Below are 51,287 nucleotides of genomic sequence, written 5' to 3'. Positions count from 1 at the left end.
AAAACAAAAGATCGAAATTCGATAGCCTTCACATCAAGCCAGTCAATCATCAACAATGAAATTACAGAATCTCCATCATTATACTACAATCCAGGAGAAAATTCATTTCTTTATATAGCATATATCACAGATGGATATGGAGCATCACCAGCTATTGCATTGAATGGTTCTGTACCATCCATGCTTTCAAAACTTTACATCAAAATGATTAACATAAGCACATGTTACATTTACTTAAATTTAGGAAACAACAACCCAACAACCGATTATAAAAACACATACGTCTTATCCTATCATGCAGCAGAGGATAAAGTTTATTTTTCTAAGAGCCCTCTTTATCCAAATGAAAAAATCTGGCTCATAGACATATACCCGCAACATGATTAGTGCTGAAAAAAATAACAGCTAATAATATTTTTTAATTATGCAAAAATAAAAACGCAACATTTAAAAGGATGTAAAATGTTTTTATTTAGCTTCAAACCATTTTCATACAACAATCCAAATATAGTTACAGACACAGCAAGTCCAATTACCGGACCAGTATATAGCGGGTACAAATTAACCACAAATCCAACGCTGGATTACAGTACTATTGATTATACAAATGCAAATAATATTACAGACATAACTGCTACAAACGAGTTTACGTCAGTATTTTACAGTCCAAAGTATGAAGGCTTTATACAAGCGCTCGCTGCAACAGCCACCCCAGGCGGCAGCATTGATGTTGGATTGGTTACAAATGTCACGCCCGCTCTCGCAACTAAATTTACTATCAAGAGAAAAAGCGCAACAATTTTCAAGATTTCAACTACCATAAATAATAACAAGTTTAACCTATGTTATACATCTAATCTTGGTGTATTTCTTAGCAACGACATAGATTATGACGTTGAATCTGTATGGGCTGTTAGCTTTTATATTGAAAATCCGTCTTAACATCAACGATAAACCTCCCCGTTAATTTGATAAACGGGGAGAATTTTTTATCAAACTGTCAAACTGTCGCCAACTTCCAGCACTTGTACTTCGGTTTTTGATTTTTCCATTCCGAGTACAAACGCATCTGCCGTCTGTTCCAGCAGACCGAATGTGCCGAAATGGCAAGGAATAGCGGTTTTAAGGTTCGGGAAATACCGTTGACAGGCCAGCGCTGCCACAGTGCCGCCCATAGTAAAACGGTCACCGACCGGCACCAGAGCAATCTCCGGCTGATGAAGCTCATTAATCAGCGCCATATCGGAGAAAATATCCGTGTCACCCATATGATATAGCGCCGGCGCATCTTCATCATCAAAATGAAAGACCAAACCGTTAGCATTACCAAGCGAATGGGAAATGCCATCTTCCGTCAGACTTGCGGAAGAATGCAGCGCATTAACAAAGGTGACCGAGAACCCTTCATGAAATACCGTGCCGCCGGTATTGGTCGGATCGACTTTCGCAACACCACGATGCGCCAGCCAGTCGGTCAGATCAGCATTGGCAATCACAGTCGCACCGGTTTCACTCGCAATGCGGATGGTATCGCCGATATGATCGCCGTGCCCGTGGGTCAGAGCAATATGGGTCACGCCTTTGGTGACTTCAGCAAAATCAAGTTTGGAACCGGTCGGACTCTGGCTGATAAAAGGATCAATCAGAATTGTAGCCTGTGAAGTTTCTACACGGAAAGCAGCGTGGCCGAGCCATGTGATTTTCATGATATTCCCCTGATGTGCATAAATTACTCTTGGCAGTGATAGGATGCACCGCTATGGCATTGCAAGAAAACTATACGCAATCTGATTGGAAAACGTAATATGACCGTCTCGACAGCAGAGCAGATTGCCACAGAGCTGACCTATGGTCAGTTGATTGCCGGTCTTGATCTGGGCACCAAAACCATCGGAATTGCCATTTCTGATCTCGGACTTTCCTTTGCCCATCCGCGCCCCGTATTGAAACGCCGAAAATTCACACAGGATGCGCAGGAACTACTTGAGCTGCTGCAAAAAGAAAAAGTTGCGGCCATTGTTATCGGACTGCCGGTCAATATGGACGGTACTGAAGGCCCGCGCGTGCAGGCCACCCGCGCCTTTGTGCGCAACATGGAAAAGCTGACCGATATTCCGTTTATCTATTGGGATGAGCGGCTTTCAACTGTTGCCGCAGAACGCGCTTTGATCGGCATGGATGTTTCGCGCGCCAAACGTGCAGAGCGGATTGATTCCGCGGCTGCCTCATTCATTTTGCAAGGTGCGTTAGACCGGCTGCATATGTTGCGCCGTGACAGTGATCAGGATTAATCCTGCCGTCTGTTATTGAACGAGTATGCACTTTATCCTTCCGGATAGAGCGCATTGATAATCCGCAAGGCATCATGGCGGGCATCAATCATGCCATAGGTGGTACGCCACTGGCCGCCAAGACGGGTTTCAATAAACGCATCAGCAATATCATCCGCACCGAGCTCTTTCAGACAGGCGGCACTTGCGGCCAGCGCCATCTGCTCGGTGAGCATACGTGACGCGCCTTCATCCGTCATCGTCACCTGCATAGCAGCGCGCAGTACTGCAACAGTGCCCTGACCGCGACGACCAAGCTGCGTACCGATCCACTCCAGAACATCGTCAAACAGACGCGGTGCGCGATGCAGCACACGCACAATATCCAGCGCCATCACATTGCCGGAGCCCTCCCAAATCGCATTGACCGGAGCCTCACGATAGAGCCGTGCCAGCGGATTTTCTTCAACATATCCATTGCCGCCGAGGCATTCCATCGCCTCATACAGCAGTGCCGGAGCAATCTTCGCCACCCAATATTTGACCACAGGGGTCATGACGCGGGCAAAAGCAGCCTCCATACGGTCATTGGCGGCCATATCGAAAGCACGGGCAAGACGCAGTGACAGAGCCGTTGCAGCGGCCACATCCAGCGACATATCAGCAAGTACGCGCTGCATCAGCGGCTGATTAATCAATGGCACGCCGCCAACCTGCCGGTAGCGGGCATGATGAACGGCTTCGCTCATACCGGCACGCATCAGACCGGCAGATGCCACAGCGCAATCCAAACGGGTCAGTGTCACCATATCAATAATGGTCTTCACACCCTGCCCCGGCTCTCCGACCATCTGGCCGAGTGCACTTTCAAACTGCACTTCGGAAGATGCGTTGGAGCGGTTGCCGAGCTTATCTTTCAAGCGTTGCAGACGGAAACCATTGCCGCTGCCATCAGACAGCAAACGCGGCACCAGAAAGCACGACAAACCAGACTTGTTATCACCGGCAGCCTGACCATTTGCCTGCGCCAGCACCATGAAAGCATCGGACATCGGCGCGGACATAAACCATTTATGACCATTGAGACGATAAACACCATTACCCGCATGATCGGCGCGGGTGGTATTGGCGCGCACATCGGTGCCGCCCTGCTTTTCTGTCATACCCATACCAAGCGTCAAACCGGCTTTCTTAACCGGCGGCTTGTTGGATGAGTCATATTTACGGGTAAGAATGCGCGGCGACCATTCATCGTAAAGCGCCGGAGAGGTCATCAGCACAGCCAGCGATGCACTTGTCATAGTCAGCGGGCAGAGATGACCGCATTCCAGTTGCGCGGTCAGATAAAAGCGTGTTGCGCGCGCCTGATGGCGACGGCCAGCTTCAGGAGATTGCTGCGGGCTGTTTTCCCAAATGGATGAGTGCAGGCCATGCGCAACGGAGCGACGCATCAAAGCATGATAGGCCGGATGATATTCGACCTGATCAATCCGGTTGCCCTGACGATCATAGGTTTGCAGGCGCGGTACCTCAGTATTGGCAAGACGTGCCATTTCCTGCGCATCGGCCGAGAGCACAAAACGACCGGTTTGTTCGAGTTCTTTTTGCAGGCTTTCAGGAAAACGCGCTGCGCATTGCAGCAGAAGCGTATCACCTAAATAAGCATTATATTGCGGGGCAGCCTGTCCGTTGAGGTTTTTGGTGACAGAATATGGAGACGTATCCGGCGCATAATTGGTGCGCTGCGGCGCCTGATTGGTCGCTTCAGAAACGTCTACAAGAGTGTTAACCGACATATTCCATCCATTTAGCCGGAGATTTCAGCCGCCGGTTTTGTATTTAAAATCTATACGCGAATCTCTAATATCCGCCTTGCGTCATTCTTTGCGGCAAAATTATAAATATCCCCTCAATAATCGTTTTTCTCCACACTGTTTATTCGACAATGGCGTAAAAGCATATATAAGGCCGCAAACAAGTTTCTCTGTAAACAAAATATGGGAATAGCTGTGATGACAGAACAATCTCCCGCGCCCCTTTTTCCCCACCGTCATTTGTTAGGGATTAAAGGTCTTTCTCCTCTCGATATTACTACATTGCTTGATATCGCAGACAGTGAAGTTGCCGTATCCCGCCAGCCGGAAAAGAAAAAATCAATCTTAAGCGGCCGCACACAAATCAATCTCTTCTTTGAAAACTCGACGCGCACGCAGTCTTCGTTTGAACTGGCTGGCAAGCGCCTCGGTGCAGATGTGATGAATATGTCGGTTGGCAATTCATCGGTCAAAAAAGGTGAAACGCTGATTGATACAGCGATGACCCTCAATGCCATGCAGCCGGATATTCTGGTAATCCGCCATGCATCCGCCGGTGCCGCCGCTTTGCTGGCGCAGAAAGTCGGTTGCTCGGTGGTTAATGCCGGTGACGGTGCGCATGAGCACCCGACGCAGGCATTGCTTGATGCACTGACAATCCGCCGCGCTAAAGGCAAAGTCGGCCGCCTCATTGTGGCAATTTGCGGTGATGTTCTGCATTCCCGCGTCGCACGTTCCAATATTCTGTTGCTCAATGCGCTGGGCGCACGGGTGCGGGTGATTGCACCGTCCACCCTGCTGCCATCCGGCATTGAACAGATGGGCGTTGAGGTTTTCAACTCCATGAAAGAAGGTCTGAAAGACGCTGACGTGGTGATGATGCTGCGTTTGCAGCGCGAGCGCATGAGCGGCTCCTTCGTGCCCTCGGTGCGTGAATATTTCCACTTCTACGGACTGGATAAAGAAAAGCTAAAATATGCCAAGCCAGACGCTCTGGTCATGCATCCGGGCCCGATGAACCGCGGCGTAGAAATTGCGTCAGATATTGCTGACGGCCCGCAAAGTGTGATCCAGCAGCAAGTGGAAATGGGCGTAGCCGTGCGCATGGCCGTGATGGAAGCTCTGCTTGATCCCCGACGAAATCCTGAAAACTTCAATGGTCAGGGAGCCTGATGATGAGCACCACAGTTTACACCAATGCCCGCATCATTGACCCTTCCCGCAATCTTGATGAAAACGGTACGCTGATCGTTCAGGACGGCATTATCGTCGCCAGCGGCGCGGATGCTAATAATCAAGGCACACCGGAAGGTGCGCAAATCATCGACCTGAACGGCAATGTGCTGATCCCGGGTCTGGTGGACAGCCGCGTTTTCATCGGCGAACCGGGCACAGAACATCGTGAAACCATTGCCTCGGCCAGTCAGGCCGCAGCTGCCGGTGGTGTAACCTCGATGATCATGATGCCGGATACTGATCCGGTGATTGATAATGTGGCGCTGGTTGAATTCGTCAAAAAAACTGCGCGTGATACGGCCATTGTCAACGTGCATCCGGCAGCTGCGATTACCCGCGGTTTACTGGGTGAGGAAATGACCGAAATGGGTCTGCTGCGCGAAGCCGGTGCTGTTGCCTTTACTGAAGGCCGCAAGTCGCTGGCGAATACGCTGCTGCTGCGCCGTGCGCTGACTTATGCCAAGGATTTTGGTGCGGTGATCGCCCATGAGACGATGGATCCGTATCTCGGCGGCGGCGTGATGAATAGCGGGCTTTATGCCAGCTGGCTCGGCCTTTCCGGCAGCCCGCGTGAAGCAGAAGTTATTCCGCTGGAACGCGACCTGCGCCTTGCCGCCATGACCGGTGGTCATTATCACGCGGCACAGATTTCCTGTGATATGTCAGTGCAAACTCTGCGTCGCGCTAAAGAAACAAACAGCAAAGTCAGTGCTGCGGTTTCCATCAATCATCTTTCACTCAATGAAAATGATATCGGCGAATATCGCACATTCTTCCGTCTCTCACCGCCGCTGCGTACAGAAGATGACCGTCAGGCGATGATTGAAGCTGTGCGCAACGGCACCATTGACGTGATTGTTTCCGCGCATAATCCGCAGGATGTGGACACCAAGCGTCTGCCATTTGCCGACGCGGAAGCCGGTGCGATCGGGCTGGAAACGCTGCTCGGTGCAGCTCTGCGCCTCTATCACAATGAATCTCTGAGCCTGATGCGCCTCATCGAAGTGCTCTCCACGGCACCGGCCAAACTCTATGGTCTGGATGCAGGATCGCTGAAAGTTGGCGCCAAAGCTGATTTTGCTGTGGTTGATCTTTATGAGCCGTGGGTCGTTAAAACGGAAGAATTGCGCTCGCTCTCGAAAAACAGCTCTTTTGAAGATGCTAAATTTCAGGGTCGCGTGATCCGCACTGTGGTCAGTGGCAAGACAGTCTTCGCATTATAAATGCAGATCAATATTGTTTTGGTGCGGATTTTATGCCTAATTTCTGGCAACGGCCTGAGCAGAAAAATACTTGAGGGAACTTTATGATTGAACCACTGATTATCACCGGCGTCGCGGCGGGTATTCTTGCAGCGCTGATCTTTGGCTATCTGCTCGGTTCAATCCCCTTTGGCCTGCTGCTCACCCGCATGGCCGGCCTCGGAGATGTCCGCTCCATCGGCTCCGGCAATATTGGTGCAACCAATGTGCTGCGCACCGGCAATAAGAAAATTGCCGCCGCAACCCTGCTCTGCGATATGCTCAAAGGCACGATCGCCGTGCTGGTTGCCGCTTATTTTGGCCGTGATTATGCGCTTGCCGCCGGTTTAGGTGCTTTTCTCGGCCATCTGTTTCCGGTCTGGCTCGGCTTTAAAGGCGGCAAAGGCGTCGCCACCTATCTCGGCATTCTGCTGGGACTGGTCTGGCCGGGTGCATTGGTTTTTGCTGCGGTGTGGATCGTTATCGCGCTGCTCACCCGCTATTCCTCACTCTCCGCGCTGATCGCTTGTATCGTGGTGCCACTGTCCATTCTCTATCTGGGATTGGGAAAAACCGCTTTGCTGTTTACGGTGCTGACCGTGATTATTTTCATCAAACACCGCGCCAATATTCAGCGGTTGTTAAACGGCACTGAAACGAAAATAGGATCAAAATAAATGATCGGAGAGACGGGTTCGCAGTCAAAAGGAATTCGTCTCTCAGACCAGCAGAGGCTCAACTGGTTGCGGCTTATCCGCAGCGATAATGTAGGACCTGCAAGTTTTCGCGATCTGATCGCCTATTGCGGCAGTGCAGCTGCCGCACTCGAGCGCCTGCCCCAGCTGGTCCGCTCCACAGCCAAGCGTCCGCTGCGCATTCATGCAATTGATGAAGCCGAGCGGGAACTCGAAGCGATAAAGCGTGCAGGTGCAAAGCTCATCGGCATGGGCGAGCCGGATTATCCGCCCTATCTCAAACAAATACTCAACCCGCCGCCGCTGATCACAGTGAGAGGCGACACGACGCTTTTTCAAAAACCACCAGTGGCTATCGTCGGCGCACGCAATGCCTCTGCCACCGCCTGTGCTTTCACAAGCCAGCTGGTGCGCGATCTGGGTGCAACGGGAATTGCTATTGTCTCCGGCTTTGCCCGAGGCATTGATACGGCAGCGCACAAGGCCAGTCTTGAAACAGGTACGATTGCCGTACTTGCAGGCGGGCTTGACCGTCCCTACCCGCCGGAAAATATCCCGTTGCTTGATAAGATTACGGATAATGGCGGCATTATCATCTCCGAAATGCCGATGGGCTGGGTGCCGCGCGCGCAGGACTTTCCACGCCGCAACCGCATCATCGCCGGTCTGTCGCTCGGCCTTGCAGTAATTGAAGCAGCACAACGCTCCGGTTCGCTCATCAGCGCGAGACTGGCAGGGGAAATGGGCAGACTGGTTTTTGCGGTTCCGGGCTCTCCGCTTGATCCGCGTGCCAATGGTGCCAACTCCCTGCTCAAAAACGGTGCCATTATGCTCACCGAAGCGCAGGATATCACCGATGCGCTGGCGCCGATGCTGCGCACGAACGGTGTTGAACCAATGCAGGCCGGATCATTATTCAAAGAAGATTCCGCGCAAATTCTGGCACACAGATCAGCCGTCACCGGAGCGGATACAACGGGTACTGCGGCAAGTGATGTCAACGGGTTTGATCGTATCCGCAGCGCGCTCAGCAGCACGCCAACAAGCGCAGACAGCATCATCCGCCATACGGGACTCAGCCCGTCCGCCGTGCATCTGGCATTGCTGGAACTTGATCTCGCCGGACAATTGCAGCGCAGCGATAACGGATTGGTTGCCCTGCTGCCATCACAATGAATGGTCAATCAGTTTCTGCCCGATCAGTTTTGGTTGATCAATTTCTGGTTGGTCAGTTTCTGGTTGATGGGCCAAACTGTGTGCGCAGCACATCTGATGCCTCGACCCATGCCATTTCAATAAAATATGCCAGCATCGGATATTGATTGGTTTGTGCAATATGACGGAGTTTCAGCAATGTATCGTGAACATAAATAATTTCTTGATATGAGTTCTCTTTGCTTTGCTTCATGAATTCAGCCATCCGAATGAACAAGAGATGAATCAAATAAATGCAATTATGAGCAGGTCGTAATAAATAAATTTTAGTCTTGAAATGCGCCATTTCAACCTAAGATTACAAAATTAACATTGTCAACCTGTCGTTGTTTTGCGTAAAAAACAGCGGCTTGCTCTTGACCAATCAGATTTCGCTGTTCATTTGAATGATAAATATCCTGCCAGCCTGATGATTTTCAAATCTGGCGCAATCCGGGCAAATCCGGCTGTGTACCTTAATCTGGACCCGTAAATATGAATGTCGTTGTCGTTGAATCGCCCGCCAAGGCAAAAACAATCAATAAATATCTAGGCTCAGACTATAAAGTTCTGGCCTCCTTTGGCCATGTGCGCGATTTGCCGGCAAAAGACGGCTCTGTGCGTCCTGATGAAGATTTTGCCATGAGCTGGGAAGTCGATGCGGCCTCCTCCAAGCGCCTTTCCGAGATCGCCAAGGCGGTCAAAGAAGGCGACAGTCTGATTCTGGCGACGGATCCGGATCGCGAAGGGGAAGCTATTTCGTGGCATGTTCTGGATGTGCTGCGTCAGAAAAAAGTGCTCGGCTCCAAGCCGGTCAAGCGCGTGGTGTTCAACGCCATTACCAAAAACGCAGTTCTGGAAGCGATGGCAAATCCGCGTGAGATTGATGTGCCGCTGGTCGATGCCTATCTGGCACGCCGCGCCCTCGACTATCTGGTGGGCTTTACACTGTCACCGGTTCTATGGCGCAAATTGCCGGGCTCGCGCTCGGCAGGCCGCGTGCAGTCTGTGGCGCTGCGTCTCGTCTGCGACCGTGAAACCGAGATTGAACGCTTCATCCGTGAAGAATATTGGAATATTGCCGCCCTGCTCCAGACACCACGCAGCGATAATTTCACTGCACGCCTGACTGTTGTTGACGGCAAGAAACTCGGCAAGCTCGACATCAAGAATGAAGAGCAGGCAACCGGCATCCGCACCATGCTTGAAGGCGCAAGCTTCAATGTCATGAGCGTTGACGCCAAGCCAACCAAGCGCAATCCGGGCCCGCCATTCACCACATCCACGCTGCAGCAGGCCGCCAGCGGTCAGCTTGGCTTCTCGGCATCGCGTACCATGCAGGTCGCGCAGCGCCTCTATGAAGGTATTGAGCTTGGCGGTGAAACCACCGGTCTGATCACCTATATGCGTACCGACGGTGTGCAGATGGCGCCGGAAGCGATTACCGCTGCCCGCAAAGCGATTGGCCAGACATTCGGCGATAATTACGTGCCGGAAAAGCCACGTTATTATTCCACCAAGGCAAAAAATGCTCAGGAAGCGCACGAAGCAGTGCGCCCGACTGACTTTAACCGCCATCCGAAAGAAGTGCGCAAATATCTCGATGAAGATCAGGCACGTCTGTATGAACTGATCTGGAAACGCGCTATTGCCAGTCAGATGCAGCCTGCGGATATTGAACGTACAGTGGTTGATATTGAAGCCAAGAACGGTGCCCGTTCTGCTGTGCTGCGTGCCAATGGTTCTGTTGTTCGTTTCAACGGCTTTCTCGCGGCCTATACGGATCACCGCGAAGAAGAAGATGAGGACGAGGACGGCGCACGTCTGCCGCAGATCAATGCCGGAGAGACACTGAAGCGTGAGAAAATTGATGCCACGCAGCATTCAACTGAACCGCCTCCGCGCTTTTCAGAAGCCTCGTTGATCAAACGTATGGAAGAGCTTGGCATCGGCCGTCCCTCAACTTACGCGGCAACGCTTAAAACCCTGAATGACCGTGAATATGTCACGATGGATAAGCGCAAGCTGATCCCGCAGGCCAAAGGCCGTCTGGTCACTGCTTTCCTTGAAAGCTTCTTTGAGCGCTATGTGGAATATGATTTCACTGCCGGTCTGGAAGAAAAGCTCGATCTGATTTCCGACGGCAAACTGGCATGGAAAGACGTGTTGCGCGATTTCTGGAAAGACTTCTCCGGCAATGTCGACAACACCAAAGAACTGCGCGTTACCAATGTGCTGGATGCGCTGAATGAACAGCTCTCCGCACTTGCATTCCCTGATCGCGGCGATGGTATGGATCCGCGTATCTGCCCGACGTGTCGTGAAGGCAACCTGTCGCTGAAACTCGGCAAATATGGCGCTTTTGTCGGCTGCTCCAACTATCCGGAATGCAAATTTACCCGCCAACTCGGCAATGAGGGTGAAGGCGATGCAGCCGGTGCTTCGGATGAGCCGAAAGTGCTTGGTCAGGATCCTGTGACCGGTGAAGATATCACCGCACGTACAGGCCGTTTTGGCCCGTATATCCAGCGCGGTGAAGGCAAAGAAGCCAAGCGCTCCAGCCTGCCTAAAGGCTGGTCACTGGGCGAGCTTGATCTGGAAAAAGCTTTGAGTCTGATCAACTTGCCGCGCGATGTGGGACCACATCCGGAAAGCGGCAAAATGATCACCGCAAGTCTTGGTCGTTATGGCCCCTATATTGCCCATGACGGCGCTTTCGCCAATGTGGACAGTATTGAGGATGTTTTCGAAATCGGTATCAACCGCGCTGTGACTGTGCTGGCAGAAAAAGCTGCCAAGGGTGGGCGCACCCGCGCTGCTCCGGCCGCACTTGCAACGCTCGGCGACCATCCGGATGGCGGCTCGATTACCGTGCGTGACGGTCGTTATGGCCCTTATGTCAATTGGGGTAAGGTCAATGCCACATTGCCAAAGGGTAAAGATCCGGCATCGGTGACAATGGAAGAAGCGCTGGAGCTGATTGCAGCCAAGGCCGGTTCCGCCAAGAAAACCACCAAAAAAGCTGCACCTAAGAAAGCTGCCGCGCCGAAGAAGACCACAGCCGCGAAAAAGACTACCAAAGCAAAAGCAGATGATGCCGATGCTGAAGCCAAACCGGCGAAAAAGGCAGCGGCCAAAAAACCTGCTGCGAAAAAGACCGCAACCAAGGCAGCCGCCAAACCTAAAAAAGCGGATGCCGCTGAATAAGCAGCGCAAAGCACGTAAAACAGAGGGCACCATAGTTACTATGGTGCCCTTTTTATTTGCATCCGTGCAGGCACAGCAAATGTTTCCATTCTGTGCTGAAATGCTTTAAAGAGTTTTCAAGACTTTATGAAATGTAAGTATTAAGGATGACCGGATTGGCTCGCAGAATTGACCCTTCTTCTGAACGCAACAGCGGCTCAGGCACACACAAAAACCAGAAGGGTGCAAAAAGCAACAAGACCTTTTCCGGTAAATCCAAAGTGAAACCGCTTTCAGAAAACTATCTTCCGTCGAAGGAAGATGTGCTGAAGTTTATCACCGAAAACCCTGATCGCGCAGCTAAGCGCGATATTGCCAAGGCGTTTAATCTCAAAGGTGATGCACGCATCTATCTGAAAGATATCCTGCGCGAGCTGGCCAATGATGGTCAGGTTGAAAAGCGCGCCAAGAAACTGGCACGTCCGAACGCTCTGCCGCCTATCGCACCACTCAGTATTACCGGCCGTGACAGTGACGGCGGTCTGATTGCCCGTCCGATTGAGTGGAGCGGCGACACGGCTGCCCCGCTGGTGCTGCTGCGCCGCACACATAAAGATAAAGGTCCGACCGTTGGTGTCGGCGATCAGGTTTTGGCGAAGATTTTTGCCAGTTCCGATAGAAGTGCTGCGCCTTATACCGGTCGTGTGATCAAGAAACTGGAGAAGCGCGACAGCGCCGTTCTCGGTGTTTTGCGCCAATTGCAAAGCGGTGAGTACCGCCTTGAGCCGGTGAACCGCAAGCAGAGCGAAGTCAGCATTGATGCAGAACATCTTAATGGTGCAAAAGCCGGTGATCTGGTTGAAGTGATCCCGCATCAGAAAAGCCGCTTTGGCCTGCCACAGGGCAAAATCGAACAGGTGATCGGCTCAATCGGCAGTGAAAAAGCGCTGTCGATGATTGCTATCCATGAATATGAAATTCCGCATATCTTCCCTGAAAAAGCGATTGAACAGGCGGAAAACGCCAAGCCTGCAACAATGGCGCACCGTGAAGATTGGCGCTCGCTGCCGCTGGTGACCATCGATCCTGCTGATGCCAAAGATTATGATGATGCGGTGTTTGCCGAAGCTGACACAGATCCGGCCAATGAAGGCGGTTTTGTCATTGTCGTGGCGATTGCTGATGTCAGCCATTATGTGCTGCATGGCTCTGCGCTCGATCATGAAGCGTTGAAGCGCGGCAACTCGGTCTATTTCCCTGATCGTGTGGTACCGATGTTGCCGGAGCATATTTCCAATGATCTGTGCTCGCTGCGTGAAGGCGTGGATCGCCCGGCTATGGCAGTGCGCATTATCATCGGTGCCGATGGTCGCAAGCGCTCGCACAGCTTCCATCGCATTATGATGCGCTCGGTTGCCCGCCTCGCCTACCAACAGGCACAGGCGGCCATTGACGGCGCTCTGGATGAGAAGACTTCAAGTGTCATTGATATCAGCCTGAAGCCGCTGTGGAAGGCCTATGCGGCGCTGAAAATGGCTCGTGACAAGCGCGAGCCGCTGGAACTTGACCTGCCTGAGAAAAAACTGATCCTCGATGATCAGGGGCAGGTGCTGAAAGTCATCGTTCCTGAACGGCTCGATGCCCATAAGCTCATCGAAGAATTTATGATTCAGGCCAATGTTGCGGCCGCAGAAACGCTGGAAGCCAAAAACCAGCCTCTGATCTACCGTATTCATGACCTGCCTTCGATGACCAAGCAGGAATCCCTGCGCGACTTCCTCAAGACGCTGGAAATCAGTCTTGCTCGCGGAGCGGAGCTGCGACCTGGCCAATTTAACAGTATTTTGTCCCGCGTCAGGGGCACCGACCACGAAGAGCTGGTCAATCAGGTCGTGCTGCGCTCGCAAAGTCAGGCAGAATATAACACAGACAATATCGGCCATTTCGGGCTTAATCTGCGCCATTACGCGCATTTCACCTCCCCGATCCGCCGTTATGCTGACCTGATCGTGCATCGTGCGCTGATCCGTGCGCTCAATCTGGGGCCGGATGGCCTGACAAATACGGAAATTGCAGAACTTCCGGCCATTGCGCTGAATATTTCCCAGACCGAGCGCCGCGCAATGCTGGCTGAACGCGAGACGACAGACCGTCTGATCGCCCATCATCTGGCCGAACAGGTTGGCAACGAGTTTCAGGCGCGGGTTCAGGGTGTTACCAAGGCCGGACTGTTTGTGACCCTTGCGACATATGGCGCCGATGGCTTTATTCCCATTTCCACTTTGGGTCGGGAATATTATCACTATGATGAGGCTGGTCACTCGGTCGCCGGTGAGCGGTCTGGCAAAGGCTATCGTCTTGGTGACAATGTGGAAGTCCGGCTGGTTGAAGCGCAGCCGGTTGCCGGTGCACTGCGCTTTGAAATGCTGACTGAAGCGCGTTTGCTGCCTGCCTCCTTGCAATCGCACCATAAAGCTACCAAATTCAGCCGCAAGACGGGCAAATCCCGTAGCGGCGGTCCATCAGGCGGAAAGCCATCCCATATTTCGCGTAGAAGCAAAAGATAAACCCAACACCGGCACCGGAGAATATGATGAGCAGTGATCAGAGCGTAAGCCAGACAGACATGCAGATTTTCGGTGGTGAAAGTGCAAAACAGGCACGCGCGACGCGCCCGCTTGGGCAAGCCATGAAGCGCGGCCTTCTCTCCCGCTGCCCGAATTGCGGTGATGGCAAGCTGTTTCGCTCATTCCTGCGCCCTGTCGCCAATTGTTCGGTGTGTGATGAAGATTACACTGCACAGCGTGCTGATGATCTGCCTGCTTATCTGACAGTTCTGATTGTCGGCCACGTCGTGATTGCGCTGTTTATGATGGTTGAAAACATGGGCGGCCTTTCCCTTTGGGGACATCTGGCAATCTGGGGGCCGGTCACGATCCTGATGTCTCTGGCTTTGCTACAGCCAATGAAAGGCGCCACAATCGGCCTGCAATGGGCGCTGTACATGCATGGCTTTGATACGGAAAGCACAAAAGAATATATCTGATGTCTATGCCAGCACACGGCTCTCAGACCTCTTTACAGGATATGCATAAAACGGATGATGCGGCTGTGCTTCAGAATAAAAGCACCGCTTCATCCGCTACTATCAGGCCGCGTGATGCGGCCTCTCTCATTCTCATAGATCGCAGTGATAAAGAGCCGCGCATTCTCATGGGACGCCGCGCACAAGCCATGCATTTCATGCCGGATAAATTTGTATTTCCGGGAGGCGGCACCGAGATGCAGGATGGCAGAATATCCGCTGCCAACTGTCTCAGGCCGCAGGATGAGGCCAAGTTGCTCGCAGGACTTGGCAAACGTGCCAGCACTCAGCGGGCGCGCGCTCTGGCTATGACAGCGATACGGGAAACCTACGAGGAAACCGGCCTGCTGCTTGGCACACCGCATGATGATGCGCAGACGCATCCCTGGGCAGGCTTTGCCCGTACCAACCACCTTCCTGATTTGTCACGTCTTCGCTATGTCGCGCGTGCTATTACGCCGCCCGGCCATGTGCGCCGCTATGATGCGCGGTTCTTTGCCAGTTTTTTGGATGAGATCAACCCGTCACCTGCAGCCGCCAGCACCATGACGACTGACATGAGCAGTATAGAATCATCTGCTTATAATGAGCCAGAATTATCTGATCTTAGGTTTGTGAGCTTTTCAGAAGCCATGAATCTCAATATTGCTGATATTACACGCATTATTTTACGGGATATTGAAAAACTCCTGCTCGAAGACATGAGTTTGTCATCTATATATCCGGTTCCGTTCTATCGAAAACGGCATGGCCGTCATGTCCGTGAGGTAATATAAATTTCATGCAGCAAGACCATCTTTCATCTGAAACCGCATCAGAGGTGCTCCAGCCAACGCAATGGCGCTCTTTGGGCGCGGCAATTGCCACAATCAGCGCTGTCGGTGCCGCTATCGGCCTTGGCATACCGCTGCTGAGCGTGCTGCTGGAAAGCCGCGGCTACTCAGCCAGTACCATTGGCGCCAATACAGCCATTGCAGGTCTTGCATCCCTGTTCGGAGCCGCGCTCTCTGCGCGTATCGGTTCTTATCTCGGCGTTGCCCGCTCTATGATGCTCATGCTGCTGATCAGCGGGCTGTCTTTCCTCGGTTTTTATCTGTTTCCGGATATTATTGCATGGTTTGCACTGCGCGTTTCCTTGCATTTCGCGCTCACTGTATTGTTTGTGCTGTCTGAATATTGGGTCAATACCTCTGCCCCGCCTTCCAAACGCGGACTGGTGCTTGGTATCTACGCGACCTGTCTTTCTCTGGGCTTCGCAGTCGGCCCCTGGTTGTTCTCCATCATCGGCAGTGGCGGCTTTATGCCGTTTGGTATCGGCATCGTCATCATTGCGCTGGCAGCCTTCCCCGTGATGATCGCCAGAAAAGACAGCCCTGAATTTGAAGAAGGCGAACACGTCCCGTTCCTGCCCTATATTTTCATTGTTCCGGCAGCGACAATGGCAGTGTTTGTTTATGGCGCGGTAGAAACCGGCGGCTTTGCCCTGTTCCCTGTCTTCGGCACGCGTGTCGGTCTCAATGAAGGTGATGCGGCTCTGCTGCTGACGATGGTCGGCCTTGGCAATGTGCTCATGCAAATTCCGCTCGGTCTTATCTCTGACCGTATTCGCGACCGCCGCATTCTGCTGCTTATTTGTGCTGTAATCGGCTTTGCAGGCATGGTGCTGCTGCCATTCGTTGTCGCCAGCTGGTATTTGATGGCATTTCTGCTGCTGATTTGGGGTGGCGTTGTTGCCGGTCTTTACACAGTCGGCCTTGCGCATCTTGGTTCGCAATTGCAGGGACGCGAGCTTGCTTCGGCCAATGCAGCATTCATTTTCTGCTACGGCATTGGTATGCTGGCAGGCCCTCAGGCAGCCGGCGTCGGCATGGATTTGCTCGGCGCGACAGGTTTCCCCGTCACTTTATCACTCTTTTTTGCAGCATTTATCATAATTCTGCTCGTGAGACTGGTAGTTCGTAAACAGCGGGCTTGACTTTTCGGCGCGTATCCGTAGTGTCGCGCCAAATTCCCGCACCCGGATGAAATCGCCGGAATCGCAGGCGGTTTTATTTTTTAAAAGAGCAGGATAACGTTATGGCTAAGGCTACAACAATTAAAATCAAGCTGTTGTCGACCGCAGACACCGGTTTCTTCTATGTAACAAAGAAGAACAGCCGTACAATGACTGAGAAAATGACAAAGCGTAAGTACGACCCAGTTGCTAAGGCACACGTCGAATTCAAAGAAACCAAAATCAAATAATCTTGGTTTTAGTTATTAAAAAACCCGGACTGTTATCAGTCCGGGTTTTTTATTGCCTGAATGCAGAGAATTCTCCGTACGCCTCAGATCAAAACGCGCTCTAAGGCGCCCAATCCGTCTGCTGCAAAACAATACGGTAACCGTCCGGATCTTCGAAAGTTACCCCCTTCTTATCCCAGTAAGGATTGAAGGCGCTCACAGGTACAAAACCGGCCGCCTTCATACGCTCAACAGCAGCTTCCCACTCGGCATGATCCGGCAAATAAAAAACCAGCAGATTCTCTTTGGTTGGCGCCTTACCGGCCTGATGCTTATCGGTGCGTGTAAATGCAAAATGATAGGGCACATTTTCACGCCCCATAATGATTGCGTCAAAACCATCATGAACCTGAAAACTATCAAGAACTGTCAGTCCTAAACCATCCCGATAAAAGGGAAGCAGTGCCTCCAGATTATCTGTCGGCCTTACAATGCGGAACGTAGGAATTTTCATCATTCACCTCAGTAAGGCGAAGTCCTGTAACTACAGGTCGCCGAGATAGGACTTAATCGTCTCAATAAAGCGCGGCACGGAGATCGGCTTGGAAATATAAGCCTCACAACCACCCTGACGAATACGCTCTTCATCGCCCTTCATGGCAAAGGCTGTAACGGCAATAACCGGAATGCTTTTAAGCTCATCATCCTCTTTCAGCCATTTGGTGACTTCCAGACCGGAAACCTCAGGCAGCTGAATATCCATCAGGATCAGATCGGGATGGTGGATACGCGCCAGATCCATCGCTTCAAGACCATTGCGCGTGCGGATCGTTTCATAACCGCTGGCTTCAATCAGATCGCGGAACAGCTTCATATTCAGCTCGTTATCTTCGACGATCATTACTTTTTTGGTCATGAAACAATACCTTGTTACTCAGAACACCTGTCTGAATATATCCGCCGCTCTTGACCGGCAGCATTTCGCAGTTTTCGGCTCACGTCAATTACCGGTCATTTGCATCGCATATAATGACCATAAATATCCCGACCTGAAAAGCATAGCATTGAACAATGACCAAATTGTCCATAAACAGCTGTCGTACAGCTAAAACTGTGATTACAGTTGCCAAACAGTAAAGATCAATTCGCAGGGTTCATAATGTCAAAAGCAATTTTAAATCAAGGTGATGCAGAGAATCTGGCGATTGAAGCTCTGGTGTTTCTTGCGCAGCAACCGGAATTGATGAACCGCTTTTTGTCCCTTACCGGCATTGAAGTTTCCTCCATTCGTGAAGCGGCAACTGAACCTGCCTTTCTGACAGGCGTACTGCAATTCTATCTGGCGCATGAGCCAACCCTGATGCAGTTTTGTGAAGCCACCGGCCACAAACCTGAAAGCATGAGTCAGGCGCTGCGTTTTCTGCCAAATGGTGACAATTTCTACGATCAATCCATGTAAGCACCACCTTCTGCGTAGCTGTAGATTGTGAATAGAAATCACTGGCGCTTGCGAGCTTCAGCCTGTATCGTGCAAATGTTCCGCTTATGTTCGGTTCATAATTCAGGTTTTCTCGATGATCAACGACGTTTCCGGTTATTTTGCTGAAGCAGATCCGCAGGCAGGCTTCTGCCGCGATTGCCTGACCGTGCAGAAAAAGCGCCGGAATGAACCGCGCCCACGTTGCAGTTCCTGTGGCAGCCCGCGTCTGGTGCGCCATGAAGAGCTTTATGATTTAAGCTTTGCACATATTGATTGTGATGCTTTTTACGCCTCGATTGAAAAGCGTGATAATCCTGACTTGCGTGATAAGCCGGTAATTGTCGGTGGTGGCAAACGCGGCGTGGTGTCCACCTGCTGCTATATTGCTCGTATTCACGGCGTGCGTTCTGCTATGCCAACATTCAAAGCCATTGAGCTCTGCCCGCAAGCCATATTCGTTAAACCGAATATGGAGAAATACCGCACTGTCGGCCACCAGATCCGAAAGATGATGTTTGACCTCACGCCACTGGTAGAACCGCTTTCTATTGATGAGGCATTTCTGGATCTGCGCGGCACGACAAAGCTGCATCGCGCACCACCTGCATTTGTGCTGGCTGAACTCGCCCGCAGGATTGAGCAGGATATCGGGATTACCGTTTCTGTAGGCCTGTCATATTGCAAGTTTCTCGCCAAGTTTGCCTCCGATTTAGAGAAGCCGCGCGGTTTCTCGGTGATCGGAGAAAAGGAAGCACCGGACTTTCTGAAGCCAAAACCTGTCGGCATGATCTGGGGCGTTGGTAAGGCACTCAATGCCAAGCTCAATGCAGACGGTATTCAGACCATCGGGCAACTGCAGCAGATGGAAGAAACCCCGCTGATGAAGTCCTACGGCGTGATGGGACAACGGCTCTATCGCCTCTCCCGTGGGTTGGACACGCGCACTGTACAGCCGGAAAGCGAGATGAAAAGCATCTCCAATGAAACCACCTTTGATATTGATATTGCCAAGGCTGAGGATTTGGTGCCGGTGCTGCGTGCATTGTCAGAAAAAGTTGCCGGACGTTTGAAGCATGGCGAGATTGCGGGTCATACAGTGGTGTTGAAGCTGAAGACCAAGGATTTCCAGAGCCGTACCCGCAATCATCGTCTGAGTGATCCGACTCAACTTGCTGACCGCATTTTTCGTACCGGCCTCTATATGTTGCATAAGGAAATTGACGGCACACAATATCGCCTGCTCGGCATCGGTGTAACCGATCTGACTGATCCGGTGAAAGCCGATCCGCCGGATCTGGTAGATATCAAAGCCGGTAAGCGTGCGGCTGCAGAAACTGCCATTGATAAGTTGCGCTCAAAATTCGGCTTGAAGACAGTGGAAACCGGCTACACATTTGGCAAAGGCAACCTAGCGCGTCCGCAAACACCATCAGACAAGTGACGTGGCACTTCAGCGTTTTCCAGCGATTAAATTGCTAATAAAAGCCATGTCATCATTTCTTCATGGAAGTGACATTTGTCTGAAACAGAGAACGGCGAAATCTCCCCTCAATGTCTGAATCAAAAAGTGGCAGGCCATAGCGAAAATGGTGATTTCGAGCACCGGAACGCAGCGTGCATATAAGTACGTGAGTACCGGAAGCGTAGAAATTGCCATTTGCAGCAAGGCATGGCGGCTTTTGGATCAGAGATCCAGAATATTATGCAACATTCGGGGATATTCATGTCGCGCCGTTCTATGAGACTTTCTCTCATCACCGCCCTTACTGCCACTCTGGCAAGTTCCGTTGCTTTTTCCGCTTCGGCTGAACCGGTTTTCAACCGCATCGCCAGCTTTGCAGTCGCCGATAACCTGCCGAAAGATGCAGATGCAAAAGCGGCAACCTCCTCCGAAATCATTACGGTTTCGGAAGACGGCAATATGCTGATCTATTCCGACAGCCCGTATGGCGGCATCGGTTTTGTTGATATTACCGATCCTAAAAATCCGAAAGCCGGCGGCGTTCTTAAAGTTGAAGGCGAGCCGACATCGGTTACTGTAGCAGGCAAGCGCGTTTTCGCCGGCGTCAATACATCTGAAAGCTATGTAAAGCCATCCGGCCGTCTGGATGTCATTGATATTGCATCGCGCAAGGTTGAAATGAGCTGCGATCTCGGTGGTCAGCCGGATTCTGTTGCCGTTTCACCGGACAAGACATTCCTCGCCGTTGCTATTGAAAATGAGCGTGATGAAGACCTGAATGACGGTGAGTTGCCACAGCTTCCAGCCGGTAATCTGGTTATTCTGAACCTTAAAGACGGCACACCGGATTGCAAAACCATGAAAGTGGTAGATCTGACCGGTATTGCAGAAGTTGCGCCGGAAGACCCGGAGCCTGAATTTGTTTCCATCAATAGCAAAAATGAAATTGCTGTTACCCTTCAGGAAAACAACCATATTGCGATCGTCGATGCTGCTTCCGGCAAGATCACCGCGCATTTTTCTGCCGGTACTGTTGACCTCGACAAGATCGATACCAAGAAAGACGGCCAGATCAAATTCAACGGCGAAATGAAAAATGTCGCTCGCGAGCCGGACACCATCAAATGGATTGGCGATGACCGCCTGCTAACCGCCAATGAAGGCGATTATAAAGGTGGTTCACGCGGCTTTACGATTTTCGACAAAACCGGCAAGGTAACTTATGAATCCGGCAATACGCTGGAACACAAGATTGCTGCGCACGGCCATTATCCCGAAAAACGCAACAAAAAAGGCGTTGAGCTGGAAGGTGCCGAGGTCGGCCGTTTTGGTGATACCAACTATCTCTTCGTGGCAAGCGAACGCGGCTCAATGGTCGGCGTATATAAAGATACCGGTAAAGATCCTGAGTTCGTTCAGCTGCTCCCATCGGGTATCGGTCCTGAAGGTGTGCTGGCGATCCCGTCACGCAACCTGCTGGTAACAGCCAATGAAACTGATCTGGGTGAAGACGGCGCCGCCCGCTCCCATGTGATGATTTATGAGTTGCAGGATAAAGCCGCAGATTATCCGCAGCTGGTTTCGGAAATAACCGAAGAAGGCACATCAATCGCCTGGGGCGCACTCTCCGGTCTGGTTGCTGATGAAAGCAAGGACGGCATTCTCTATGCAGTATCTGACTCTGCTTATTTCGCTGCGCCAACAATCTATACGATTGATGCCAATCAGAAGCCTGCGAAAATCACATCTGCACTGCTCGTCAAGCGCGGTAAAGATGCAGCGCAAAAGATTGATCTTGAAGGCATTACGACCGATGGCAATGGCGGCTTCTGGCTGGCTAATGAAGGTGACCAGAAGAAACTGGTTCCGCATGCCATTCTCAATGTGAATGATAAAGGCGAGATCAAAAAAGAAATCGCTTTGCCTGAAGACCTGCTCAAGCATCAGACCCGTTTTGGTCTTGAAGGCATCACCCGTACCGGTGAAGGTGACAGTGAAACGCTCTGGATGGTTGTACAGCGCGAATGGGCTGATGATGACAAAGGCACTGTCAAAATCCTCAGCTACAATCTGAAGAGCGAAGAATGGGCTGCCGTTTCCTATCCGCTGGATAAGAAGGAAAAAGGCTGGGTCGGCCTGTCGGAAATCACTGCCCATGACGGTCAGCTCTATATGGTTGAGCGCGACAATCTGATCGGCAATGAAGCTGTCAACAAGCGCCTCTACAAAGTGGCAATGGCTGATCTGAAGCCAGCGAAGATCGGTGAGAAACTGCCGCTTGTCAGCAAAACACTGGTCTATGATTTTATTCCTGACCTCAAGAAGCTCAACGGTTTTGTACCGGATAAACTTGAAGGCTTCGCCATCGACAAAAACGGCATCGGCTATGTTGTGACCGATAATGACGGTGTGGATGACTCCAATGGTGAAACCCAGTTCTTCACCGTTGGCAAAGTCAGTGAACTAAAAGCGAAATAAGCCTCCCAAGGCTCTCAAAAGAAAGGCCGCTATTTAGCGGCCTTTTTTACATCATTTTGCAGGTAATGATTTCGCCAGAAATGCAATAATCATATCAGCTACTTCACGATGGATCGCCTCACGGCTACGCTCTCCGCCGTCTTTACAGACAATACCGTCTCCCGGTGTTTCTGCCTCGATAAGTTCTGCCGCACCGGCCTTACATATCTGCATGAAGCTGAAATGCATGGCATCCGCAATCTCAACATATTGCGCGGTTTTTGATGGCATATTGGATGCGACATAACCGGATTCCAGTTTTGCAGGCAGATCACCAATATCAACGCCTGCCCCAAAAATCATCGCTGGTACGGTAATGCTGTTCAGGCTCTCCGGAGTGAAACCGCGCGCTAAACCCAGATCGAGCGAGACAATCGCACCAACACGCGGATCGGCCTTCATTGTTTTCAGTTTTTCTGCCGCAACATTACCCTGCGGGGTAATTAATTCACTCGCCAGACCACACGTGCGCGGATTGGGTTGCTCTGTGCAATCCCTATCAAAGCGCGCAGGGTCAAACTGTGCGCCAGCCAGAGCCACAACCGACCAGCCTCCGAGCGAATGACCGATAGCAGCAATGCGGCTTGGCTCAACCTTGCCCGCTAAGGCGCTGTCAGTGGCCACAGCATCAATCACACGACTGAGATCATGCGGACGCTCCCAGAGCTGCGCAGCCTGTTCCTTATCGCGATTAAATGTCGTTGTGCCCGGATGATCTGGTGCGGCCACAATATAACCCTGCCCGACCAGTTCCCCCGCCAGCCAGTTCAGATTGCGCCAGCTGCCGCCATAGCCATGCGACAAGACCACAAGCGGATGCGTTTTGCCGTCAGGCGCAGCGCTCTTAACGGCCTCAATACCAATAAATGCCTGATTTTCACCAACACTAACGGGCGTAGCCTTATCTGTTGTCGGGTACCAGAGTGCGAGATTGATGCTCCGTTTGCCATTGGCATCCGGTAGTTCAACCTGCCGAAAACCAACAGGCTCAGCAGTGCCGGCAAAAATACCGCCGGAAGAAAAAACAATTAAACACGCCGTAAGTGCAGCAACAGACCGCCTCATATTCAAAAACTCCGGTAAATGACAATTTCATATTACAAAACACGATAATGATGAAAGCTAAGAACGGAGACCTGAAACGCAATCAAGGTCATACTAATTATGCTTCGAGCACCATATGCACGATGGCAATAGGCTCACCACCGACTGCATGCGAGAAAAAACCACGTTCGACAGCCTTGAAACCATGATGCGCGTAAAAACTTTCGGCGTTAAGCGTAGCCTCAACACGTATATCCCCCTTATAATCGCGTCTGGCATGTTCAATCCCCAGTGTGAGTAAATGCTTACCAAGGCCGGTGCTTGTCGCTTCAGGCAGCAGAAACAGGCGCGTCACCTCTCCGCCTTCCGTATCAACAAAAGCAACGAGTTTACCCTCGCGCTCCGCAACCAACACATTACCCCTGGCAATAATTGCCTCATAGGTTTGTGCAGTGCGTGCGCCCATCCATCCGGCCAATTGCTCAGAACTGTAAAAAGCCTGACCTGATGCTAGAATGGACAAGTGGGTGACATTATAAAGTGCTTGTCCGTCACCCGCCTGCGCTGCTCTGATATGAAAACCGCTCAGTGTCATTATAATCCCCGCTTATAACTCTCTGAATTATGATGCATCATAATTGCAGCTTACCACAAGCGGGAAAACTCATTTCAGCGGGATATAGATCTCAGTCACACTTTCAGGACTCATCGGCCCGAGAAAACGAGCACCGCTATATTCAAATTCCGGCCCTTCATCAGGTTGCATACCTGCACTCGGCAACCATTCGGAATAGGCTGCGCGGAATGTTTCCGGCAAAGTCGTCACCTCACCCAGATGCTCAACTTTCGCGTAATAGCGCCCCGGAATTTCCATTGCGACCAAACCTTCGGGAATGGTTGCATCCGCACCAACCGGCAGACCCGCAATATAGCGCCACTGACCATCTTCCAGCGGCTGGCAAATGCCGAAAGTGCCAACAGGCTCGTTCATGCGCTCAATCTCATGCTCACGCGCCTCAAAACGATCCCACATTTGCGCAATGCTGCCCTCGTCCTCAGGATACCAACACATGCCGATAATCCGTTGGGCTGCGAAGAAAACACGTTCAGGCTTTTGTAATTCAGGCATGGTGCGCTCCGGTTGTGCAAGATAGCGAAGAAGATGATCGAGGGTTTTCTGACGGCGGTTGATTTCAGCCTCAAGCAGCGCCGCATGATTTTGCAGGCTTGCATGCATCTTCTCCACACTGTCCAGCCCGCCGCTGGCAGCCAGTGTTTTGATCTCATCCAGCGCCATGCCACGTTGCCTCAGCCAGACAATACGCCCCAGTGTTACAATCTGTTCCGGCCGGTAATAGCGGTAGCCATTATCCTGCCCGCTCAGGCAGGGACTGAACAGGCCGATACTGTCATAATGGCGCAGTGTTTTCGTCGTCACCCCTTGGGAGCGCGCCATTTGTCCTATTGTGAGCATGCTTTCTCCTTGCGACTCTCATCACACAAGTTATGCAGGCTTGCCCTTAGGGTAAGGTCAAGTTTTTTCTATAAAAAATGATTTTATCCGGATGATAGCTTAGCCGGAAAGCGGGCATAGCAGTTTGCTGCTTCGCTTTAGTTTCGCAGGCCAAAGCCTTGCAAAAGCCGGCGGATCGCATAATCAGGCTTGCCAGATGTGAACACCGCCAGATCATCATGATGATGGAGAATCTTGTCTTTATTCTCAGGCAGCAGAGACAACATACGCCTTGCAATCGCTTCAGCCGGGTCAAGCCAGTCTACCGGCCACGGCGCTAAACGGCGAAATACATTGGCGAGAAACGGATAATGTGTGCAGGCAAGCACCACGATATCTGTGCGCTTACCGTCCTTTTCAATAAAGCATGGCATGATCTGCTCAAGCACCAGCTCATCATCAATCTTTTCGCCGCGAATATGCGCTTCGGCCAGTGTGGCAAGCCGGTCAGCACCCACAAGGCGCACATGGCATTGTGTGGCGAAAGACTGGATCAAATCGCGTGTATAGGCACGCTTAACCGTGCCCGGTGTTGCCAGAACCGAGACAAGACCGGAACTGGTGCGCTCAGCGGCCGGTTTAATCGCCGGAACGGTGCCGACAAAAGGCGTATCGGGAAAAGCCTGCCGCAGATCATCCAGCACCAATGTGGACGCCGTATTACAGGCAATCACGCAGAGCTGAGGATGAAACCGGCGGATCAGATCAGCAAACAAGCTGACAATACGCTCGCGCAAAGCAGGCTCTTCCCATGAACCATAGGGAAAACCTGCATCATCAGCCACATAAATAAAATGGCGGTCGGGCATCAGCACCCGCGCCTCGCGCAAAACCGTCAGACCGCCGATACCGCTGTCAAAAACGATGACCGGCGCATCCTGCCTGCTGGAAATATTGGTTGCTGTATATTGCGCGAGATGGTGCATCGCAAACCTGCCTCAGGACTTTTCGTCCGGTTTATCCTGCTCGGTATTCTGTGTCTCATCTTTATAAACTCTGGCGCGGCCTTCGGGCGCGGCATCATTGGGTATTCTGGCGCGGCCTTCGGGCGCGCCGGAGCCACGCGGGCTTTTCGGTGAGAAATAATCCAGCGAGGTCAGCACACCGCGCAGCAGGCGGATTTCAGCTTCCGCAAATGCCGGACGGGTCAGCACTGCCCGCAGATTATTCACCATAATCTCCTTACGCGCTTCTGGCCGGAAATAACCGCGCGTATCCAGAGCTTCCTCCAAATGATTAAAGAAACCGTGTAGATATTCCTTATTCGCCGGTTGCAATTCCGGTCCGCGGAATACCGTATCCGTTTCCTGCTCCAGACCGGACTTCATCCATTCATAGGACATCAGCAGCACAGCCTGCGCGATATTCAGCGAGGCGAATGCCGGATTGACCGGAAATGTCACCAGTTCATCGGCCAGCCCAACTTCATCATTCTTCAGGCCGACACGTTCACGGCCGAACATGATGCCGGTTTTCTCACCAGTGCGGAATTTGTGACGCAGGATTTTGCCTGCTTCCACGGGGCCGCGCACCTGTTTGAAACCGTCACGCTCGCGTGCAGTCGTGGCATAAACAAAGTTCAGATCAGCGAGCGCTGATGGCAGATCATCATAAAGCACGGCACTATCGATAATATGATCGGCCTTGCTGGCGGCAGAGCGGGCTTTGTCATTCGGAAAGGCCTCACGCGGGTTAACCAGACGCAATTCACCCAGACCAAAATTGGCCATAGCGCGCGCCACCATGCCGATATTTTCCGGCAATTGCGGCTCAACAAGAATGATTGCGGGGCCTTCTGAAATCATCGTGCGCTGTTTATCTGTACCGGCCATTGTCTTCTCAAACTCAAATTTCGCGCGCAAAAAGAGATATTCAACATGCGCTTTTCGCGCTTTTCTTAAACGGAAGAGCACCGGAATTCAAATCATCCGCAGCAATTAATCAGTCTGAATATCAAAAAATTGAATCGCCTGTATCAGTCTCCCGTCCGACTTATCCCTGCCCTTACCTGCCGTAACACCATCGTGAACAGGCGAATTGTATTTTGAAATTACAAAAAACCATATCCGTCAGAGAATTTTATCATTCCTGTTCTCATGAAGTGGTTAGGACTTTGCGCACAGGCTAAGCAGTGCTATGAGGGGCGCAACTTCATGAAGGAGAGGTTTTTATGGCAAAGATCAAAGTTGCTAATCCCGTCGTTGAACTTGACGGCGACGAGATGACCCGCATCATCTGGCAGTTTATCAAAGACAAACTCATCCATCCGTATCTCGACATTGATCTGAAATATTATGATCTGTCGGTTGAACACCGCGATGAAACCAATGATCAGGTTACCATTGATGCAGCGAATGCCATCAAGGAACACGGCGTTGGTGTTAAATGCGCCACCATCACTCCTGATGAAGCCCGCGTTGAAGAATTCAAGCTCAAGAAAATGTGGAAATCGCCAAACGGCACCATCCGCAACATTCTCGGCGGCGTAATTTTCCGCGAACCAATCATCTGCAAAAACGTACCACGTCTGGTGCCAGGCTGGACTCAGCCGATCATCGTTGGCCGTCATGCTTTCGGTGACCAGTACCGCGCGACCGATTTCAAATTCCCGGGCAAAGGCAAGCTGTCGATCAAATTTGTTGGTGAAGACGGCGAAACCATTGAACATGAAGTCTATGATGCACCGTCTTCAGGCGTTGCTATGGCCATGTACAATATCGACGAATCAATCCGTGAATTCGCACGCGCATCGCTGAACTACGGCCTGCAGCGCGGCTATCCGGTTTATCTGTCGACCAAGAACACCATTCTCAAAGCCTATGACGGTCGCTTCAAAGATATCTTTGAAGAAGTGTATCAGGCTGAATTCGCTGAGAAGTTCAAAGAAGCCAAGATCTGGTACGAACACCGCTTGATCGACGACATGGTTGCCTCGGCTCTGAAATGGTCCGGCGGTTATGTCTGGGCTTGTAAGAACTATGACGGCGACGTGCAGTCCGACATCGTGGCACAGGGCTTCGGCTCGCTCGGCCTGATGACCTCGGTTCTGATGACACCGGATGGCAAGACCGTTGAAGCAGAAGCTGCTCACGGTACTGTAACCCGTCACTATCGCCAGCATCAGAAGGGTGAGGAAACCTCAACCAACTCGATCGCTTCGATCTTCGCATGGACCCGTGGTCTGGCGCACCGCGCCAAGCTCGATGACAATGCTGAACTGAAGCGCTTTGCTGACACTCTGGAAAAGGTCTGCGTGGACACTGTTGAGTCCGGCTACATGACCAAAGATCTGGCTCTGCTGATCGGTCCGGATCAGCCTTGGCTGTCGACAACAGGCTTCCTCGACAAGATCGACGAAAACCTGCAGAAAGCTATGGCTGCTTAATCAGCACCGGAACTTACAGAAAAACCCCGCCTGAAGTTTTCAGGCGGGGTTTTTATTTATCTATGCAGACTTTGACTTATTACATTTCGTTATGCGGATTATTCATCACAAGTGCGCGCAGAAATCCGCTATGGGTAGTTCAATACACTTATACCGGAATGAATATGATGCCCTCTGCAAACCAAGCTCAAAAACATGAAAATGCTCTGGCCGTTGTGCTGGCTTTGGCAATGGTTCCGGCGCTGGGTCTTGGTTTTGCGCGTTTTGCCTATGCGCTTGTACTGCCGGATATGCGGGCGGATTTGCACTGGTCTTATGCTGATGCAGGCTGGATGAATACCAGTAATGGTATTGGCTACCTTCTCGGCGCCCTTCTGGCATCACGGCTGCTTCGTGTTGTCAGCGCCTATAGAATGATGGTCGTCAATATCTGGATTGTCGTTATATCACTGGCCTTATGTGCCGTGTTCCGCGATGTATTCTTGCTGAATTTTGCCCGCTTTCTTGCAGGTCTCAGCGCAGGATTAGCCTTTGTTGCTGGCGGCTTACTGGCAACAGGACTGGCACAACGCCATCCCGAGCGCAGTTCTGTTATTCTCGGTATTTTTTATTCAGGGCCCGGCATTGGTATCTTTATATCCGGTCTTGTTCTCCCGTTTTTGATTGACCGGCTCGGCGCAGGCTCATGGCCATATGCATGGGCAGCACTGGCTCTGCTTGCAGCGCCTCTTGCTTTGCTGTTATTCGGCGCTCGCGGACAAACTGTTACACTCTATAAGCCGGATCAGAAAAATGGACATTATCGGGTCGGTTACAAACAAATGGGCTGGATATTGGCCGGCTATTTATTCGTCGGCGCCGGTTATATTGCCTATATGACCTTCATGATTGCATGGGTGCAAAATTCCGGTGGCAGTGCCATGCTGCAATCCGGATTCTGGCTTGTGATCGGGTTTGGAGCTATTTCATCCCCTTGGCTCTGCGCAGGCATTCAGAAAAAACTGCTCCACGGCCGCGCCTTCGCCCTTCTGTCACTGATTACTATGACTGCGTCGCTTTTGCCGATTTTCTCATCCGGTTTTGCAGTGTTGATGATTTCTGCAGCCAGCTTCGGTTGCGCTTTTTTCGCTGTTGTGGCCTCCACAACCGTTTATGTGCGCCGCAACCTGCCGCCGCAAGGCTGGGCGGCGGCAATCGGCATGATGACGGTGATGTTCTCCATCGGGCAGATTTTCGGCCCTGTGCTGATCGGCCTGATAAACGACCTTACGCATAATCTTTCCAGCGGTTTATGGGCTTCGGCTGCGTTACTGCTGCTGGCTGTTGTTTGTGGCGTAGCGCAGCGCGATCTTACGCCTGCTCAGTAATCCGGCGATAATGGCTTGGCGGCACTGCATTATATTTCGCCCAGACACGGCGCAGATGACGGGCGGAGGTGAAGCCGGTTTTCTCGGCGATATTCTCCATACCCAATGGCGAATTGGTCAGAATATCTTTTGCCAGTGTCACACGGATCAGATTGACATACTCCGTCACCGTCAGCCCCGTATGCTCCTGAAAAAGACGGGACAAATTTCGCACGCTCATAAAACCGGTATCAGCCAGCTCTTGCAGTGACCAGTTGCGCGCCGGATCGGCAATAATCGCATCCTGAATACGATGAATTGCCGGATGAATATGATTGCGCCCGCTGAGCCACGGCGAAAATTGCGGCTCACCACCGGTACGCCGCATATAGACAACCATGTAGCGGGCGATGTTCAGTGCCACGACCGGTGACGTCAGCTTTGCCACCAGATGCAGCATAAGGTCAGTTCCGGTGGAAATACCTGCACTCGAATAACGTGTGCCGTCTTCCACATAAAGCCGGTTATCCAGCACACGCGCCGCCGGAGCAATAGCGCGCAACTCATCGACGGACAGTGCATGCGTCGTGCAGGCATAACCATCGAACAAACCGGCACGCGCAGCGATCAGGGCACCGGAGCAGATCGTTACCAGATGCATTGAAGACCGGAAACCCGTCTTCAGCCATGTAGCCAATTGCCGGTATTCCGGCTCTGGATCGGTTGCTTCTGCCGGTGCTGTGATAGTGCCGCATATAAGAATATAGGCATCATCCGGCAGATGTGCGGGCAATGGTGCAAGCCCTGCAACGGCCAGCCCGATTGAACTCACCTGCTCCACTTGTGTTGAGACAAAATGATAATCGAACAGAATGTCCTGTTGCTCGGCATTGGCACGGCGCAGCACTTCCACCGGCCCCGCCACGTCCAGCAGCAAGATATGCGGCGGTACAACAACATAGACAGGTATAATCTTTGGGGTCGTCGTACCGCTTGGCTTATTCACAATCCTGTTTCCTTATAGTGTGACAGCCTGAAGCGCTTCTTCAACCGTAGCAATACGAGCAAAACGCCCTGCGAGAACCAGCTCCGTGCGCATTTTAATATCCTCAACGGAGAAGACCTGCCCTGAGGCATGTGTCATCGGAAAAGTCAGCGTGGCTTCTGTTACATAATCAACCTGATAGCCCAGATCGGAAGCATGGCGTGTTGTCGTCTCGCAGCACTGTTCAGTTCTGATACCGCAGATAATCAACTTGCGGATACCGCGCTCCGTCAGCCAGACATTCAGCCCGCTTTCCACCAATGCAGAATGCCGCTGCTTGTAAAACTGCACGGTTGGCTCGATCTCCAGACCTTCCAATGTGCGGACAAAACCGCTCTCCAGCCGGAACACATCATCATTATCCGTGTGCAAAATCTGCACGACAGGAATAGTGCGCTTTGTAGCACCATCAATCAGTGCCTGCACGTTCAGTATAAAAGGACGGGCAATATTATCCTGCCAGACGGCGCGCTTGCGAAAAGATTCCTGAACATCAATAACGATCAGAGCAGTATCAGTAGCGGACATTTTAGGTAACTCCTGAGATGTGATATAACAGAAATTACCGCACTAAAACATAATGGAAAAGCCAGCATCAGGACAATGACCGGACATATCCGGCCATTATTTATATCAAGTAGTTTATGCCGGAATGTGATAGGTCACAGCCATATATTTCGGCTTCTGCTCAGAGGATACAAGCTGGCCACCCAGAGTTTCGGCAATCTTGCGGCTTGCCAAATTCTGTTCCGCCACAGGATAGACGAAATAATCCGCGCGCAAGGCACTCTTCGCCCAATCGAACACAGCAGTGACCGCTTCTTTACCAAAGCCCTGCCCGTGCACATCCTCGCACATCCACACGCCGAATTCCGGTGTGGCCGTTGTAGCCCGATGCACACCGATAATACCGATATAGCGCCCGCTTTGCTGATCTCTGGCCACGAAATGATAATCCGTGCCCTTCAGGAAGCGCTCTTCCCATAAAACCTTATTTTCCAGAAATTCCTCAAAAGAAGTTGGTGGCTCCCACGCCATGAAACGGGTGAGCGTCGGGGTAATGTGGCTGTACATTTCCGCAGCATCCTGCGGCTCATATATCCGCAGTTTCAAGCGCTGCGTCGTGAGCTCCGGTCTTTTCATTTTATTCTCCCCTTTTTCCCAATAAAAAAGGGCGCCAGAGGCGCCCTTTAAAGATTTTTAGCTGTGAAACAGATCAGTTACCGGCTTTTGCCTTTTCCTGCTCTGCTTTCATCTTGGCTTCAAATTCTTTCTGGCGCTTCTGAACTGCGTCCTGCAGTTCTTTCTGACGCTGTTCCAGTTCGTTCTGCTGCAAGCCTTTGCCGCTCAGTGCATCGGAGAAACCGGAAAGCTGAACGGTGATCGGATTTGGCTTGTTCTGGAAGTTCACTGAAGTCAGAGTCAGTTTGCCGCCTTTTTTCAGCGCATTGACCATTTCGTCAGTCAATGGTGCTTCAGCGATACAACGATCCGGGAAGCAAATGCCGTATTCAACCTTGGTTGTTTTATTGGCATCAATCTGCATGCCGATACCGGCAGGGATCAAACGACCGGTCGGAACAGAAACCTGAAAAATCTTACGATTAATCTTGCCTTTGATTTCGATCAGGTTGATCGCGGTCAGCAACTGACCGGAATCTGCAGTCACAATATTCTGTGTATTGCAAATATCATTATCTTCCTGCTTCGAGCAGACCTTGAACCATCCCTGCGGCGGCAGCTGTTGAGCTGTGGCCGGAAGGGTCGCGGTTGCAAGCAGGGCAACGGCGCCGGCAATTGCGGATGCGGCAGCGAATGTCTTCGTGCTGGTCATGATCAACAGGTTCCTTTCAACACTCTGATCTGAATTCCAGAGCGCTTTTTATTTTCCCAAAACGGAAAAAATCGCTCTATCAATTTGTTTCTTGCGCAATTTCAAGCAGAAAACCGGTTTCCGCCCTTTAAAATTGCTTTAGGAGACAGCTGCTTCGGATAAAGAAACAGCCCGTATTCTTTTGAAGAACTGTTGCCTTGCATATCAGGATAACATTTCCCCGGAACGGATCAGCCAGTGAACCGATTTTTCGCAACCATGACTGCGGATAAAATACGGCAACAGCGTGACCCTGTGTTATTTGCGGTGTTACACTGCCTGCAAGGCTTTATCCAGTGCCGTTTTATTAACCATAGTTTTTTAACGGTAAATTGCGCTATAAAAACAACGTAATTCCTGCCCGGCCTGCCAGAAAAGCAAATCCGGTGAGGGAATTACAGAAAATTTAATTCTGCTGCTTCCTGCATATTCCGGCTAAAAAACCGGTTTATAGATAGCATCAGATACGAATCAGAAATACAACCTTTGCTGTGTAATTCTGAAAACACGAATAAAGACGCAAAGCTCAATCCGCACAGGATTAGCATATTCAATAAATTTACCGGATAGTGATTGACCAATGACCAAGCAGTTTCTGCCTTTCCCGCAAAAAATCAACAGGCGTCATCTGCTTGCCATGCTGGGAACATCTGTCTTGGCAGCAACATCCGGTGTGCAATTTTCTACCTTCCCTGCACAGGCGCAAACCACCGCGCCTGATCTGAGCGCCTCGCCTTCCTATGCGCTCTCTATGCATGGCGATATTGCTCTGAAAGCGGACTTCAGACATTTTCCTTATGCCAATCCGGATGCGCCTAAAGGCGGCAGCATTACCTATGGTGTGGTCGGCACATTCGATAGCCTCAATCCTTTTGTGTTGCAGAGCATGCGCACCACGGCACGCGGCATGTTCAATGATGCGGATTTCGGCAATCTGATGTTTGAAACGCTAATGCAGCGTTCAGCCGATGAGCCTTTCACACTTTACGGCCTGCTGGCAGAGAGTGTTGAAACGGATGATGCACGCAGCTTCATCGAATTCACACTGAACGAACAGGCAAAATGGTCTGACGGTAAGCCGGTGACACCGGAAGATGTGATTTTCACCTATGAAATTCTGACGGAAAAAGGCCGTCCGCCATACAATGCCCGTATGAACCGGATTGCCAAAATCGAGAAAACCGGCGAGCGCGGCATCCGTTTCACCTTTAATGAGAAGGCGGACAGAGAGTTCCCTCTCCTGCTGGCAACGACAATGCCGGTATTGCCAAAACATGCGGTCGATCCTGAAACATTCGGCAAGGCTTCTCTCAAACCTCCTGTCGCCAGCGGCCCCTATACTGTGAAAAGCGTCAAACCGGGAGAGCGCATCACCTATCAGCGCAATGCGGATTATTGGGCAAAAGACCTGCCAAGCCGCCGTGGTTTCAGCAACTTTGACACGATTGCAATCGAATATTTCCGCAATGAAACCTCCTATTTTGAAGCTTTCAAAAAGGGCATCGTCGATGTTTATCTCGACGGCTCACCTAATCATTGGAGCAAGGCTTATAATTTTCCGGCAGTGACGCAGGGCAAGGTCATTAAAGACACGTTTGTCAAAGGCACACCTGCCAATATGCTCGGCTTTGTTTTCAATACGCGGCGTGAGAAATTTGCCGATGTTAAAGTGCGTCGCGCACTCTCTGAGCTCTTTGATTTTGAATGGGCAAACCGCTCGCTGTTCTCCGGCCAATATGACCGTATGGCCAGTTTCTGGCAGGGTTCGGAACTATCATCGGTCGGGCGTTCTGCCAGTGATGGTGAGAAGCAGTTGCTGGCAGCCTATACGGATAAATTACTACCGGAAGTTATGAGCGGCACATGGAAGCCAGCCACAACCAACGGCAGCGGGCATGATCGCAAACCTGCCAAGAAAGCCTATAGCTTGCTAAAACAGGCAGGCTTTACATTCAAAAACGGCATAGCAACCACGCCGGAAGGCTCATCTTTAAGCTTCGAGATCATGACCCGCTCGGTCGATGAGGAGAAGCTCGCCCTTGCCTATAAGCGCAATCTGGCGCGTCTCGGCATTCTCGCAGAAATCCGCAGTGCTGATGATGCGCAATATCAGCAGCGTTTGCAGAATTTCGATTATGATATCATCATCGGCGCGCTAACGGCCTCCCTCTCACCCGGCAATGAGCAATGGATGCGCTGGGGCTCCGGCTCGCGCGATGCATTGGGCAGCTTCAACTATCCGGGTGCACAGGATGCTGCCCTTGATGCGATGATTGAGGCTATGCTCGCCGCCAAAGACAGGGCTGCATTCACCGATGCAGTACGTGCCTTTGACCGGCTGCTGATTTCCGGCAGTTACTATCTGCCACTCTATTATTTGCCTAAACAGCAGGTTGCACGATGGTCGCGGATAAAATATCCGGAGAAAACCTCGCTTTACGGCTATCAATTCCCTACATGGTGGGCAGAAACCACCTCTGACAACAAATGATGACTGGTAATTTCATGACAAACAAACAAATCACAATCGATGTTATTTCCGATGTCGTCTGCCCGTGGTGCTATCTTGGTCGTCAGCGTTTGAAAGCTGCGCTTGAAATGTTGCCTGAGCTGAATGTTGAAGTGCATTGGCGTCCGTTTCAGCTCGACCCGACCATTCCGGCAGGCGGCAAAGAGCGTAAGCGCTATCTGGTCGAAAAGCTTGGCTCCCAGAGCCGCGTGAATGAAGTGCATGACCAGCTGATCGCTACCGGCAAAGAAGAAGGCATTGAGTTCGACTTCGATGCGATTGAAGTGGCACCAAATACGCTGGATGCGCATCGCCTGATCCGTTGGGCGGGTGAAGTCAGCGCGGAAGTGCAGGATCGCGTTGTTGGTGAATTATTTTCGCTCTATTTCGAGCAGGGTGAAGATATCGGCACCCATGAAATCCTGCTCGAAGCAGCAGAAGATTCCGGCATGGAATTCACAATCATTGAATCATTGCTCGAAGGCGATACAGACAGCGACAATGTGCGTGCGGAAATCGCTGTTGCCGGACAGATGGGCGTGACTGGTGTGCCGTGCTTTATTCTGGATCAGAAATATGCCGTAATGGGCGCACAGAGCGCCGAGGCTATGGCTGATGCTATCCGCCAGATTGCAGAAGGTTATGAGCCGGGTTTGAGCGAAGATCGCTGATCTTTTAAATATCTGCAACAATCTTGTCCTAAGGCTCTTTGGTGCTCGCCAAAGAGCCTTTTTTTCGTCTTTGCAATTAAAATCGAGGGGCATTTTCCATGACAAATCAACCTGACGATGATGCTCTGAAGCGCTCCGTCTCAGACCACTGGGAGGCAAATGCCGAAACCTGGACGAAGCATGTCCGTGCCGGCTACGATATTTATCGTGATGCACTGCACACACCGGCTTTTCTGGAAATGCTGCCGGATGTTGAAGGCTTAAACGGGCTTGATGTCGGCTGCGGTGAAGGTGCGAATACACGCTCGCTTGCCCGCGCCAGCGCAAAAATGACCGGCATTGATATTGCGCCGACATTTGTGCGCCATGCTTTGGCGCAGGAAAATCAGGAGCCGCTCGGCATTCACTATCTGACAGCCGATGCTTTACATTTGCCATTTGACGATGCGCAGTTTGACTTCGCCAGCGCTTTCATGTCGATGATGGATATGCCCCAACAAGGCGATGTACTGAAAGAAATTTTCCGTATTCTCAAACCGCAAGGCTTCTTTCAGTTCACCATTCTGCACCCGTGCTTTGTGCCGCCGTTTCGCAAGAATGTGCGTAATGAGGATGGACAAGTTATCGCTGTGCAGGTGGCGGATTATTTTGTCGATATTGACGGAAGTGTTGAGACATGGTGGTTCTCAAATCTGCCGCAAGCAGAGCGCGAACAATCCAAACCATTCAATATTCCCCGCTTTCACCGCACATTGAGTGAATGGATCGGCATGATCAACATGGCAGGTTTCACTCTTGAGGCCAGTGTTGAACCAATGGCCTCAGAAGAACTGGCAGCACAGGAAAAAGTGGTTGCCGATACGCGGGTCACGCCGATTGCATGGATTGTGCGCCTGCGAAAACCGTGAGGCATCGCAGGCTCATTTATAAGGAAGCCAGCGCTACCTTAATTTTGTTTGGAGATAGAAAGTTCAAGTGAAGCAGTTCCTTCAAAGTATTTTTTCGTTGTGGTGCTACCAATTTTGGTATTCCCTTTTTTCATTGAGAACACCCCACGATTTTTCAGCTCGAATGAGTAACCAGCCTGTACGAACTCTTTAAGCATACTCATATTGAAAGTTACGACATTCTCTGTCCTATTGGTTATTACATTGCAGCCCCTGAACTCACCAAACAAGACTATCGGATCAAATACGACCTGAATGTGATCCCACTCACTGAATATAGTCTTTTCTCCCGGCGTCTTCAGCCCGACAATGTACCCAAAATTTAAATTTGCTTTTTTAAAACCGTATTTTTGCAAAGCTGCATAGGAAACAGCTGGACTTTGCCCTTCAGCAGAGAGACGGCATTGCTCGACAATGATTGGCATTATTGTTTGAATTTCTGGAGATGCTTCCCGTTCTTTATTCCGTTCTTCTAAAGTCTTAACGCAACCAGATAATAACAATCCAGAAAAAAGCAAAACACCAATACGCATAATTCCACCCGAAATATCAAAGTTTAAAACGTTAATATTTGTCAGTAGAAAATACCTTTAATTTAAACAATAATACTTAATAAATACATTTAAACTAAATTTAAAATATAATATTATAATAAAAAACTTACTTTCAAATCAACAACACTAATTGATCTGAAAGCCCGTCATAATCAAGTGAATACTATCAGCCGCGTAGAAAGCGTTCTAATATGCGGTTAAACAGTTGCGGCTTTTCCAGAAAAGCTGCATGGCCGACCTGTGGTAGCAGGAATATCGTCTCTTCCCAGAGGTTTTTATAATTCAGGGATGCGATATGCGCATTGTTGATGAAATGATCCTCGGCGCCATTGAGAATAGCCAGCGGCACAGGACAATTCTCAGCCATATGCTGCTGGTCAGCGATATTCTCCGCCAGAATATTCTCGAACATTGTCTGGCGTGTCAGCCCGTCGGTTCTGCGTACGGCATCCACCATAAAGGCCGGTGTCGGCTTATCCGGATGCACGACATGGCGTGCATAAGATTGTGCCTGCGCATCATCCAATTCGCGCTGGCCACCATATTTCAGTGCTTCACTGGGCACAAAAGCCTGCCCTACCGCATCCGCATCTTTGGCAAATGGTGGCGTGCCGGTGATCATCAAACGGCTGACCGGTGCCTGCTGCGCAATCATTTCCAGACCAATATGTCCGCCAAGCGACCAGCCAAACACGGCAGCAGATGTCACATCCAGCGCTTGCAGTACATCGACAGCAGCTTGCGCATAGCCATGCAATGTATAGCTCTTTTGCGGATCAGCAGCATTATTGGAGGCACCATGTCCCGGAAGATCAAAAGCGATCAGCCGGAAATCATGCGCCAGCGAGGATTCAAACTGCTTGTGAAACACTTCCTTGCAGGCAGAATTGCCATGAATAAACAAGATTGGCGCGCCCTTACCTGCGCTGGTCATGATTTCAAGACGGCCATGTCTGGTTTCAACAAGCTGCTTTTGCATTTTATCCCCCCTGTTTTGCTTATTCTCCGGCGATTTTTGCCAGCTGTGTCATGATCACCGCTGAGCCGGTCAGGCGTTTTTCAGCGGTCGGATAATCGCGAATAAAGACAATGCTGTGATCCGGCCGGATCTTCGCCAGCGAGCCTTGTGCCGCAATCATCTGCACCAGACCTGCCGGATTCGAGAAGGTCTTGTCACGGAACTGAATAACAATACCCTTCGGCCCCGCATCCAGTTTCTCAACATTGGCCTTGCGGCACAGCGCCTTGATGAACACGATCTTGAGCAGGTGCTGCACTTCTTCCGGCAGCGGACCAAAACGGTCGATCAGCTCGGCACCAAAACCATCAATCTCCTGCGTTGTATCCAGATCGGCCAGACGGCGATACAGACCAAGACGCAATTGCAGATCCGGCACATAGGATTCCGGTATCATCACCGCTGTGCCAACCGCAATTTGTGGCGACCAATGGCTGTCCACCACAGGGCCTTCGGATTTCAGCTCGGCAACGGCCTCTTCCAGCATTTGCTGGTAAAGCTCAAAGCCGACTTCCTTGATGTGACCGGATTGCTCATCACCCAGCAGATTACCTGCACCGCGAATATCCATATCGTGGCTGGCCAGCTGGAAACCAGCGCCCAAAGTATCCAGCGATTGCAGCACTTTGAGGCGACGCTCGGCAGTCTGGGTCAGCGTTTTGCCTGCAGGTAGCGTGAACAGTGCAAATGCACGCTGCTTGGAACGGCCAACGCGGCCACGCAGCTGATAGAGCTGTGCCAGACCAAACATATCCGCACGATGCACGATCATTGTATTGGCGGTCGGAATATCCAGACCGGATTCCACGATGGTTGTGGAGAGCAGTACATCATATTGCCCGTCATAGAAGGCATTCATAATGTCTTCCAGCTCACCGGCAGCCATCTGCCCATAGGCCACAGCAACTTTCAGTTCCGGTACATGCTGGTCAAGGAACTCTTTAATCTCAGCAAGATCGGAAATACGCGGACAGACATAGAAACTCTGACCACCGCGATAACGCTCGCGCATCAGGGTTTCGCGGATGACCAGCGCATCAAAAGGTGAAATGAAGGTACGCACCGCCATACGATCAACCGGCGGCGTGGTAATCAGCGACAATTCACGAACACCGGTGAGCGCCAGCTGCAACGTGCGCGGGATCGGCGTTGCGGTGAGTGTCAGCACGTGAATGTCGGATTTCAGGTCTTTCAGGCGCTCTTTATGCTTCACGCCAAAATGCTGTTCTTCGTCGATAATCAGCAGGCCGAGATTTTTGAACTTGATCGAATTACCAAGCAGCGCATGGGTGCCGACAACGATATCCACGGTGCCCTCTTCAACACCCTTCTTGGTCAGTGCCAGTTCTTTAGAGCCAACGAGACGCGAAGCGTGAGCGACATTGATCGGCAAGCCGTTAAAGCGGGTGGAGAAGGTTTTGAAATGCTGGCGTGACAACAGCGTGGTCGGCACCACAACCGCGACCTGATAGCCGTTCAAAGCCGCTACAAAAGCCGCACGCAGCGCGACTTCGGTCTTACCAAAGCCGACATCACCGCAAACCAGACGATCCATCGGCTTGCCATCGCCAAGATCGTCAAAGATCGCATCAATGGCGCGCTGCTGGTCTTCCGTCTCATCATAAGGGAAGCGCGCGGCAAACTCGCCATAAATACCTTCGGGCGGCAAGAGTACCGGCGCACCACGCATCGCGCGTTCCGCAGCAATACGAATGAGATGGCCAGCCATTTCCAGCAGCTGTTTCTTGAGCTTGGCTTTACGAGCCTGCCATGCGCCGCCGCCGAGCTTATCCAGAATGGCGGATGAGCCCTCCGAACCGTAGCGCGACAGCAGCTCAATATTTTCAACCGGCAGGAACAGACGATCGTCACCGGCATAATGCAGCTCAAGGCAATCATGCGGCGCACCGGCAGCAGTAATCGTACGCAAGCCAACAAACTTACCGATACCGTGATCGACATGAACAACGATATCGCCTGCGGTCAGACTACCGGCCTCAGAGATGAAATCGGCATCGCGTTTGCGTTTCTTGGTGCGGCGGATCAGGCGATCACCGAGAATATCCTGCTCGGCCACCACAACGAGATCACCGGCATCAAAGCCGCTTTCAACCGCCAGCACAGTTGCGGTGATCTTATCACGCGACAGGGCTTTGACTGTACGCAGGTCTTTGACTGTCTCGATCTTTTCCAGACCATGTTCATCCAGTACCTGTAGCAGACGGTCAAGCGAGCCTTCCGTCCATGCGGCGATCATGATCTTTTTGCCGCTTGCCCGCAGCTCAGCGATATATTTGGTTACCGCCTCGAACAGATTGACGTCTTTAGCGGCGCGCTCTTCAGCAAAGCTGCGGCCTTTATGAGCATCCGCATGGATAATATGCCGGCCACTGGCCTCAGGCGCTTCAAAAGGTGTGAGGTCATAGCGCTTGCCATTGGCCTCTGCTGCCTCTTCCACCTTACGCAGCGACATATAGAGCTGGCTTGGTGCCACAGGCTTATAGGGAATAGCATCAGCAGCTTCTTTGCCTTCTGCCTGTTTCTGGCGGGCTTCATAATGGTCAAGCACCAGCTTGTGACGCTCGGCAATGGCTTCCGGCACCAGATGATCGAATACAACAGGCATTGCGCCTGTGTGATCGAACAGCGTTTCCATCTCGTCATAGAACAGCGGCAGCCAGTGCTCCATACCGGCAAAGCGGCGTCCTTCCGAGATCGCGGCATAAAGCGCATCATCCCGTGACGGTGCACCAAAGGCAGCGATATAATTCTTACGGAAGCGGCTGATCATATCCGGCGAGAGCGTAATCTCGCTCATCGGCTGGAGTGTAAACTCCTTATGCGTCTCAGTGGTGCGCTGCGAGGCCGGATCGAACGCACGGATACTCTCCAGCGTATCACCAAAGAAGTCGAGGCGCAGCGGTTCCTCCGCACCCGGTACGAACAGATCAAGAATACCACCGCGTACGGCAAATTCACCGACATCACGCACCGTCGGCACGCGTTCAAAGCCGTTACGCTCAAGGCGTTGGGTCAGCTCATCCATATTCACGCGATTGCCGGGACGGGCAGAGAAACTCTGTTCAGCCAGCACGGCGCGTGGCGGCAGTTTCTGCAATACCGCATTGGCAGTGGCAATAATCAGCGCCGGATGTTTCTGCTCACGCAAAGCGCTCAGCTTACTCAGCGCATTCAGACGTCTGGCTGATACCGTTGCACCGGGGGAAACGCGGTCATAGGGCAGACAGTCCCATGCCGGAATATGCAATACCGGCAGTTCCGGCATGATAAAGCCGATCACCTGCTCAATATCAGCCACGCGCTGCCCGTCGCGCGCGATAAACAGCACCGGCCCTTTATCACCCGCCTCTTCCAGAATTTTGGCCAGCACAAAGGCTTCATAACCATCGGCGACACCGTCAATCAGCACATGATTAACGAGTACCGGTTTCAGACCAAGTTTGGAAAATACGGGCATAGGATGACTCTGCTATGTGTACGAACTTCTGATTTATAAGATCAATAGTCGATTTTATCGCGGAACAAAATAAGATCACGGAACAAAACCGTGTCAAAAGCTTCCGGTGTTTTGTCTTCGCCGGTAATCCATTTGAACAGATCGCGGTCGAGCACTTCGAGCAGGCGATCGAACTCATTCAAAGTATCTTCATCCATCGTCGCAATATGCATGTCGGCATATTGACCAAAGATCAGATCCATTTCTTTCATACCACGGTGCCATGAGCGGAACAGCAACTTACGACGACGCGGATCCAGCTGTGCGCCTGCCTCGGTGCCCGATAATTTACTGCCTGTGCTCATATCACTCTCCGGAATAACGTCTGTGCATTCAATAATGTTACCAGCCATATAACGCGGGATGAGCGCGATGTCAGCTTGCAAGTTAATAAGATCTAAGTAAGTTTGCTTTCATGCGTCCAAGTCTGCTTGATCCCCTGTTTGCATCTGTCCGCACCCTCACCGGTATCGGACCCAAAGTCTCTGCTCTGCTGCTGAAACTGCTCGGCGCGGAAAGCGCGACGATGCTTGAGCCGCGTGTGGGACAATTGCTGTTCTTACCGCCAAACAGTGTGATTGACCGGCGCAACCGTCCGGGTGTGGCTTTTGCGCAAGAAGGTGCGGTGGTCACGCTGGAAGTGACGGTTGATGAATATCAGTTCTCACCCTCTACGGCCAAATCAGGTGCCTTTATGCGTGGCTCCGTGCCCCATCGCATTTATGCCCATGATGATACGGGCGAAGTAACACTGGTTTTCTTCCGTGCCCAGCGCCCGTGGCTGGAAAAGAGCCTGCCGCTCGGAGAGAAAGTCATCGTCTCCGGCAAGGTGGAATGGTTCAACGGCCGCGCTTCAATGGTGCATCCCGATCATATTGCGCCGATAGACGGCAGCGATGATCTGCCATTGATTGAGCCGGTCTATCCGCTGACTGCCGGTCTTTCACCCAAAACACTGGCACGCGCAATGCGCGATGCGCTGACACGCATTCCTGATCTGCCGGAATGGCAAGACAAGACGCTGATGCAGCGGGAGGGCTTTCCGTCTTTCTCGCAAGCTTTGCATCATCTGCATCTGCCGGAAGAGCCGGAAGATATTGCGCAGGACAGTCCTTCTCGCCGCCGCCTCGCCTATGATGAATTTCTCGCCGGACAAATGGCACTGGCGCTGGTGCGCGCCAAGACCAAGCGTCTCTCCGGTCGCCCGCTCAATGGTACAGGCAAAATCACCGCGCAGATATTGGCCAATCTGCCCTATAGCCTGACGAAAGGTCAGGAACAGGCGGTTAAAGATATTATCGGCGATCTCAAACAGCCGGAACGCATGCTGCGTCTGCTGCAAGGTGATGTCGGTGCCGGCAAAACTGTGGTTGGCTTACTGTCTATGGCACATGCGGCGGAATCCGGCGGGCAATCTGCGCTGATGGCACCGACCGAAGTACTGGCACGCCAGCATTATGCCACTATTGCGCCATTGGCTGAAAAATCCGGCTTAAAAGCAGCGCTGCTGACAGGCCGCGAAAAAGGCAAAGAACGCCAGCGCATTCTCGATGAACTGGCGGATGGTACAATCCATATCATTATCGGCACCCATGCGCTGTTTCAGGATAAGGTCGATTATCATGATCTGGTGCTGGTGATTATTGATGAGCAGCATCGTTTCGGTGTGCATCAGCGTCTGCAACTTACCGCCAAGGGCACCGCACCGGATATGTTGGTAATGACCGCAACGCCGATCCCGCGCACGCTGGTGCTAACCGCCTTTGGCGACATGGATGTCTCCAAACTTACAGAGAAACCGGCAGGCCGCCAACCAATCACCACCGCGATTGTGCCAAGTGAGCGGTTAAGTGAAATTGTTGACCGGATGCGCAAAGCAATCTCTGAGGGGCAGAAAATTTACTGGATATGCCCGCTGGTGGAGGAATCAGAACATGTTGAGCTGACCTCTGCCGAAGAGCGCTTTCAGTCCTTTCAGCCAATCTTCGGAGACAAGCTTGGCCTCATTCATGGCCGCATGACCGGCGTTGAAAAAGACGATGCCATGCTGGCTTTCAAACGCGGGGATACCCGCCTGTTGATTGCCACCACGGTGATTGAGGTTGGTGTGGACGTGCCGGATGCCACCGTGATTGTGATTGAACATGCCGAGCGCTTCGGCCTGTCGCAATTGCATCAGCTACGCGGTCGTGTCGGGCGTGGTGATAAGCCGTCCACTTGTCTGCTGCTTTATAAAGGCCCGCTGGGTGAGATTGCCAAAGCGCGTTTGCAGGTGATGCGCGAGACAGAAGACGGTTTCCGCATTGCCGAAGAAGACCTGAAACTGCGTGGTGAAGGTGAGCTGCTCGGCACCCGCCAGTCCGGCACGCCGGGCTTCAAACTCGCCTCAATGGAAGCGCATACCGACCTGCTGGAGATCGCCCGTAAAGATGCACGGCTGATGCTGGAGCGGGATATTGATTTGCAAAGCGAGCGCGGTCAGGCACTGCGGTTGCTGCTCTATATTTTCGGCCGTGACGAGGCAATCAGACTGCTCAGAGCAGGATAACAAAAAGGCGGCTTATGAGCCGCCTTTTTGTTATCCAATCGTCAATATAATATTATTTTGCTTTAATCACAGAAATAATTTCATTCGCACATTGGAGAGCTGATAACTGAAAACTATCCAGCCGCAATGGCGTTGTTTCCCAAGGCTCATAGTTACGACTAATTACCTGATGCCAATCTGGAGACTTTTTCCCCTCATTATCTGCAATACGGCTTTCCACGCGAGAACGATGTTCGTTTTGATTTGAGCAATAAATTTCCACCTCTAAAAATGGTACATTTGCAAACACAGCAACATCTCGGAATGCTTTTCGTGTCAAATTTATTGCGTTTACTGAATCAATGATAACCAATAAGCCTAAACGTAAATTTTCTCTTGCTACGTCATAAGCCACGAAGTATCCCTCTGGTCCTATTTTGGGGTTTTTATCAAGAGACGATGCACTGATAGCCTGTTCAATTGTATCGATATGCAGATACACCGCAGCTAACTTCTCAGCCAGCAACTTCGCAATCGTGCTTTTTCCGCTTCCTGGTAATCCACCCAAAATGATCAACATGTTAAATTTCCCTAGGAAAATTAATAGACATCACCTTTGTCTTGTTCAAACCTCAACTATCTACCTAACATCATATTGAATTAATTATTCAACAGTCACAGATTTTGCCAAATTACGCGGCTGATCCACGTCTGTTCCCATGAAGACGGCAGTGTAATAAGCCAACATCTGGATCGGCAGCGCATAGACCAGAGGCGCGATGAATTCCGGCACATCCGGCATAATCAGCACGGAATGCGCATTCACATTGGCGTGTTTTGCACCTTCTTTGTCAGTGATCAGGATGATGCGGCCGCCACGGGCTGCCACTTCCTGCATATTCGACACGGTCTTTTCATAAAGACGATCAAATGGAGCAATCACAATCACCGGCATGGTTTCATCGATCAGGGCAATCGGTCCGTGCTTCAGCTCACCGGCTGCATAGCCTTCTGCGTGAATATAGGAGATTTCCTTGAGCTTCAGCGCGCCTTCGAGAGCCAGCGGATAGGATGTGCCGCGACCGAGATAAAGCACATCTTTGACATTCATCAGATCGCGGCAGATGGCTTCGACCTTAGGTGCCAGTTTCAGCGCTTCATGTAGCACACCGGAGAGATTGCCCAGCTGATCAACCAGCTCCTTCTCTTCTTCAGGTGTAATGGTTCCGCGCGCCTTGGCAGCAGACAGCGCCAGTGAAGCTAAAACCGAAAGCTGACAGGTGAAAGCCTTGGTCGATGCCACGCCGATTTCAGGCCCTGCCAGTGTCGGCAGAACAATATCGGCCTCACGGGCAATCGTGGATTCACGCACATTGACCACAGCTGCAATCGGCAGGCCTTGCGAGCGGCAATAGCGCAGCGAGGCCAGCGTATCGGCGGTTTCACCCGACTGCGACACAAACAGTGCCAGCGTATCAGTTGAGAGCGGCATTTCACGGTAGCGGAATTCCGATGCAATATCGATTTCCACCGGCAGACGCGCATAGCGTTCCAGCCAATATTTGCCGATTGTCGCGGCATAATAAGCAGTACCGCAGGCGGAAACGGCCATGCGGTTGATCTTCGACCAGTCGATATTATTGACATCTGTGCGGATCGACGAGGATGCGAAATCCAGATAATGCGCCAGTGTGCGAGAAATCACTTCCGGCTGCTCATAGATTTCCTTTTCCATGAAGTGCTTATAGTTGCCCTTGTTGACAACATAGGCACCACTGGCCGACTGCTGCACAACGCGGCTGACCGCATTATTGCCTTCATCATAGATGGCTACGCTGTCACGGGTCAGAACTGCCCAGTCACCATCTTCCAGATAGGTCACTTTATCTGTGAAAGGTGCCAGCGCAATCGCATCGGAGCCGAGGAACATTTCCCCTTCGCCATAGCCGATTGCCAGCGGCGAACCGCGACGCGCCGCAACCAGCATTTCGTTCTCGCCGGTGAACAGGAAGGCCAGCGCAAAAGCACCGCGCAGACGGCCAAGCACGTTGCGCACCGCATCAACAGGTGCATCACCGGAGCGGATATTGCGTGCTACCAGCTGCGCCACAGTTTCCGTATCCGTATCACTCTGGAACTTTACGCCTTCCGCTTCCAGCTCAGTGCGTAGTTCGGCAAAATTTTCGATAATGCCGTTGTGTACAATCGCAACCTGCTCGGTGGCATGGGGATGCGCATTGCGTTCAGTTGGTGCGCCGTGGGTTGCCCAGCGTGTATGACCAATACCGATTGTTCCGCTCAGCGGTTCTGCTGCCAAGCGGTTCTCCAGATTAACCAGCTTACCTTCCGCACGGCTGCGCACGATCTGATCCTCGACCAGAGTGGCGATACCGGCTGAATCATAACCGCGATATTCCAGACGCTTCAGTGCATCCACAAGCCGCATAGCGACCGGCTGTTTGCCAACAATACCAATAATTCCGCACATGAGTGTCTGTTCCTGTTGCGTCTTTGTTTTAAGGTCTGACCTATAGGTCTCAAGACCACACAATTCCGAACATCATTCTAAATTTTAAAATGATGTTTTTATGATAATTATTTGTTTTTATTTGCCTTAATGGCTTTATACTTTTCGCGCAAAACTTCTGCACGACCTTCTTTGTTGACCTGACGGGCACGGCCGAGCGCTAATGCATTCTCAGGCACTTCATCCGTAATCACGCTGCCGGAAGCCACATAGACACCGTTACCGATTGTCAGCGGTGCAACCAGAGCAGAGTTGGAACCGACAAATGCATTGCTGCCAATTATGGTTTTAAACTTGTTATAGCCGTCATAATTGCAGGTGATGACGCCCGCACCGATATTGGTTTCCGCACCCACAGTCGCATCGCCGATATAGGACAGATGATTGACCTTAGCACCGGTGCCGATATCCGCATTTTTCACTTCGCAGAAATTGCCGACCTTGGCTTTCGTGCCAAGCTTTGCACCCGGACGTAAGCGCGCAAACGGCCCCACGTTGGCATTGGCACCAATATGGGCACCTTCAATATGCGAGAATGCATGGATGACCGCGCCGCTTTCAACAGTCACTTTAGCGCCGAAGAAGACATTCGGTTCAATCAGCACATCCGCTTCAATCAGCGTATCATGAGCAAAGAAAACCGTTTCTGGTGCAATCAGCGTCACACCGGACAGCATCACATCACGGCGTTTACGTGCCTGCCACAGAGCTTCAGCTTCGGCCAGTTCAGCACGATTATTAATGCCGATGACATTCTCAACCGGCACATCAATGGCGATAACATTCAGACCTTGCGCATGCGCCAGCTTCACCACATCAGTGAGATAATATTCGCCTTTGGAATTATCGTTCTTCACGGCAGAGATCAGCTGCAGCGCATGTTTGCCGTTCAGCGCCATCAACCCACCATTGCAGAAAATGATTTTGCGCTGATCGTCTGTCGCATCTTTTTCTTCAACAATAGCAATCAGCTTGCCATTCTCTTCAACCAGGCGGCCATAGCCGGTCGGATTTTCAGGACGAAAGCCCATCACCACAATATCCGCACCTTCAGCCAGCTTGTTACGGGCAGCGCGCAATGAGGTTTCTTCGATCAGCGGCGTATCGCCAAAAACCACCAGCACATCATCATGATTTTCGGCCAGTGCTTCACGCGCAGCCAGAACCGCGTGGGCAGTACCCAGACGCTCGGTCTGCTCATAAAAACGCGCAGTCGTGCTGATTTTGCCGACAGCTTTTTGCACATCTTCCGCGCCGCGCCCGACCACAACCGCCAGATCGACCTCATCATCAGCGCCCTGCACAGCCTTGACCACATGGCCTACCAGCGGCAAACCGGCGATCTCATGCAGTACTTTCGACATAGAGGATTTCATGCGTGTACCCTCACCGGCAGCGAGGATGATGGTCAGGCAGGATCTGGAAGCCATAAATATTTCCGTTATTCGAACTGGCAGTCAATGGTCTGATTTATCAGAACCACTTTACGGGCGAAACGTATAGATTCATTTACACAATACAAGGCAGCGGTAAACGGATCTGCATGATTAGCTGTATAAATCTGTTTTTAAATCCGCGCTTCTATAAATTTTATGAGCAAGCCGGTCACTTTTCAGAAACAAACGGCACGATCTGTGATGATTATCCGAGTTTACCCAGCACAGGGAATGTCTCAAGCAACCAGAAGGCAAAAGCCTCCATACCGCCTGTGAGGAACAGGATACCGGCAAGCACCAGCAGAATACCCATCACTTTTTCTACCTTGCCCATATGCACGCGGAAACGTGAGAGGAAACGCATAAATCTGCCGGAGAATAATGCCGCCAGCATAAACGGAATGCCCAGTCCCAGCGAATAAACAGCCAGCAGTGATGCGCCATCGAGCACCGAAGCTTTTGAGCCTGCGAGTGTCAGGATCGGCCCCAACACCGGCCCGATACATGGTGTCCAGCCGAATGCAAAGGCCAACCCCATAATATAAGCACCCAGCGGTGTGGCCGGTGCGGAATTGGCCTGAAAGCGCGCTTCCCGCGACAGCATCGGAATGCGGATTAGCCCGAGGAAGTTCAAACCCATCACAATAATCACAAGACCGGCGGCAATTGCCATTTCCTGCTGCCATTGGCGCAGAAAGTGACCGATCGATGATGCACCGGCACCGAGCGCCACAAAAACAGTGGTAAAGCCGAGAACGAATGCAAATGACGTCAGCAGCAAACGGATACGGTTGCGCATGGCCTGCGAGGCCTCGCCGCCATTGCGGAAATCATCCACACTCACGCCCGCCATATAACAGAGATAAGGCGGCACCAGCGGCAGCACACAGGGAGAGAGAAAAGACAAGGCACCGGCACCAACAGCTGTAAGGTAAGAAATGTCAATTGCCATAGTGTTTTCCTGTCATGCTGCGGAACCAGTCACCGGAAAAATCCGGCCAAAATGGTTCTGCGCCATTCTGTGGTGCATCCTCCGCGCATTGCAGAAGATTGTCTGTGCGCGTCTTATAGCCAGAAATTCAAAAGATAGAAACAGACGATGCCGTTACCTTTAAAGTTTGCGTATCAAATGTCTTGTTTATTCAGACAACAGGCCGTCCCCCAAAGAATCAACCACGCAAACAATGGCTTAGGGGAATCAATTTGAAGGATAATTATACAAAACGCATATAATCTCCCGCTTCGTTTTGAGAACCGGAGCCTGAAAACATAAATTACGTGGTGCCTAAAGCTAAAATCTGGTCACCTATCTGGGGAAAAATCAGAAAAAACTCAAGAAAACACCTTTTCTCATGGAAAACGATGATTTTGGGTGTTGACGATCCGAATTACCGCACCTATGTATCGCCCCACTTGCAGAGCATTACCGAGATGCTCCTCACAAAGACCTTGTGTCTTCGAAATTGCAAGAGCGCGTAGCTCAGCCGGTAGAGCAACTGACTTTTAATCAGTAGGTCCACGGTTCGAACCCGTGCGCGCTCACCACTCTCTCCCTTTTTATAAAATTAAAAAATCAATATTTCAGCTCAACGAGCATGTATATGCAATCCTGCATATTCTGTGCATAAAATTAAAACTTTGAATTTAAACACTGATTTTTGCTGTTGACGATAGCGTCAAACCACCCTATGTATCGCCCCACTTGCAGAGCATTACCGAGATGCTCCTGACAAAGACCTTGTGTCTTCGAAATTGCAAGAGCGCGTAGCTCAGCCGGTAGAGCAACTGACTTTTAATCAGTAGGTCCACGGTTCGAACCCGTGCGCGCTCACCACTTTCTCCGTAGATAATTTGCAGCCACATTTCAAAATCGCTTTGCGTTATCAAATGCTTGATGATTTATAAAAAAGCCCCGGATGTCTCCAGGGCTTCAATGTTTTTAAGAGATATTCAAACTTATCACCATTTAACACGAAGTCCGATGGTTCCTTTATAGGCGTAGCTGTCTCCGAAATTATTGAGGCTCGTATTTACCGCCCCCTCGCCATAGATGGAATATTTATCATTATCCCAGTTGTAGCTGCCACCCAGTCCAATCCCGCCCCAGAAGCGGTCATTGCGGCTGGCAAAACGTACAGACGATACATCAACCGCTGAGCCGTCGAGGAACTCATAATACAAATTGGCAATACCGTAGACATAAGAACGGTTTATCATGCCTTTGTCATTGTACCAGGAGTTCTGATAATCCGCGGAAACACCGATGCGCCCCTGAAGACTGTCGCCCTTATGGAGGGAAACAGCACCATTATACTGATCGGTAAAATTATCAAAATCGACATTGGAATAAATAAGCTGTGCCTGCGGTGTAACCGACCAGCGGTCATTCAGCGCAATCCGCTTACCGGTTTCAGCAGATAAAGCATAACCAAAGCCGTTATTGCCATCGACAAGAGAGACAGCACTTCCGCCTCTGGTACTCAGATCACTGTCATACCATGTTGCCTGTGCCTGCGTATCAACATAGAAACCGTTATTTCCATACCAGGTCAGCGTACCACCAAAGCCATAACCGTCGACAGAGATCTTACCAAGACCATGTTCCGAACGGGTATCTGCTGATGCGTGGCCATAATGAACAGTAATACCGCCAATCAGCAGACCATTATCAGTCTCTGTTAAAACGCCATCAAGACCGGCCTGCATTTTAAAGATATCAGCATCATACTGCGTGCCTGATGTGGTGGCGGCCGGTTTAGACTTCAGGTGCTGACCTTCAATACGTCCCCAGATGCCGTTGCGTTCGGTAAAGCTTCCGGCTTCAGCCGCAGGAACAGCCGGAGTACCGATCACGTCCGCACCCTGCTCAATCATAATATTACCGGCATTGCTCCAGTAGCGATTGCCGACACGCTGCTGGAGTGTGGGCAGGCTGTTCAAAGCCAACAGGATCTGCGGATAAGCCTCATAGA

At 51.3% G+C, this 51,287-nt stretch carries 45 protein-coding genes and 2 tRNA genes (1 of these 47 only partly in view); 24 read left to right on the top strand and 23 right to left on the bottom strand.

The annotated features are described in order from the left end of the window. Together P8H26_RS05410 and P8H26_RS05405 are read left to right on the top strand one after the other, a co-directional pair. The coding region (locus P8H26_RS05410) for a hypothetical protein (protein ID WP_289631838.1) at nucleotides 1–387 on the top strand (387 nt) is incomplete at its 5' end. A 75-nt stretch (nucleotides 388–462) separates the two neighbouring features. Then, entirely contained in the window at nucleotides 463–942 is a 480-nt protein-coding gene (locus P8H26_RS05405; RefSeq protein WP_289631837.1) for a hypothetical protein, read from the top strand. A 50-nt stretch (nucleotides 943–992) separates the two neighbouring features. Here the strand turns inward: P8H26_RS05405 and P8H26_RS05400 are convergent, their stop codons facing one another. Continuing rightward, nucleotides 993–1,706, bottom strand: coding sequence for a metal-dependent hydrolase (locus P8H26_RS05400; protein ID WP_289631836.1), 714 nt, complete (start codon nucleotides 1,704–1,706; stop codon nucleotides 993–995). A 99-nt stretch (nucleotides 1,707–1,805) separates the two neighbouring features. Here P8H26_RS05400 and ruvX point away from each other — a divergent pair, with 99 nt between their 5' ends. Then, nucleotides 1,806–2,291 carry a Holliday junction resolvase RuvX gene (gene ruvX / locus P8H26_RS05395; protein WP_289631835.1) on the top strand — a complete coding sequence of 162 codons (486 nt, stop codon included), beginning with the start codon at nucleotides 1,806–1,808 and terminating at the stop codon, nucleotides 2,289–2,291. 32 nt (nucleotides 2,292–2,323) lie between these two features. Here the strand turns inward: ruvX and P8H26_RS05390 are convergent, their stop codons facing one another. Next, nucleotides 2,324–4,066: an acyl-CoA dehydrogenase family protein gene (locus P8H26_RS05390; protein ID WP_289631834.1), complete on the bottom strand. Its 1,743-nt coding sequence runs from the start codon at nucleotides 4,064–4,066 to the stop codon at nucleotides 2,324–2,326. 216 nt (nucleotides 4,067–4,282) lie between these two features. Between P8H26_RS05390 and P8H26_RS05385 the strand changes: the two genes are divergently transcribed. The 4 genes from P8H26_RS05385 to dprA all read left to right on the top strand — a co-directional run bounded on the left by P8H26_RS05385 (nucleotide 4,283) and on the right by dprA (nucleotide 8,432). Next, nucleotides 4,283–5,257 carry an aspartate carbamoyltransferase catalytic subunit gene (locus tag P8H26_RS05385; protein WP_289631832.1) on the top strand — a complete coding sequence of 325 codons (975 nt, stop codon included), beginning with the start codon at nucleotides 4,283–4,285 and terminating at the stop codon, nucleotides 5,255–5,257. Next, nucleotides 5,257–6,543, top strand: coding sequence for a dihydroorotase (locus tag P8H26_RS05380; RefSeq protein WP_374708225.1), 1,287 nt, complete (start codon nucleotides 5,257–5,259; stop codon nucleotides 6,541–6,543). Before P8H26_RS05385 ends, P8H26_RS05380 begins: the two co-directional genes overlap by 1 nt. An 83-nt stretch (nucleotides 6,544–6,626) precedes the next feature. Continuing rightward, nucleotides 6,627–7,238 carry a glycerol-3-phosphate 1-O-acyltransferase PlsY gene (gene plsY / locus P8H26_RS05375; protein ID WP_289631831.1) on the top strand — a complete coding sequence of 204 codons (612 nt, stop codon included), beginning with the start codon at nucleotides 6,627–6,629 and terminating at the stop codon, nucleotides 7,236–7,238. Between the two features lie 3 nt (nucleotides 7,239–7,241). Continuing rightward, the gene (gene dprA, locus P8H26_RS05370; RefSeq protein WP_374708233.1) at nucleotides 7,242–8,432 is read left to right on the top strand and encodes a DNA-processing protein DprA; all 1,191 of its coding nucleotides are present in this window, start codon (nucleotides 7,242–7,244) and stop codon (nucleotides 8,430–8,432) included. Nucleotides 8,433–8,484: 52 nt separating this feature from the next. Here the strand turns inward: dprA and P8H26_RS05365 are convergent, their stop codons facing one another. Next, a complete protein-coding gene (locus tag P8H26_RS05365; RefSeq protein ID WP_289631829.1) occupies nucleotides 8,485–8,664 on the bottom strand; it encodes a hypothetical protein in 180 nt (59 codons plus the stop codon). Between the two features lie 281 nt (nucleotides 8,665–8,945). Between P8H26_RS05365 and topA the strand changes: the two genes are divergently transcribed. From topA to rpmG, 6 genes are all read left to right on the top strand, one after another. Next, nucleotides 8,946–11,657 carry a type I DNA topoisomerase gene (topA, locus tag P8H26_RS05360; RefSeq protein WP_289631828.1) on the top strand — a complete coding sequence of 904 codons (2,712 nt, stop codon included), beginning with the start codon at nucleotides 8,946–8,948 and terminating at the stop codon, nucleotides 11,655–11,657. 260 nt (nucleotides 11,658–11,917) lie between these two features. Next, the gene (rnr, locus tag P8H26_RS05355; RefSeq protein ID WP_374708232.1) at nucleotides 11,918–14,203 is read left to right on the top strand and encodes a ribonuclease R; all 2,286 of its coding nucleotides are present in this window, start codon (nucleotides 11,918–11,920) and stop codon (nucleotides 14,201–14,203) included. A gap of 26 nt (nucleotides 14,204–14,229) precedes the next feature. After that, nucleotides 14,230–14,682, top strand: coding sequence for a DUF983 domain-containing protein (locus tag P8H26_RS05350; protein WP_289631826.1), 453 nt, complete (start codon nucleotides 14,230–14,232; stop codon nucleotides 14,680–14,682). 41 nt (nucleotides 14,683–14,723) lie between these two features. Further along, the gene (locus P8H26_RS05345; RefSeq protein WP_289631864.1) at nucleotides 14,724–15,497 is read left to right on the top strand and encodes an NUDIX hydrolase; all 774 of its coding nucleotides are present in this window, start codon (nucleotides 14,724–14,726) and stop codon (nucleotides 15,495–15,497) included. A gap of 5 nt (nucleotides 15,498–15,502) precedes the next feature. After that, complete coding sequence (locus P8H26_RS05340) at nucleotides 15,503–16,696, top strand: MFS transporter (protein ID WP_289631825.1); 1,194 nt, start codon at nucleotides 15,503–15,505, stop codon at nucleotides 16,694–16,696. Nucleotides 16,697–16,797: 101 nt separating this feature from the next. After that, on the top strand, nucleotides 16,798–16,965 hold the full coding sequence (gene rpmG, locus P8H26_RS05335; RefSeq protein ID WP_022712316.1) for a 50S ribosomal protein L33: 168 nt from the start codon (nucleotides 16,798–16,800) through the stop codon (nucleotides 16,963–16,965). A gap of 100 nt (nucleotides 16,966–17,065) precedes the next feature. Here rpmG and P8H26_RS05330 read toward each other — a convergent pair whose 3' ends face one another. Together P8H26_RS05330 and P8H26_RS05325 are read right to left on the bottom strand one after the other, a co-directional pair. Then, nucleotides 17,066–17,461, bottom strand: a complete 396-nt coding sequence (locus P8H26_RS05330; RefSeq protein WP_289631824.1) for a VOC family protein — start codon at nucleotides 17,459–17,461, stop codon at nucleotides 17,066–17,068. A gap of 27 nt (nucleotides 17,462–17,488) precedes the next feature. Beyond that, a complete protein-coding gene (locus P8H26_RS05325) occupies nucleotides 17,489–17,860 on the bottom strand; it encodes a response regulator (RefSeq protein WP_289631823.1) in 372 nt (123 codons plus the stop codon). A gap of 243 nt (nucleotides 17,861–18,103) precedes the next feature. On the opposite strand from P8H26_RS05325, the gene P8H26_RS05320 reads away from it, so the two are divergent. From P8H26_RS05320 to P8H26_RS05310, 3 genes are all read left to right on the top strand, one after another. Continuing rightward, nucleotides 18,104–18,403: a DUF3572 domain-containing protein gene (locus tag P8H26_RS05320; protein WP_289631822.1), complete on the top strand. Its 300-nt coding sequence runs from the start codon at nucleotides 18,104–18,106 to the stop codon at nucleotides 18,401–18,403. Nucleotides 18,404–18,518: 115 nt separating this feature from the next. Continuing rightward, nucleotides 18,519–19,865: a DNA polymerase IV gene (locus P8H26_RS05315; RefSeq protein ID WP_289631821.1), complete on the top strand. Its 1,347-nt coding sequence runs from the start codon at nucleotides 18,519–18,521 to the stop codon at nucleotides 19,863–19,865. A 282-nt stretch (nucleotides 19,866–20,147) separates the two neighbouring features. Then, nucleotides 20,148–22,364, top strand: coding sequence for an esterase-like activity of phytase family protein (locus P8H26_RS05310; protein WP_289631820.1), 2,217 nt, complete (start codon nucleotides 20,148–20,150; stop codon nucleotides 22,362–22,364). 51 nt (nucleotides 22,365–22,415) lie between these two features. On the opposite strand, the gene P8H26_RS05305 is transcribed toward P8H26_RS05310, so the two are convergent. From P8H26_RS05305 to P8H26_RS05285, 5 genes are all read right to left on the bottom strand, one after another. After that, nucleotides 22,416–23,468: an alpha/beta fold hydrolase gene (locus P8H26_RS05305; protein ID WP_289631819.1), complete on the bottom strand. Its 1,053-nt coding sequence runs from the start codon at nucleotides 23,466–23,468 to the stop codon at nucleotides 22,416–22,418. 97 nt (nucleotides 23,469–23,565) lie between these two features. Next, a complete protein-coding gene (locus P8H26_RS05300) occupies nucleotides 23,566–24,042 on the bottom strand; it encodes a GNAT family N-acetyltransferase (protein ID WP_289631818.1) in 477 nt (158 codons plus the stop codon). 69 nt (nucleotides 24,043–24,111) lie between these two features. Continuing rightward, entirely contained in the window at nucleotides 24,112–24,921 is an 810-nt protein-coding gene (locus tag P8H26_RS05295) for a MerR family transcriptional regulator (protein WP_289631817.1), read from the bottom strand. 137 nt (nucleotides 24,922–25,058) lie between these two features. After that, nucleotides 25,059–25,886, bottom strand: a complete 828-nt coding sequence (gene murI, locus P8H26_RS05290) for a glutamate racemase (protein ID WP_289631816.1) — start codon at nucleotides 25,884–25,886, stop codon at nucleotides 25,059–25,061. A gap of 12 nt (nucleotides 25,887–25,898) precedes the next feature. Further along, entirely contained in the window at nucleotides 25,899–26,792 is an 894-nt protein-coding gene (locus tag P8H26_RS05285) for an RNA methyltransferase (RefSeq protein WP_289631815.1), read from the bottom strand. A 338-nt stretch (nucleotides 26,793–27,130) separates the two neighbouring features. Here P8H26_RS05285 and P8H26_RS05280 point away from each other — a divergent pair, with 338 nt between their 5' ends. Beyond that, the gene (locus P8H26_RS05280; protein ID WP_289631814.1) at nucleotides 27,131–28,345 is read left to right on the top strand and encodes an NADP-dependent isocitrate dehydrogenase; all 1,215 of its coding nucleotides are present in this window, start codon (nucleotides 27,131–27,133) and stop codon (nucleotides 28,343–28,345) included. 164 nt (nucleotides 28,346–28,509) lie between these two features. Then, nucleotides 28,510–29,712 (top strand): YbfB/YjiJ family MFS transporter, encoded by a 1,203-nt coding sequence (locus tag P8H26_RS05275; RefSeq protein WP_289631813.1) that lies wholly within the window; start codon nucleotides 28,510–28,512, stop codon nucleotides 29,710–29,712. Here the strand turns inward: P8H26_RS05275 and P8H26_RS05270 are convergent. The 4 genes from P8H26_RS05270 to P8H26_RS05255 all read right to left on the bottom strand — a co-directional run bounded on the left by P8H26_RS05270 (nucleotide 29,696) and on the right by P8H26_RS05255 (nucleotide 32,570). Continuing rightward, complete coding sequence (locus P8H26_RS05270; protein WP_289631812.1) at nucleotides 29,696–30,697, bottom strand: GlxA family transcriptional regulator; 1,002 nt, start codon at nucleotides 30,695–30,697, stop codon at nucleotides 29,696–29,698. The genes P8H26_RS05275 and P8H26_RS05270 overlap by 17 nt on opposite strands. A 12-nt stretch (nucleotides 30,698–30,709) precedes the next feature. Continuing rightward, nucleotides 30,710–31,264 carry an isochorismatase family protein gene (locus tag P8H26_RS05265; protein WP_289631810.1) on the bottom strand — a complete coding sequence of 185 codons (555 nt, stop codon included), beginning with the start codon at nucleotides 31,262–31,264 and terminating at the stop codon, nucleotides 30,710–30,712. 114 nt (nucleotides 31,265–31,378) lie between these two features. Further along, nucleotides 31,379–31,879 carry a GNAT family N-acetyltransferase gene (locus tag P8H26_RS05260; protein ID WP_289631809.1) on the bottom strand — a complete coding sequence of 167 codons (501 nt, stop codon included), beginning with the start codon at nucleotides 31,877–31,879 and terminating at the stop codon, nucleotides 31,379–31,381. Nucleotides 31,880–31,952: 73 nt separating this feature from the next. Beyond that, a complete protein-coding gene (locus P8H26_RS05255) occupies nucleotides 31,953–32,570 on the bottom strand; it encodes an invasion associated locus B family protein (protein ID WP_289631808.1) in 618 nt (205 codons plus the stop codon). Between the two features lie 619 nt (nucleotides 32,571–33,189). Here P8H26_RS05255 and P8H26_RS05250 point away from each other — a divergent pair. From P8H26_RS05250 to P8H26_RS05240, 3 genes are all read left to right on the top strand, one after another. Then, a complete protein-coding gene (locus P8H26_RS05250; RefSeq protein ID WP_374708224.1) occupies nucleotides 33,190–35,100 on the top strand; it encodes an extracellular solute-binding protein in 1,911 nt (636 codons plus the stop codon). 14 nt (nucleotides 35,101–35,114) lie between these two features. Beyond that, entirely contained in the window at nucleotides 35,115–35,789 is a 675-nt protein-coding gene (locus P8H26_RS05245; RefSeq protein ID WP_289631807.1) for a DsbA family oxidoreductase, read from the top strand. Between the two features lie 98 nt (nucleotides 35,790–35,887). Beyond that, a complete protein-coding gene (locus P8H26_RS05240; RefSeq protein ID WP_289631806.1) occupies nucleotides 35,888–36,697 on the top strand; it encodes a class I SAM-dependent methyltransferase in 810 nt (269 codons plus the stop codon). A 38-nt stretch (nucleotides 36,698–36,735) separates the two neighbouring features. Here P8H26_RS05240 and P8H26_RS05235 read toward each other — a convergent pair whose 3' ends face one another. From P8H26_RS05235 to P8H26_RS05220, 4 genes are all read right to left on the bottom strand, one after another. After that, a complete protein-coding gene (locus tag P8H26_RS05235) occupies nucleotides 36,736–37,269 on the bottom strand; it encodes a hypothetical protein (protein ID WP_289631805.1) in 534 nt (177 codons plus the stop codon). A gap of 187 nt (nucleotides 37,270–37,456) precedes the next feature. Beyond that, nucleotides 37,457–38,269, bottom strand: a complete 813-nt coding sequence (locus P8H26_RS05230) for an alpha/beta fold hydrolase (protein ID WP_289631803.1) — start codon at nucleotides 38,267–38,269, stop codon at nucleotides 37,457–37,459. Nucleotides 38,270–38,288: 19 nt separating this feature from the next. Then, nucleotides 38,289–41,786: a transcription-repair coupling factor gene (mfd, locus tag P8H26_RS05225; protein ID WP_289631802.1), complete on the bottom strand. Its 3,498-nt coding sequence runs from the start codon at nucleotides 41,784–41,786 to the stop codon at nucleotides 38,289–38,291. 41 nt (nucleotides 41,787–41,827) lie between these two features. Continuing rightward, nucleotides 41,828–42,130, bottom strand: a complete 303-nt coding sequence (locus tag P8H26_RS05220) for a succinate dehydrogenase assembly factor 2 (RefSeq protein ID WP_289631801.1) — start codon at nucleotides 42,128–42,130, stop codon at nucleotides 41,828–41,830. Nucleotides 42,131–42,240: 110 nt separating this feature from the next. Here P8H26_RS05220 and recG point away from each other — a divergent pair, with 110 nt between their 5' ends. Beyond that, nucleotides 42,241–44,373 (top strand): ATP-dependent DNA helicase RecG, encoded by a 2,133-nt coding sequence (gene recG, locus P8H26_RS05215; protein WP_289631800.1) that lies wholly within the window; start codon nucleotides 42,241–42,243, stop codon nucleotides 44,371–44,373. A 52-nt stretch (nucleotides 44,374–44,425) separates the two neighbouring features. Here recG and P8H26_RS05210 read toward each other — a convergent pair whose 3' ends face one another. The 4 genes from P8H26_RS05210 to P8H26_RS05195 form a co-directional block, all read right to left on the bottom strand. Continuing rightward, nucleotides 44,426–44,932: an AAA family ATPase gene (locus P8H26_RS05210; protein WP_289631799.1), complete on the bottom strand. Its 507-nt coding sequence runs from the start codon at nucleotides 44,930–44,932 to the stop codon at nucleotides 44,426–44,428. Nucleotides 44,933–45,016: 84 nt separating this feature from the next. Beyond that, the gene (gene glmS, locus P8H26_RS05205; RefSeq protein ID WP_289631798.1) at nucleotides 45,017–46,840 is read right to left on the bottom strand and encodes a glutamine--fructose-6-phosphate transaminase (isomerizing); all 1,824 of its coding nucleotides are present in this window, start codon (nucleotides 46,838–46,840) and stop codon (nucleotides 45,017–45,019) included. 107 nt (nucleotides 46,841–46,947) lie between these two features. Next, a complete protein-coding gene (glmU, locus tag P8H26_RS05200) occupies nucleotides 46,948–48,309 on the bottom strand; it encodes a bifunctional UDP-N-acetylglucosamine diphosphorylase/glucosamine-1-phosphate N-acetyltransferase GlmU (protein ID WP_289631797.1) in 1,362 nt (453 codons plus the stop codon). A 211-nt stretch (nucleotides 48,310–48,520) separates the two neighbouring features. Next, nucleotides 48,521–49,267, bottom strand: a complete 747-nt coding sequence (locus P8H26_RS05195) for a cytochrome c biogenesis CcdA family protein (RefSeq protein ID WP_289631796.1) — start codon at nucleotides 49,265–49,267, stop codon at nucleotides 48,521–48,523. A gap of 517 nt (nucleotides 49,268–49,784) precedes the next feature. Here P8H26_RS05195 and P8H26_RS05190 point away from each other — a divergent pair. Then, a tRNA-Lys gene (locus P8H26_RS05190) sits at nucleotides 49,785–49,860 on the top strand. 213 nt (nucleotides 49,861–50,073) lie between these two features. Further along, nucleotides 50,074–50,149 (top strand) — tRNA-Lys (locus tag P8H26_RS05185). 125 nt (nucleotides 50,150–50,274) lie between these two features. Here the strand turns inward: P8H26_RS05185 and P8H26_RS05180 are convergent. Further along, nucleotides 50,275–51,287: the 3' end of an autotransporter outer membrane beta-barrel domain-containing protein gene (locus P8H26_RS05180; RefSeq protein ID WP_289631795.1), read on the bottom strand. It continues 1,759 nt past the right edge of the window; only the last 1,013 of its 2,772 coding nucleotides appear in the window; its start codon lies off the right edge, out of view; the stop codon is at nucleotides 50,275–50,277.

Source organism: Pseudochrobactrum sp. sp1633, from assembly GCF_030376605.1.
Taxonomy (GTDB): domain Bacteria; phylum Pseudomonadota; class Alphaproteobacteria; order Rhizobiales; family Rhizobiaceae; genus Pseudochrobactrum.
This window is presented reverse-complemented; position numbering and strand designations above follow the sequence as displayed.

Bases quoted from the DNA above. Each gene is read 5' to 3' on its own strand.
- P8H26_RS05405 (WP_289631837.1), top strand. From the start codon at position 463: ATGTTTTTATTTAGCTTCAAACCATTTTCATACAACAATCCAAATATA.
- P8H26_RS05400 (WP_289631836.1), bottom strand. From the start codon at position 1,706: ATGAAAATCACATGGCTCGGCCACGCTGCTTTCCGTGTAGAAACTTCA.
- ruvX (WP_289631835.1), top strand. From the start codon at position 1,806: ATGACCGTCTCGACAGCAGAGCAGATTGCCACAGAGCTGACCTATGGT.
- P8H26_RS05390 (WP_289631834.1), bottom strand. From the start codon at position 4,066: ATGTCGGTTAACACTCTTGTAGACGTTTCTGAAGCGACCAATCAGGCG.
- P8H26_RS05385 (WP_289631832.1), top strand. From the start codon at position 4,283: ATGACAGAACAATCTCCCGCGCCCCTTTTTCCCCACCGTCATTTGTTA.
- P8H26_RS05380 (WP_374708225.1), top strand. From the start codon at position 5,257: ATGATGAGCACCACAGTTTACACCAATGCCCGCATCATTGACCCTTCC.
- plsY (WP_289631831.1), top strand. From the start codon at position 6,627: ATGATTGAACCACTGATTATCACCGGCGTCGCGGCGGGTATTCTTGCA.
- P8H26_RS05365 (WP_289631829.1), bottom strand. From the start codon at position 8,664: ATGAAGCAAAGCAAAGAGAACTCATATCAAGAAATTATTTATGTTCAC.
- topA (WP_289631828.1), top strand. From the start codon at position 8,946: ATGAATGTCGTTGTCGTTGAATCGCCCGCCAAGGCAAAAACAATCAAT.
- P8H26_RS05350 (WP_289631826.1), top strand. From the start codon at position 14,230: ATGAGCAGTGATCAGAGCGTAAGCCAGACAGACATGCAGATTTTCGGT.
- P8H26_RS05345 (WP_289631864.1), top strand. From the start codon at position 14,724: ATGCATAAAACGGATGATGCGGCTGTGCTTCAGAATAAAAGCACCGCT.
- P8H26_RS05340 (WP_289631825.1), top strand. From the start codon at position 15,503: ATGCAGCAAGACCATCTTTCATCTGAAACCGCATCAGAGGTGCTCCAG.
- rpmG (WP_022712316.1), top strand. From the start codon at position 16,798: ATGGCTAAGGCTACAACAATTAAAATCAAGCTGTTGTCGACCGCAGAC.
- P8H26_RS05330 (WP_289631824.1), bottom strand. From the start codon at position 17,461: ATGATGAAAATTCCTACGTTCCGCATTGTAAGGCCGACAGATAATCTG.
- P8H26_RS05325 (WP_289631823.1), bottom strand. From the start codon at position 17,860: ATGACCAAAAAAGTAATGATCGTCGAAGATAACGAGCTGAATATGAAG.
- P8H26_RS05320 (WP_289631822.1), top strand. From the start codon at position 18,104: ATGTCAAAAGCAATTTTAAATCAAGGTGATGCAGAGAATCTGGCGATT.
- P8H26_RS05315 (WP_289631821.1), top strand. From the start codon at position 18,519: ATGATCAACGACGTTTCCGGTTATTTTGCTGAAGCAGATCCGCAGGCA.
- P8H26_RS05310 (WP_289631820.1), top strand. From the start codon at position 20,148: ATGTCGCGCCGTTCTATGAGACTTTCTCTCATCACCGCCCTTACTGCC.
- P8H26_RS05305 (WP_289631819.1), bottom strand. From the start codon at position 23,468: ATGAGGCGGTCTGTTGCTGCACTTACGGCGTGTTTAATTGTTTTTTCT.
- P8H26_RS05300 (WP_289631818.1), bottom strand. From the start codon at position 24,042: ATGACACTGAGCGGTTTTCATATCAGAGCAGCGCAGGCGGGTGACGGA.
- P8H26_RS05295 (WP_289631817.1), bottom strand. From the start codon at position 24,921: ATGCTCACAATAGGACAAATGGCGCGCTCCCAAGGGGTGACGACGAAA.
- murI (WP_289631816.1), bottom strand. From the start codon at position 25,886: ATGCACCATCTCGCGCAATATACAGCAACCAATATTTCCAGCAGGCAG.
- P8H26_RS05285 (WP_289631815.1), bottom strand. From the start codon at position 26,792: ATGGCCGGTACAGATAAACAGCGCACGATGATTTCAGAAGGCCCCGCA.
- P8H26_RS05280 (WP_289631814.1), top strand. From the start codon at position 27,131: ATGGCAAAGATCAAAGTTGCTAATCCCGTCGTTGAACTTGACGGCGAC.
- P8H26_RS05275 (WP_289631813.1), top strand. From the start codon at position 28,510: ATGATGCCCTCTGCAAACCAAGCTCAAAAACATGAAAATGCTCTGGCC.
- P8H26_RS05265 (WP_289631810.1), bottom strand. From the start codon at position 31,264: ATGTCCGCTACTGATACTGCTCTGATCGTTATTGATGTTCAGGAATCT.
- P8H26_RS05260 (WP_289631809.1), bottom strand. From the start codon at position 31,879: ATGAAAAGACCGGAGCTCACGACGCAGCGCTTGAAACTGCGGATATAT.
- P8H26_RS05255 (WP_289631808.1), bottom strand. From the start codon at position 32,570: ATGACCAGCACGAAGACATTCGCTGCCGCATCCGCAATTGCCGGCGCC.
- P8H26_RS05250 (WP_374708224.1), top strand. From the start codon at position 33,190: ATGACCAAGCAGTTTCTGCCTTTCCCGCAAAAAATCAACAGGCGTCAT.
- P8H26_RS05245 (WP_289631807.1), top strand. From the start codon at position 35,115: ATGACAAACAAACAAATCACAATCGATGTTATTTCCGATGTCGTCTGC.
- P8H26_RS05240 (WP_289631806.1), top strand. From the start codon at position 35,888: ATGACAAATCAACCTGACGATGATGCTCTGAAGCGCTCCGTCTCAGAC.
- P8H26_RS05235 (WP_289631805.1), bottom strand. From the start codon at position 37,269: ATGCGTATTGGTGTTTTGCTTTTTTCTGGATTGTTATTATCTGGTTGC.
- P8H26_RS05230 (WP_289631803.1), bottom strand. From the start codon at position 38,269: ATGCAAAAGCAGCTTGTTGAAACCAGACATGGCCGTCTTGAAATCATG.
- mfd (WP_289631802.1), bottom strand. From the start codon at position 41,786: ATGCCCGTATTTTCCAAACTTGGTCTGAAACCGGTACTCGTTAATCAT.
- P8H26_RS05220 (WP_289631801.1), bottom strand. From the start codon at position 42,130: ATGAGCACAGGCAGTAAATTATCGGGCACCGAGGCAGGCGCACAGCTG.
- recG (WP_289631800.1), top strand. From the start codon at position 42,241: ATGCGTCCAAGTCTGCTTGATCCCCTGTTTGCATCTGTCCGCACCCTC.
- P8H26_RS05210 (WP_289631799.1), bottom strand. From the start codon at position 44,932: ATGTTGATCATTTTGGGTGGATTACCAGGAAGCGGAAAAAGCACGATT.
- glmS (WP_289631798.1), bottom strand. From the start codon at position 46,840: ATGTGCGGAATTATTGGTATTGTTGGCAAACAGCCGGTCGCTATGCGG.
- glmU (WP_289631797.1), bottom strand. From the start codon at position 48,309: ATGGCTTCCAGATCCTGCCTGACCATCATCCTCGCTGCCGGTGAGGGT.
- P8H26_RS05195 (WP_289631796.1), bottom strand. From the start codon at position 49,267: ATGGCAATTGACATTTCTTACCTTACAGCTGTTGGTGCCGGTGCCTTG.